The 56005-nt window shown below is 72.9% G+C and carries 49 protein-coding genes and 3 pseudogenes (2 of these 52 only partly in view); 22 read left to right on the forward strand and 30 right to left on the reverse strand.

The features are described 5' to 3' along the window. Positions 1-597: the end of a multiple monosaccharide ABC transporter permease gene (gene mmsB / locus ACFXKG_RS03980; RefSeq protein ID WP_384831937.1), read on the forward strand. It extends 654 nt beyond the left edge of the window; 597 of the gene's 1251 nt are visible here — the last part of the coding sequence; its start codon lies beyond the left edge, outside the window; the stop codon is at positions 595-597. A gap of 152 nt (positions 598-749) precedes the next feature. Here the strand turns inward: mmsB and ACFXKG_RS03985 are convergent, their stop codons facing one another. Together ACFXKG_RS03985 and ACFXKG_RS03990 are read right to left on the reverse strand one after the other, a co-directional pair. Further along, the gene (locus tag ACFXKG_RS03985) at positions 750-986 is read right to left on the reverse strand and encodes a DUF397 domain-containing protein (RefSeq protein ID WP_365811877.1); all 237 of its coding nucleotides are present in this window, start codon (positions 984-986) and stop codon (positions 750-752) included. Next, positions 987-1850 carry a helix-turn-helix domain-containing protein gene (locus tag ACFXKG_RS03990; protein ID WP_384831941.1) on the reverse strand — a complete coding sequence of 288 codons (864 nt, stop codon included), beginning with the start codon at positions 1848-1850 and terminating at the stop codon, positions 987-989. A 209-nt stretch (positions 1851-2059) separates the two neighbouring features. Between ACFXKG_RS03990 and ACFXKG_RS03995 the strand changes: the two are divergent. Then, positions 2060-2527 (forward strand): annotated as a pseudogene (locus ACFXKG_RS03995) (ATP-binding protein); the annotation flags it as partial. A 95-nt stretch (positions 2528-2622) separates the two neighbouring features. Further along, positions 2623-3018, forward strand: a pseudogene (locus ACFXKG_RS04000) (hypothetical protein); the annotation flags it as partial. 178 nt (positions 3019-3196) lie between these two features. Here ACFXKG_RS04000 and ACFXKG_RS04005 read toward each other — a convergent pair. The 3 genes from ACFXKG_RS04005 to ACFXKG_RS04015 form a co-directional block, all read right to left on the reverse strand. After that, positions 3197-3943, reverse strand: coding sequence for a FadR/GntR family transcriptional regulator (locus ACFXKG_RS04005; protein ID WP_384831944.1), 747 nt, complete (start codon positions 3941-3943; stop codon positions 3197-3199). Positions 3944-3961: 18 nt separating this feature from the next. Further along, positions 3962-4720, reverse strand: a complete 759-nt coding sequence (locus ACFXKG_RS04010) for an SDR family NAD(P)-dependent oxidoreductase (protein WP_384831947.1) — start codon at positions 4718-4720, stop codon at positions 3962-3964. A 104-nt stretch (positions 4721-4824) separates the two neighbouring features. Continuing rightward, complete coding sequence (locus ACFXKG_RS04015) at positions 4825-6906, reverse strand: alpha-galactosidase (protein WP_384832781.1); 2082 nt, start codon at positions 6904-6906, stop codon at positions 4825-4827. Between the two features lie 254 nt (positions 6907-7160). On the opposite strand from ACFXKG_RS04015, the pseudogene ACFXKG_RS04020 reads away from it, so the two are divergent. After that, positions 7161-8378 (forward strand): annotated as a pseudogene (locus ACFXKG_RS04020) (ROK family protein); the annotation flags it as partial. A gap of 263 nt (positions 8379-8641) precedes the next feature. On the opposite strand, the gene xylA reads toward ACFXKG_RS04020, so the two are convergent. Then, a complete protein-coding gene (gene xylA / locus ACFXKG_RS04025; protein ID WP_384831950.1) occupies positions 8642-9811 on the reverse strand; it encodes a xylose isomerase in 1170 nt (389 codons plus the stop codon). A gap of 242 nt (positions 9812-10053) precedes the next feature. Here xylA and xylB point away from each other — a divergent pair, with 242 nt between their 5' ends. Together xylB and ACFXKG_RS04035 are read left to right on the forward strand one after the other, a co-directional pair. Next, entirely contained in the window at positions 10054-11529 is a 1476-nt protein-coding gene (gene xylB, locus ACFXKG_RS04030; RefSeq protein WP_384831953.1) for a xylulokinase, read from the forward strand. Between the two features lie 193 nt (positions 11530-11722). Continuing rightward, on the forward strand, positions 11723-12970 hold the full coding sequence (locus tag ACFXKG_RS04035) for a hypothetical protein (protein WP_384831956.1): 1248 nt from the start codon (positions 11723-11725) through the stop codon (positions 12968-12970). 16 nt (positions 12971-12986) lie between these two features. On the opposite strand, the gene ACFXKG_RS04040 is transcribed toward ACFXKG_RS04035, so the two are convergent. The 4 genes from ACFXKG_RS04040 to ACFXKG_RS04055 form a co-directional block, all read right to left on the reverse strand. After that, positions 12987-13901, reverse strand: coding sequence for a LysR substrate-binding domain-containing protein (locus ACFXKG_RS04040; RefSeq protein ID WP_384831960.1), 915 nt, complete (start codon positions 13899-13901; stop codon positions 12987-12989). A 32-nt stretch (positions 13902-13933) separates the two neighbouring features. Further along, positions 13934-15157, reverse strand: a complete 1224-nt coding sequence (locus ACFXKG_RS04045) for a glycine C-acetyltransferase (RefSeq protein WP_384831963.1) — start codon at positions 15155-15157, stop codon at positions 13934-13936. Between the two features lie 72 nt (positions 15158-15229). Next, on the reverse strand, positions 15230-16264 hold the full coding sequence (gene tdh / locus ACFXKG_RS04050; protein ID WP_384831966.1) for an L-threonine 3-dehydrogenase: 1035 nt from the start codon (positions 16262-16264) through the stop codon (positions 15230-15232). Between the two features lie 120 nt (positions 16265-16384). Then, a complete protein-coding gene (locus tag ACFXKG_RS04055) occupies positions 16385-17530 on the reverse strand; it encodes a DMT family transporter (RefSeq protein ID WP_384831969.1) in 1146 nt (381 codons plus the stop codon). A gap of 171 nt (positions 17531-17701) precedes the next feature. Here ACFXKG_RS04055 and ACFXKG_RS04060 point away from each other — a divergent pair, with 171 nt between their 5' ends. From ACFXKG_RS04060 to ACFXKG_RS04075, 4 genes are all read left to right on the forward strand, one after another. Then, entirely contained in the window at positions 17702-18301 is a 600-nt protein-coding gene (locus tag ACFXKG_RS04060) for a TetR/AcrR family transcriptional regulator (protein ID WP_384831972.1), read from the forward strand. Between the two features lie 260 nt (positions 18302-18561). Continuing rightward, positions 18562-18915 carry a hypothetical protein gene (locus ACFXKG_RS04065; RefSeq protein ID WP_384831975.1) on the forward strand — a complete coding sequence of 118 codons (354 nt, stop codon included), beginning with the start codon at positions 18562-18564 and terminating at the stop codon, positions 18913-18915. Then, a complete protein-coding gene (locus tag ACFXKG_RS04070; RefSeq protein WP_384831978.1) occupies positions 18912-20102 on the forward strand; it encodes an epoxide hydrolase family protein in 1191 nt (396 codons plus the stop codon). The genes ACFXKG_RS04065 and ACFXKG_RS04070 overlap by 4 nt, the downstream gene beginning before the upstream one ends. Before the next feature lie 430 nt (positions 20103-20532). Further along, positions 20533-21615 (forward strand): hypothetical protein, encoded by a 1083-nt coding sequence (locus ACFXKG_RS04075; protein ID WP_384831980.1) that lies wholly within the window; start codon positions 20533-20535, stop codon positions 21613-21615. Between the two features lie 66 nt (positions 21616-21681). Here ACFXKG_RS04075 and ACFXKG_RS04080 read toward each other — a convergent pair whose 3' ends face one another. The 9 genes from ACFXKG_RS04080 to ACFXKG_RS04120 all read right to left on the reverse strand — a co-directional run bounded on the left by ACFXKG_RS04080 (position 21682) and on the right by ACFXKG_RS04120 (position 30326). Then, positions 21682-23376 carry a cytochrome P450 gene (locus tag ACFXKG_RS04080; RefSeq protein ID WP_384831983.1) on the reverse strand — a complete coding sequence of 565 codons (1695 nt, stop codon included), beginning with the start codon at positions 23374-23376 and terminating at the stop codon, positions 21682-21684. 121 nt (positions 23377-23497) lie between these two features. Continuing rightward, positions 23498-24112 carry an ATP/GTP-binding protein gene (locus ACFXKG_RS04085; protein WP_384831986.1) on the reverse strand — a complete coding sequence of 205 codons (615 nt, stop codon included), beginning with the start codon at positions 24110-24112 and terminating at the stop codon, positions 23498-23500. Beyond that, on the reverse strand, positions 24093-24476 hold the full coding sequence (locus tag ACFXKG_RS04090) for a DUF742 domain-containing protein (RefSeq protein ID WP_382892064.1): 384 nt from the start codon (positions 24474-24476) through the stop codon (positions 24093-24095). The genes ACFXKG_RS04085 and ACFXKG_RS04090 overlap by 20 nt, the downstream gene beginning before the upstream one ends. After that, entirely contained in the window at positions 24473-24880 is a 408-nt protein-coding gene (locus tag ACFXKG_RS04095; protein ID WP_365811849.1) for a roadblock/LC7 domain-containing protein, read from the reverse strand. The genes ACFXKG_RS04090 and ACFXKG_RS04095 overlap by 4 nt, the downstream gene beginning before the upstream one ends. Then, the gene (locus tag ACFXKG_RS04100; protein ID WP_384831991.1) at positions 24877-26652 is read right to left on the reverse strand and encodes a sensor histidine kinase; all 1776 of its coding nucleotides are present in this window, start codon (positions 26650-26652) and stop codon (positions 24877-24879) included. Before ACFXKG_RS04100 ends, ACFXKG_RS04095 begins: the two co-directional genes overlap by 4 nt. A 275-nt stretch (positions 26653-26927) precedes the next feature. After that, positions 26928-27710, reverse strand: coding sequence for an ABC transporter ATP-binding protein (locus ACFXKG_RS04105; protein ID WP_384832784.1), 783 nt, complete (start codon positions 27708-27710; stop codon positions 26928-26930). Positions 27711-27730: 20 nt separating this feature from the next. Further along, on the reverse strand, positions 27731-28495 hold the full coding sequence (locus ACFXKG_RS04110) for an ABC transporter permease (RefSeq protein ID WP_384832787.1): 765 nt from the start codon (positions 28493-28495) through the stop codon (positions 27731-27733). A 68-nt stretch (positions 28496-28563) separates the two neighbouring features. Next, positions 28564-29355 carry an ABC transporter permease gene (locus ACFXKG_RS04115; RefSeq protein ID WP_384831994.1) on the reverse strand — a complete coding sequence of 264 codons (792 nt, stop codon included), beginning with the start codon at positions 29353-29355 and terminating at the stop codon, positions 28564-28566. After that, on the reverse strand, positions 29352-30326 hold the full coding sequence (locus tag ACFXKG_RS04120) for an ABC transporter substrate-binding protein (protein ID WP_384831997.1): 975 nt from the start codon (positions 30324-30326) through the stop codon (positions 29352-29354). The genes ACFXKG_RS04115 and ACFXKG_RS04120 overlap by 4 nt, the downstream gene beginning before the upstream one ends. 295 nt (positions 30327-30621) lie before the next feature. Between ACFXKG_RS04120 and ACFXKG_RS04125 the strand changes: the two genes are divergently transcribed. Next, on the forward strand, positions 30622-31410 hold the full coding sequence (locus ACFXKG_RS04125; RefSeq protein ID WP_384832000.1) for an IclR family transcriptional regulator C-terminal domain-containing protein: 789 nt from the start codon (positions 30622-30624) through the stop codon (positions 31408-31410). 27 nt (positions 31411-31437) lie between these two features. Here ACFXKG_RS04125 and ACFXKG_RS04130 read toward each other — a convergent pair whose 3' ends face one another. The 3 genes from ACFXKG_RS04130 to ACFXKG_RS04140 all read right to left on the reverse strand — a co-directional run bounded on the left by ACFXKG_RS04130 (position 31438) and on the right by ACFXKG_RS04140 (position 33277). Continuing rightward, on the reverse strand, positions 31438-31827 hold the full coding sequence (locus tag ACFXKG_RS04130; protein ID WP_384832003.1) for a roadblock/LC7 domain-containing protein: 390 nt from the start codon (positions 31825-31827) through the stop codon (positions 31438-31440). An 83-nt stretch (positions 31828-31910) separates the two neighbouring features. Further along, positions 31911-32915 carry a hypothetical protein gene (locus tag ACFXKG_RS04135; RefSeq protein ID WP_384832006.1) on the reverse strand — a complete coding sequence of 335 codons (1005 nt, stop codon included), beginning with the start codon at positions 32913-32915 and terminating at the stop codon, positions 31911-31913. After that, positions 32912-33277, reverse strand: a complete 366-nt coding sequence (locus tag ACFXKG_RS04140; protein WP_384832009.1) for a hypothetical protein — start codon at positions 33275-33277, stop codon at positions 32912-32914. Before ACFXKG_RS04140 ends, ACFXKG_RS04135 begins: the two co-directional genes overlap by 4 nt. Before the next feature lie 114 nt (positions 33278-33391). Here ACFXKG_RS04140 and ACFXKG_RS04145 point away from each other — a divergent pair, with 114 nt between their 5' ends. Together ACFXKG_RS04145 and ACFXKG_RS04150 are read left to right on the forward strand one after the other, a co-directional pair. Beyond that, positions 33392-33757, forward strand: coding sequence for a hypothetical protein (locus ACFXKG_RS04145; protein WP_384832012.1), 366 nt, complete (start codon positions 33392-33394; stop codon positions 33755-33757). Positions 33758-33832: 75 nt separating this feature from the next. Further along, positions 33833-35683 (forward strand): hypothetical protein, encoded by a 1851-nt coding sequence (locus tag ACFXKG_RS04150; RefSeq protein WP_384832790.1) that lies wholly within the window; start codon positions 33833-33835, stop codon positions 35681-35683. On the opposite strand, the gene ACFXKG_RS04155 is transcribed toward ACFXKG_RS04150, so the two are convergent. Then, entirely contained in the window at positions 35661-37820 is a 2160-nt protein-coding gene (locus ACFXKG_RS04155; protein WP_384832015.1) for a tetratricopeptide repeat protein, read from the reverse strand. The genes ACFXKG_RS04150 and ACFXKG_RS04155 overlap by 23 nt on opposite strands. A gap of 336 nt (positions 37821-38156) precedes the next feature. On the opposite strand from ACFXKG_RS04155, the gene ACFXKG_RS04160 reads away from it, so the two are divergent. Next, entirely contained in the window at positions 38157-39161 is a 1005-nt protein-coding gene (locus tag ACFXKG_RS04160) for a helix-turn-helix transcriptional regulator (RefSeq protein WP_384832018.1), read from the forward strand. Positions 39162-39299: 138 nt separating this feature from the next. Beyond that, on the forward strand, positions 39300-40685 hold the full coding sequence (locus ACFXKG_RS04165) for a D-alanyl-D-alanine carboxypeptidase family protein (protein WP_384832021.1): 1386 nt from the start codon (positions 39300-39302) through the stop codon (positions 40683-40685). A gap of 87 nt (positions 40686-40772) precedes the next feature. Here ACFXKG_RS04165 and ACFXKG_RS04170 read toward each other — a convergent pair whose 3' ends face one another. Then, the gene (locus ACFXKG_RS04170; protein ID WP_384832023.1) at positions 40773-41630 is read right to left on the reverse strand and encodes a pentapeptide repeat-containing protein; all 858 of its coding nucleotides are present in this window, start codon (positions 41628-41630) and stop codon (positions 40773-40775) included. Positions 41631-41756: 126 nt separating this feature from the next. Further along, positions 41757-44465 (reverse strand): AAA family ATPase, encoded by a 2709-nt coding sequence (locus ACFXKG_RS04175; protein WP_384832026.1) that lies wholly within the window; start codon positions 44463-44465, stop codon positions 41757-41759. A gap of 252 nt (positions 44466-44717) precedes the next feature. On the opposite strand from ACFXKG_RS04175, the gene ACFXKG_RS04180 reads away from it, so the two are divergent. Next, positions 44718-45581, forward strand: a complete 864-nt coding sequence (locus ACFXKG_RS04180) for a helix-turn-helix domain-containing protein (protein ID WP_384832028.1) — start codon at positions 44718-44720, stop codon at positions 45579-45581. Between the two features lie 55 nt (positions 45582-45636). Here the strand turns inward: ACFXKG_RS04180 and ACFXKG_RS04185 are convergent, their stop codons facing one another. Both ACFXKG_RS04185 and ACFXKG_RS04190 read right to left on the reverse strand, forming a co-directional pair. Beyond that, on the reverse strand, positions 45637-46611 hold the full coding sequence (locus tag ACFXKG_RS04185; protein ID WP_384832793.1) for an aldo/keto reductase: 975 nt from the start codon (positions 46609-46611) through the stop codon (positions 45637-45639). 256 nt (positions 46612-46867) lie between these two features. Next, on the reverse strand, positions 46868-47554 hold the full coding sequence (locus ACFXKG_RS04190) for a DUF2848 domain-containing protein (protein ID WP_384832031.1): 687 nt from the start codon (positions 47552-47554) through the stop codon (positions 46868-46870). 146 nt (positions 47555-47700) lie between these two features. Here ACFXKG_RS04190 and ACFXKG_RS04195 point away from each other — a divergent pair, with 146 nt between their 5' ends. Together ACFXKG_RS04195 and ACFXKG_RS04200 are read left to right on the forward strand one after the other, a co-directional pair. Next, complete coding sequence (locus tag ACFXKG_RS04195) at positions 47701-49083, forward strand: MFS transporter (RefSeq protein WP_384832034.1); 1383 nt, start codon at positions 47701-47703, stop codon at positions 49081-49083. Between the two features lie 100 nt (positions 49084-49183). Beyond that, positions 49184-50002, forward strand: a complete 819-nt coding sequence (locus ACFXKG_RS04200; protein WP_384832038.1) for a carbon-nitrogen hydrolase family protein — start codon at positions 49184-49186, stop codon at positions 50000-50002. 51 nt (positions 50003-50053) lie between these two features. Here ACFXKG_RS04200 and ACFXKG_RS04205 read toward each other — a convergent pair whose 3' ends face one another. After that, positions 50054-50680 (reverse strand): GntR family transcriptional regulator, encoded by a 627-nt coding sequence (locus tag ACFXKG_RS04205; protein WP_384832796.1) that lies wholly within the window; start codon positions 50678-50680, stop codon positions 50054-50056. A 397-nt stretch (positions 50681-51077) separates the two neighbouring features. On the opposite strand from ACFXKG_RS04205, the gene ACFXKG_RS04210 reads away from it, so the two are divergent. The 4 genes from ACFXKG_RS04210 (at position 51078) to ACFXKG_RS04225 (ending at position 54440) form a co-directional block, all read left to right on the forward strand. After that, positions 51078-52271, forward strand: coding sequence for a S1 family peptidase (locus tag ACFXKG_RS04210; RefSeq protein ID WP_384832041.1), 1194 nt, complete (start codon positions 51078-51080; stop codon positions 52269-52271). A 207-nt stretch (positions 52272-52478) separates the two neighbouring features. Next, positions 52479-53447, forward strand: coding sequence for an XRE family transcriptional regulator (locus ACFXKG_RS04215; protein ID WP_384832044.1), 969 nt, complete (start codon positions 52479-52481; stop codon positions 53445-53447). Positions 53448-53531: 84 nt separating this feature from the next. Further along, positions 53532-53927: an ArsR/SmtB family transcription factor gene (locus ACFXKG_RS04220; protein ID WP_384832047.1), complete on the forward strand. Its 396-nt coding sequence runs from the start codon at positions 53532-53534 to the stop codon at positions 53925-53927. A gap of 141 nt (positions 53928-54068) precedes the next feature. After that, positions 54069-54440, forward strand: a complete 372-nt coding sequence (locus ACFXKG_RS04225) for a hypothetical protein (RefSeq protein ID WP_365811816.1) — start codon at positions 54069-54071, stop codon at positions 54438-54440. A gap of 145 nt (positions 54441-54585) precedes the next feature. On the opposite strand, the gene ACFXKG_RS04230 is transcribed toward ACFXKG_RS04225, so the two are convergent. Together ACFXKG_RS04230 and ACFXKG_RS04235 are read right to left on the reverse strand one after the other, a co-directional pair. Next, on the reverse strand, positions 54586-54948 hold the full coding sequence (locus ACFXKG_RS04230; RefSeq protein WP_365811815.1) for a metalloregulator ArsR/SmtB family transcription factor: 363 nt from the start codon (positions 54946-54948) through the stop codon (positions 54586-54588). A 217-nt stretch (positions 54949-55165) separates the two neighbouring features. Beyond that, positions 55166-56005 carry the 3' portion of a Gfo/Idh/MocA family protein gene (locus ACFXKG_RS04235; RefSeq protein WP_384832052.1) on the reverse strand. The gene runs 342 nt beyond the window's last position, so 840 of the gene's 1182 nt are visible here — the last part of the coding sequence; its start codon lies off the right edge, out of view — the gene reads right to left on this strand; the stop codon is at positions 55166-55168.

The raw sequence follows: 56005 nt of genomic DNA on the forward strand, positions 1-56005 counted from the left end.
TTCCGGGACCGGCGCCGGCAGCAGGCGTACGACCTGGAGGTCCTGCCCCTCAACCTGTTCGTCGTCAAGCTGGTGGCGCTGGCGGCCGCGGTGCTGGCCTTCACGATGACGCTGGCCAGCTACCGGGGTGTGCCGGTCGTCCTGCTGCTGCTGGCGGCGCTGCTGATCGGCTTCGGCTACGTCATGCGCAACGCCGTCGTGGGGCGCCACGTGTACGCGCTCGGCGGCAACCAGGCGGCGGCGAAGCTGTCCGGCGTCAAGGACAAGCGGGTCACCTTCCTGGTCTTCGTCAACATGGGCGTCCTGGCGGCGCTCGCCGGTGTCGTCTACGCGGCGCGGCTCAACGCGGGTGTGCCGCAGGCCGGTATCAACTTCGAACTGGAGGCCATCGCCGCGGCGTTCATCGGCGGCGCGTCGATGAGCGGCGGGGTCGGCACGGTCTTCGGCGCGATCATCGGCGGTCTGGTGCTGGGCGTGCTGAACAACGGGATGTCGCTGGTCGGCATCGGCACCGACTACCAGCAGGTCATCAAGGGGCTGGTGCTGCTGGCCGCGGTGGGCTTCGACGTCTGGAACAAGCGCAGGGTGGGTGCCTGACCGGCGCGGCACAGCTGTACAGCCGGCCACACAGCCGGACAACGACATGGCGCGGCGCCGCAGCACACCTGAAAGTGCTGCGACGCCGCGTTCCCCGTGATTCAGTTACAGCTTGCGTACCGCCCCCGTGCCTCTCCCGGTACCAGGGCGGATCAGGTGAGCAGGAAGTCCGCCTGTCCCGACTTGGCGCCCTGGATGAAAGCGGCGATCTCACTCATGGTGTAGATCAGTGCCGGCCCGCCGGGGTCGGCGGACTGGCGCACGGCGACCCTGCCGTCGGCCAGCTTCATGGCCTCGACGCAGTTGCCGCCGTTGCCGCCACTCCACGGCTTGTGCCAGCCTTCCGTGCCGAGGTCGGCGGCGGGCATGCCGTTGTATATGGGGTCCATTCACAGCTCCTTGCGGACATCCTTGAGGATCTCCTTCGTGCGTTGTGCAGTTGCGGCCTGGGCCGCCATCCGGTCCATGACCTCAAGGTGGGTGGCCACTTCTGGACGTGCGTCAAGGTAGACGGCACCGGTCAGGTACTCGCTGTAAACCATGTCGGGCAGCTCAGGTACGGCAAAGCGGAAGAGGACGAACGGCCCGTAGGTACCCGGGTGATGTCCACTGGAGAACTCCGCGATCTGGATGGTCACATTGGTCAGCTCGGAGGCTTCGAGAAGCCTGTCGATCTGTGCCCGCATGACCTGCGGGTCCTCCCCGACCGGGCGTCGCAGCACGGTCTCGTCCATGATCACCCAGAATCTGGGTGCGTCGGCACGCGTCAGGAGCGACTGTCTTTCCATGCGGAGCGCCACATGGCGTTCGATCTCCTCCGGCTGGGCCTGTCCCACGGCCCCCGCGTGCATGACCGCACGGGCGTACTCCTCGGTCTGGAGCAGCCCTGGCACGAAATGCGGCTCGTAGGCCCTCAGGAGGGCCGCCGCGCCCTCCAGGGAGACGTACATGCTGAACCAGTCCGGCAGGATGTCGTGGAACCGCTGCCACCAGCCGGGCTTGTTCGCCTCCTCCGTCAGTTCGACGAAGGCGGCCGCCTCTTCCTCGGGCACGCCGTACGCCCTGAGCAGTAACTGTACGTAAGGAATTTTGAGCGCGACTTCGGCCGTCTCCATCCGGCGGATCGTGGCCGGAGCCACCCGCAGGAGCTTGGCGGCCTCCTCCCGTCTCAGGCCACGGCGCTCGCGCAGATCCTGCAGGCGTCTGCCGAGTACGACCTGGCCCACGGTCGGGGCGGACCGCGGTTCGCTCACTTTTTGGGTCCTTCCCACGCACGGTTACCAGCAGTCTGCCACGCCGCCCCGACGAAGAACATGGCACTCTGAATTTTTCAGAGTGCCACTTGCCAAGTGTCCTCGGCGGGTGGAGAGTGATTCGGTGAACCAGTTCACGCGGCTGTCGCGCTCTGCCATGGGAGAGGTCTTGCTCGCATCCGCTGCTCCCCCACCGTTAGGAATCGGTCGTGGCACCTGGTAACGCGCTCACCCCCCAGCTCAAAGCCCTGTGCCCTGGCAACGCCGTCCGCCGCTACGGGTTCCAGTTGCCGGCCCACGCGGAGTCCGTCGGACGCGCCAGACAGCTCACGCGGGACCGCCTGGTCCTCTGGGGCCTGGACGAGGAGATCCGCGACACCGCGGTCCTGGTCGTCTCCGAACTCGTGACGAACGCGATCGTGCATGCCGCGGGAAACCGTGTCATCTGCGAGATACGCGAAGGCGGCGGACGTCTGCGGATAGCGGTGGAGGACCAGGGATACGGGCCGACGGGGCCCCAGCTCCACCGCACGGCCGAAGGGGAGACAGAGGGCGAGGGCGGGCGTGGTCTCTTCCTCGTCGACTCGATGTGCAGCGGCTGGGGAGCCCACGACACATCGGGTTACGGCCCCGGGCGTGTCGTGTGGGCCGAACTGCCGCACCCCGCGACGGCCCCGCACGGAGCCGGTCTGCCCCTGCAGAGCGCCGCGCAGCGGCCGCACGGGGCCGAGCTGCCGCGCGGAGCGGTGGCACCGCGGGGAACGGAGCCGCCGTGCTGAGGACGGCGTTCCAGCGGCTGGCCCGCGGCCTGCGTGACGACACCCCGCGCGGGACCGAGCTGCCCCTGCCGGCCACCCTGCCGGCCGTCCTGGGGTGCGACGCGGTGGGGGTGCCGGCGGAGCACGGATTCCGGCTGATGGCCCGGCTGCCGAGGACGGGCTGTGTCTTCGCGGACACCGACTGGTGGTGGTGGATCGTCCCGGCGGGCTCCGACCTCGATCTGACCTGGCCGTCCCCGGCGCGCTACGTCGCCGGTACGACGGTGCCCGCGGCCCACCCCAAGCTGATCCACTGGCCGCAGTCGGACACGCCGTACACTCCGCCGATCCCCTTCTACCTGATGGTCTGCCAGCTCAGCGGGACGGCCCCGGCGTGGGCCGACGGCGGTACCCGAACGTTCCCGGGAACGGGCGGACCAGGCACGGGTACCGGTACGGGCGCGGGTACGGGTACGGGTAGCGGTACGGGTACGGTGCCCGCGCAGCGCCCGGCGCGGCAGCGCGGGTAACCGCCGGGAGCCGGGGCCGCCGCCGGGCCGGGAGCCGGTTCCGCCGGCCGAAGCCCCGTCAGCGCGTGCCGCCGTCCGGGGCACGGCTCACCCGGTCCAGGTCCCGTACCGACTGGTCGAGGAGGGCGCGCATCGCCCGCTCGGCCGCGTCCCGGTCCCGCGCCCGTACGGCGTCGAGGACGGCCCGGTGGCTGGGCACCGGGTCGGCGCGGTGCGGGGAGCTGTGCACGATCGTGTCGCGGTGGGCGAGACCCGGCTCGATGACCACCTCCATCCGCTCCAGCAGTTCGTTGTGGGTGGCCGCGAGGAGCCCCCGGTGGAACGCCAGGTCGGCCGCGACGGCGCGGGCCGGGCCCTCGGGGCCGTCGGCGCCGCCGGGGCTCGCCGCCATCGCGGCGAGCGCGGTCTCCAGCGCGGCGAGGTCGGCCTCCGTACGGCGCTCGGCGGCCAGCCGGGCCGCGGCCGGCTCGACGACGACCCGGACCTCGCCCAGGTCGCGCAGGAGGGCCCGGTCGGCCGGTGCGCCGACGCCGGCCGCGAGCCGCCAGCGCAGCACGTCCGCGTCGAGCAGGTGCCAGTCGGCGCGGGGCCGGACGAAGGTGCCGCGCTTCTGCCGCGCGTCGACCATGCCCTTGGCCGCGAGCACCTTCAGCGACTCGCGCAGGGCGGTCAGACTGACGTCCAACTCCCGCCGCAGCGCCGCGAGATCGAGCGTGGCGCCCTCGGGGATCTCACCGCCGAGCACCCGGCGCGCCAGCGTCTCCACCGTCCGGCCGTGCACTCCGCGGCGTGCGTAGGGCGCCATAGGGGTCAGCCTCTCTCCTCAGGCGGATGCCTTCACGACGCTCCAGCCGCCGTCCACGACCAGGCTCGCCCCGGTGATGTACGAGGCTTCGGGGGCCGCGAGGAAGGCGATGGCCGCGGCGGCCTCCTCCGGGGTGCCGAAGCGGCGCGCCGCGGTCCCGGCGACGCTGCGGGCCCGCTCATCCTCCGGGACCCGGTCCCAGGCGGCGGTGCGGATCGGCCCCGGCAGGACCGCGTTGACCCGTACCTCAGGACCGTACTCCACGGCGAGCTGGGCGCAGAGCGAGAGCAGGGCGCCCTTGGCGGCGGCGTAGGCGGGGTGGCCCGGGATGCCGTGGTGCGCGTGGACGGACGAGGTGAGCACCACGGCGCCGTGCCGCGCGCGCAGGTCGGGCAGGACGGCCTTGAAGCCGAGGAACCCGCCGGTGAGGTTGACGGCGAGCTGCCGTTCCCAGGAGGCGAGGGTCGTCTCGTGCGCCGGGGAGACCTCCACGGTGTACGCGTTGGAGACCAGGACGTCCACCGGGCCGAAGGTGTGGGCGGCGGTGACGATATTGTTCCAGCCGTCCTCCTCGGAGACGTCCGCCAGGACGAACGCGGCCCGCCCGCCGTCCTCGCGGATCCGGGCGGCGGTGGGCACGCCGCGCTCCGCGTCGCTGTCGGCGATCACCACCGAGGCGCCCTCGGCGGCGAGGCGCTCCGCCGTGGCGGCGCCGATGCCCGAGGCGGCGCCGGTGACGACGGCGACCCGGTCGGTGAAGCGGACGGTTCCGTTCATGGGACGCATGGGACGGTACGACTCCTTGGCCTTCGAGGACGTGCACTGCTGACTGAGCACCGAGGTTACGACCTGGTGTCCGGTGCCCGGTGCCTCCCGGCCGCCTACTGCCGTACCAGCACGACGAGTTCGGCGTCGTACTCCGCGCTCCACGCGAACGGCAGCCCGTAGTGCGTCAGATGGGCCCCGCTGTACGTCTCGCCCGACGCGGCGTCGGTGTACCGGGCCGCCGGGTCCACGCCGCGCAGCCGGAGCCTGGCCGGGCGGCCGGGGACCAGCGGCGCCCCGTCGAGCCGGCCGGTGCTGAGGGCGGTGACGACGATCCGGCCGCCGCCGGGCTCTTCGTACTGGACCCCGCAGGTGGCGTCGGCGGGGGTGTTCAGGAGCCGTGCCTCGCCGTGGTGGACGACCTCGCGGACCTCCTTGTAGCGGGCGACCCAGCGCGCGGCCTCGGCGCGCCGCTCCGCGCTCCAGGTGCGGATGTCGGCGCCGATCCCGAGGACACCGGCGCTCGCGTTGACGAAGCGGAAGCCGAGCGAGCGGGGGCGCGGGTCGAAGAGGCCGGGCGAGTCGGTGACCCAGGAGCTCATGGTGTGCGGGGCGTGGGCGTGCAGATAGCCGTACTGGATGGCGAGCCGGTCGAGCGGGGCGGTGTTGTCGCTGGGCCACACCACGTCCGTACGGGCGAGGGTGGCGTGCTCGATCCGGCCGCCGCCCGCCGAGCAGCCCTCCACGGTGACGTGCGGGTGGTGGGCGCGGAGGTGGTCGAGGACGCGCAGATACCCGGCGACGTGCGCGGCGTCGAGGTCGAGGTGCTCGGCGGGGCCCGCGCCGGGCCGGCCGCGTTCGGTCGGCGGGCGGTTCATGTCCCACTTGAGGTAGCTGATCGCGTGGTCGCCGAGGAGCCGGTCGAAGGTGGCGAGCACGAACTCCTGGACGTCCGCGCGGCCGAGGTCGAGCAGGAGCTGGTTGCGGACGAGCCGGGCGGGCCGGCCCTCGACCCGGTAGACCCACTCGGGGTGGCGGGCGTACAGCTCGGACCGGGGGCTGACGCACTCGGGCTCCACCCAGAGGCCGAAGTCCATCCCGAGGGCGCGGACCTGTCCGACGAAGTCGTCGAACCCGGCGGGGAAGGACGCCGGGTCGGGGTGCCAGTCGCCGAGGCCGCCGGTGTCGTCGGCCCGGCCGGGGAACCAGCCGTCGTCGACGACGAAGAGCTCGGCGCCCATGTCCGCGGCGATCCGCGCCAGTTCGAGCTGGCTCTCCGCGTCGACGTCGAACCCGGTGGCCTCCCACGAGTTGTAGAGGACCTTGCGGGTGCGGTGCGTCCGCTCGCCGGTGAGCCCGCGCTCGTAGCGGTGCCAGACCCGGGCGAGGCCGTCGAGGCCGTCCGGGCTGAAGGCGCAGGCGAGCTTCGGGGTGGTGAGGGCGGCGCCGGGGGCGAGCCGTACCGCGCCCTCGTGGGGCAGCCGTCCGGCGCGGACGCGGACCGCGCCGCCGGGCTCGGCGTCGGTGGTGATGTGCCAGTTCCCCGGCCATTCCAGGGCGACGCCGTACGTGGGGACGCCGGTGGTCCCGTCGGGCAGCGCGGCGTCCTGGACGGCGAGCCAGGGCGCGTACGCGTGGCCGGGGACGGCCTGGGTGCCGGCCATCTCGAAGCGGCCGCGGGTCAGTTCGAGCTGGGTGCGCTGGAACTCCTGGGCCCACTGGCCGGTGAGGTAGGTGAGCCGGGCGCCGCCCGTCACGGGGATGTTCACGGCGGCGGAGTCGAAGCGCTCCAGGCGCAGCTCGTCCTCGCCGGTGCAGGCCAGTTCGGCCCAGCGCAGGATGACGTCCGTGCCGGGGACGCTCTCGTAGTGGAGCGTCACCGCCAGCCCCAGGGTCTCGTCCGTGAAGCCGAGCCGCAGCGCCCGGTCCCCGTCCTGGGCGGCTCCGGTGAAGCGCCACCACACGCCGCGGTCCTCGCCGGGGCGCTGGGCGATCAGGTCGGCGCCGGTGAACGGCCGCAGCCCGGACGGGATGTACTCGGCGGGCGCCAGGTCGGCCGGGGTGACGAAGTGCGTACGGCGCGACCAGTCGAGCGGCGAGGGGCCGCTCTCCACGCCGTGCGGCCCCCAGGCCGTCAGCTCGGCCCACTGTCCCTCCGGGGCGAGCGCGACGGCGTAGACCGTGTTCTCCGTCCGCAGGATCCACCGGCCGGACGGGGTACGGTCGGGCTCGCTCGTGGTGTCGGGCTCGCTCGTGGTGTCGGGCTCGTGCGGGGTGTCGGGCGCGTGCGTGGTCACGTGGCTGCTCCTCTTTCGGCCGCCCCAGCGTGCCGGGAGACCGGATAATCGTCAAGATTAATTACTAATTAATCGGACCGTCGACCGGAATGAGTCATCCCGCTTGTCCGGTGACCCGTTCCGGCCGATTCCGATCACATAGGCTCGTCCGCGAGATGAACAGCAATCACACCCCACTCGGGCCCAAAGCCGACAAAGAATCGGTTCGCCGGCACAATCTGAGCCTTGTGCTGAGGGCCGTACGGGACGAGGGCGAGACGACCCGGGCGGGGGTGGCGGCGCGGGTCGGGCTGACCCGGGCGGCGGTCTCGTCACTCGTCGAGCAGTTGCTGGAGAACGGATTCCTCTCCGAATCCGGCAAAACCTTCAGCGGACAGGCGGGGCGGCCTGGCACCGTACTAAAGGTGACGCGTTCGGGACCCGCCGGTATCGGCGTGGAGATCAATATCGACTATGTGTCGGTGTGCGTGGTCGATCTGTCCGGCACCGACCGGGTACGGCTGACCGAGCACCTCGACAACCGGGGGACGGAGCCCGCCGAGGTGCTGGCCCGCGGCGCGCGGATAGCCGCGCGCACCCTGGAATCCGCGGCCGAGCAGGAGTTGCACCCCGTCGGCGTCCAACTCGCCCTGCCGGGGCTGGTGTCGGGGGGCACGGTGCGCCAGGCGCCGAACCTCGGCTGGAACCGGGTGCCGGCGCGGGCGCTGTTCGCGCGCGCCCTGGCCGGGCTGCGCCCCACGGCGCCCGGGCTGCCGGTGAGTTCGGAGAACGAGGCCAATCTGGCGGCGCTGGCCGAGCTGTGGTTCGGCGGCCCCGGACCGCTCCGTACGTTCCTCTACCTGACCGGTGAGATCGGCGTCGGCGGCGCCCTGGTCCTCGACGGTGAACTGCTGCGCGGGGCGCACGGGTTCGCCGGGGAGATCGGCCATGTGGTGGCCGACGCGGACGGACCGCTGTGCCGGTGCGGCGCCCGGGGGTGCCTGGAGCAGTACGCGGGCCAGTCGGCGCTGCTGCGGGCGGCGGGCATCGACGAGGACGCCGGGGTGCCGGGCGTGGCCGAGCTGGAGCGCCGGGCGCGCCACGGCGACGCGACGGCCGTGGCGGCGGTCGAGCGGGCCGGCACGATGCTCGGCCGGGTGCTGTCGGGCGCGGTGAACCTCGTCGACCCGGACGCGGTCGTGCTCGGCGGGATCTACCGCGAGCTGATGCCCTGGCTCTCCCCCGCGGCGGACCGGGAACTGACGGCCCGCGTGGTGTCGGGCCTGTGGCCGCCCGGCAGCGGACGGCTGCGCGCGTCCTCCTCGGCGGGCGACGCGGCGCGCGGCGGGGCGGCCCTGGTGGTACGCGAGGTCCTGGCCGACCCGGTGGCGTACATACGGCGCGACCGTCCGGGCGACACGGGGCGCGATGGAGCGACCGGGACGGCCGGCACGGGCCGGGCGCCGCGGATGCCCCACGGGACCGACGGGGCCCACGGGACCGACAGGGCCGACGGGGCCCACGACGCCGTCAACGGCCCCGGGAACGGCTGACGCCGGACGGCCCCCGCGGGGATCCGCCCGGCGTCCGAGCGCCCCGGTCGTCCTCCGGGTCCGCGGACCCTGGTCCTCAGGGTCCGCGCGCCCTGGTCCCTCGGTCAGCGCGCCCCGAGCAGGTGGTCCATGGCGAGCTGGTCCAGGTGCTCGAACGCCATCCCGCGCGCCGCGGCCGCATCGACGTCGAACTCCTCGTACGCGGCGCGGTCCGCCAGCAGTCCGGCCACCCCGTCGGCGGCCGAGGGCTGCGCCAGCTCGTCCACGCGCGAGGCGCGCAGCGCCTCCTGGACCAGCGGGTCGGCGCGGAAGGCGGCGGCGCGCTCCTTGAGGATCAGGTAGTTGCGCATGCAGCCCGCGGCGGAGGCCCAGACCCCGTCGAAGTCCTCGGTGCGCGGCGGCTTGAAGTCGAAGTGCCGGGTGCCGTCCCAGCCCGCGCTCTCCAGCAGGTCCACCAGCCAGAAGGCGGACCGCACATCACCGGCGCCGAAGCGCAGGTCCTGGTCGTACTTGATGCCGTTCTGGCCGTTGAGGTCGATGTGGTAGAGCTTGTCCGCCCACAGGGCCTGGGCGATGGAGTGCGGGAAGTTCAGCCCCGCCATCTGCTCGTGGCCGACCTCCGGGTTCACCCCGAACAGCTCGGGGCGCTCCAGCTGTTCGATGAAGGCCAGGGCGTGGCCGACGGTGGGCAGCAGGATGTCGCCGCGCGGCTCGTTCGGCTTGGGCTCGATGGCGAAGCGCAGGTCGTAGCCCTGCTCCGTGACGTACGCGCCGAACAGGTCGAAGGCCTCCTTCATCCGGTCGAGCGCGGCCCGTACGTCCTTGGCGCCGCCCGACTCGGCGCCCTCACGCCCGCCCCAGGCCACGAAGGTCCTGGCCCCCAGCTCGGCGGCGAGGTCGATGTTGCGCAGGGTCTTGCGCAGCGCGTAGCGGCGGACGTCGCGGTCGTTCGCGGTGAAGGCGCCGTCCTTGAAGACGGGGTGGGTGAAGAGGTTGGTGGTGACCATGGAGGTCACGATCCCGGTGGCGTCCAGCGCCTGCCGGAAGCGCTTGACGTGCGACTCGCGCTTCGTGTCGGAGGAGCCGAACGGGATCAGGTCGTCGTCGTGGAACGTCACGCCGTACGCGCCGAGATCGGCCAGGCGCTGGACCGACTCGACGGGGTCGAGGGCCGGGCGCGTCGCCTCCCCGAACGGGTCCCTGCCCTGCCAGCCCACCGTCCAGAGGCCGAAGCTGAACTTGTCCTCGGGGGTGGGGGTGAAGCGTTCCGTCATGCTCTGGCCGCCTTCGATACCTCAGGTACGGCGCGCGCCGTAACCTTTTTGTTTCCTGACATGACTAATAATGCATGCCGGTCGCCGCGCGGAGAACCCCCACGCCGCAACCCCGCACACTGCCCACCGAGAGCCCCGGCTCCCGGCCGGGGCGATGATCGGCGGGACGGTTCCCGTGCGCGGCACCATCGCGTAATTTGTTCTCCCAACGTCCAAAACTGCTGCTCGGAAGAGGTACACCCATGTCGCAGAGCCCGGTCGTGATCGGCGTGGACAGCTCCACCCAGTCCACGAAAGCGGCCTTCACCGACGCCGCCACCGGCCGGCTGCTCGCCGTGGGCCGCGCGCCGCACCGGGTGACCGGCGAGGGCGGGGCGCGCGAGACCGACCCCGAGGTGTGGTGGGACGCGCTGCGCGAGGCGGTCGCGGCCGGGCTGAAGGAGTCCGGTACGGACCCGGCGGCCGTGACCGGGATCGCGGTCGCGGGACAGCAGCACGGCCTGGTGGTGCTGGACCGCGGTGGCCGGCCGCTGCGCCCGGCTCTGCTGTGGAACGACACCCGCTCGGCCCCGCAGGCCGCCGCGCTCACCGAGACGCTGGGCGGCCCGGAGGCCTGGACGGCGCGTACGGGCTCGGTGCCGGTGGCCTCGATGACCGCCTCGAAGTGGCAGTGGCTGCGGGAGAACGACGCCGCGGTCGCCCGGGCCACCGCCGCCGTCAGGCTCCCCCACGACTTCCTCACCGAGCGCCTCTCGGGGACCGCGGCGACGGATCCGGGCGACGCCTCGGGGACCTGCTGGTACTCGACGGCGACCGGCGGGTACGACGAGGAGCTGCTGGCGCTGCTCGGTCTCGACCCCGCCCTGCTGCCCGCCGTCGCGGCCACCGGGGCCACCCGGGTCGGCTCGCTGACGGCCGGGGCGGCGGCCGAACTCGGCCTGCCCGCCGGGGTCGCGGTCGCCGCGGGCACCGGCGACAACATGAGCGCGGCCGTCGGCCTGGGCCTCGGGGGCGCGGGCCTGCTCGACCACCCGGTGCTCTCCCTGGGCACCTCGGGCACGGTCTTCGCCGCCACCCGCACCCGCCCCGCCTCCCCCGCGCTCGCGGGGTTCGCCGCGGCCGACGGCACGTATCTGCCGCTGGCCTGCACCCTCAACTGCACCCTGGCCGTGGACAAGATGGCCGCGCTGTTCCGGCTCGACCGGGAGGACGCGGTGCCGGGCGGCGAGGCCGTCGTCCTGCCGTACCTCGACGGGGAGCGCACCCCGGACCTGCCGAACGCGTCGGGGCTGCTGACCGGGATCCGCCACGACACCACGCCGCAGCAGCTCCTGGGCGCCGCGTACGAGGGCGCGGCCGTCACGGTGCTGCGCGCGCTGGACGAGGTGCTGCGCGCGTGCGGGCTCGATCCGGCGGACCCCGCGGTGGCGGGCCGCCCGATGCGACTGGTCGGCGGCGGCGCGCAGGGCCGGATGTGGGTGGAGACCGTACAGCGCCTCTCGGGCCGGCCGCTGATCGTGCCGGCCGACGCCGAACTCGTCGCCCTCGGCGCCGCGGCGCTGGCGGCGGGCGCGGCGACGGGCGAGGACCCGGTGGCGGTCGCGACCTCCTGGACCTCCGGCGCGGGGACCGAACTGGAGCCGGTGGAGCGGGACATGGAGACCTGGGAGCGGGTGGGCGCGGTGCTGGACAAGGCGGCGCCGAGCCTGCTGTCCTGAGAGCCCGTCGTACGGGAGAGGCCCGCGTCCCGCGCCCCCGTACGACAGGCATGACGCGGCCCCCGTACGACGGACGGTACGCGCCCCGGTGCGCGCCGACGAGCGCCCCCGCACGCCCCTTGAGGGGGCCCCGGCCGCCCCTCTACGCTGCGGTCTGTGCGGGCGCGGCCCGCGTCGGGGAGGGGGACCGGCCATGTCCGACGCACCGTCCGGGGAAGGGCCGTACGAGAAGGCGGAGTCCGGCGCCGATCCGCCGCACTCCACCGGGGAACCGTCCGAGGAAGCGCTCCTCGAAGCCGTCCTCGCGTACGGCGGCGGCAACCGCCGGACGCGCCATCCGCACCGCGAACTGGCCGAGCGCGTCCGGAAGATCGAACGTCACCAGCTCCTGCGCGCCCGGACCGTCCGGTGCGTCGAGACCCGCGAGCAGGAGGACGCCGAGCATCACGGACCGCTCGATCTGTCCGGCCGCCCCCGCTACCAGGACGACGTGCGGAGCTATGTCCTCGCGCCGCCGCAGGACGCCCACGAGACGCTGACGCTGGAACTGGTGCGCGAGGGCTCCGACAAGGAGATCATCTGCAGCTGCGACAACGGCCGCATCACCTGCCCCGGCTGCCAGGGCAAGGGCAGGCGACCGTGCCCCGATCCGGAGACGGTCGTCTGCCCGGACTGCCTGGGCGTCGGTTCCTGCACCCACTGTCCTGACCCGCCGCGCCGCGAGGGCCCGGCGCGGCGCACGGGCACCGGGAAGCCAGCGACGGGCGGGAAGTCCCCGGCGGGCGGGAAGCCCCCGGCGGACACCGCGGCGCGGCCCCGCCGGAGCGAACGGGGCGAGGCACCGCCCAGGACCACCTGTGCCCGCTGCCGCGGCAAGGAGGCGGCCTGCGCCGGCTGCAAGGGCCGGGGCGTCGTCACCTGCGCCACGTGCGGCGGCAGCAACGTCATACGCTGCGAGGAGTGCGACGGCTCCCGCCGTATCGACCACGCGCAGTGCGGCGGCAAGGGCAGCCTCGTGCGCTGGGTCCGGGGCGTCGTCCGGCGCAGGCCGTCCGTCCGCACCCTGACGCTGCCGAAGCAGAGCTGGCCCCGCGCGGTCCGTCACCGGCTGGACGGGCGCACGGCCGGCTGGACCGAGCTGACCACCGCCGGGAGCGACCCGTTCGCCGTGCCGGACGGCGTCGACCGGATCCACCGCCGCTCCCTCGAAGGCCATCTCGCGCGCGAGCCCAGGGAGATCGCGCGCGAGGTGAGCGTCCGGAGTCTGCGGCTGGCCCGGCTGAAGCTGCTGAACCAGCCGAACTGGGTCTTCTACGTACTCCCCGGTGACCGCGGTCTCACCGTCACCCGCGTACCGTCCCGGCTGTTGCTGCTGCGCGCGTCGGGGGCCACGGCGGGCGCCGTGGCCGTCCTGGTGCTCCTGCTGATCCTGCTCGGCTGAACCCCCGCGGGGCCCCTCACCCCGTCGCCACCCCGGCCGCCGCCAGCGACAGCGCCGCCAGCACCGGCCGGATCAGCGGATGCTCCTCCGCTCCCCGGCGTACGGCGGCGAAGACGCGCCGGGTCGCGGCCGGGCCCGCCACGGGGCGTACGACGGTGCCCTTCAGCTCCATGCCGCGCAGCGCCGAGCGCGGCACCAGCGCGACCCCGGCGCCCGCGCCCGCGAGCGCGACCACCGCGCGGAAGTCGTCCGAGGAGTGCGCCAGGCGGGGCTGGAAGCCGGCCAGTTCGCAGGCGAGCTGTATGACGTCGTGGCAGGGGTTGCCCGGGTAGGGGCCGATCCAGTCGCTGTCGGCGAGACCGTCGAGGGTGACCTCCGCGCCGAGGCTCAGCGGATGGGCGGCGGGGAGCACCGCGTCGAAGGGCTCCGCGTACAGTGCCACGCGCGAGAGCCGGAGATCGTCCTCGCGCGGGGCGCCCCGGTACTCGACCGCCACGGCGACGTCCGCCTCCCCGTCGAGCACCAGCGGCAGGCTCTCGTCGCCCTCGGCGTCCCGGACCCGGACCCGGATGTCGGGATGGTCCCCGGCGAGCTGCCGCAGCGCCGGGGCGAGCACCTCCGCGATGCCGGTGGCGAACGCGGCGACCGTGACCTCACCGGCCGTGCCGCCCGCGTACGCGGCCAGTTCCGCCTCGGCGCGTTCGAGCTGCGCGAGGACCTGGTGGGCGTGGGCGAGCAGGATGTCCCCGGCGGCGGTCAGCCGCACGCCCCGGCCGCTGCGGGTCAGCAGGGCGTGGCCGGTCTCCTGCTCCAGCGCGGCGAGCTGCTGGGAGACGGCCGAGGGCGTGAGGTAGAGGGCGGCGGCCGCGGCGGTCACCGTACGGTGCTCCGCGACGGCCCGCAGGACGCGCAGCCGGCGGGGGTCGATCACCCTCGCCATCCTGCCAGGTCGCCCGGGCACCGTCAGTTCTCGTTCCCCGTCTCGCTCCCCGTCTCGTTCGCCATGGCCTCCCGCGCGTCCACGAACGCCCGGACCGCCCGCTCCACGTCCTCGGTGGAGTGCGCGGCGGAGAGCTGCACCCTGATCCGGGCGCGGTCCATCGGCACCACGGGGTACGAGAAGCCGATCACGTACACGCCGCGCTCCAGCAGCAGCTCCGCCATCCGGCCGGCCGCCGCGGCGTCACCGATCATCACCGGGGCGATGGCGTGGTCGCCGGGCAGTACCTCGAAACCGGCCTCGGTCATCTTCGTACGGAAGAGCCGGGTGTTGGCGTTCAGCCGCTCCCGCAGCCCGCCCGCGCTCTCCAGCAGGTCGAGCACCTTGACGGAGGCGGCGGCGATGACCGGGGCGAGGGAGTTGGAGAAGAGATACGGCCGGGAGCGCTGGCGCAGCAGTGCGACGATCTCGGCGCGCGCGGCGACATAGCCGCCGGAGGCACCGCCGAGCGCCTTGCCGAGCGTGCCGGTGAGGATGTCGACGCGGTCCAGCACGCCGTGCAGCTCGGGCGTGCCGCGGCCACCGGGGCCGACGAACCCCACGGCGTGCGAGTCGTCGACCATGACCAGCGCGTCGTAGCGGTCGGCGAGGTCGCAGATCTCGTCGAGCGGGGCGACGTACCCGTCCATGGAGAAGACGCCGTCCGTGACGATCAGCCGGCGCCTGGCGTCCTGCGTCTCCTTGAGCCGGGTCTCCAGCTCGGCGAGGTCGCGGTTGGCGTAGCGCAGGCGGCGGGCCTTGGAGAGCCGGATGCCGTCGATGATGCTGGCGTGGTTGAGGGCGTCGGAGATGACGGCGTCCTCCGGGCCGAGCAGGGTCTCGAAGACGCCGCCGTTGGCGTCGAAGCAGGAGGAGTAGAGGATCGTGTCCTCCTGGCCGAGGAACGCGGACAGCCGCCGCTCCAGTTCCTTGTGGATCTCCTGGGTGCCGCAGATGAACCGTACGGAGGCCATGCCGTAGCCCCAGCGGTCGAGCGCGTCCTTGGCGGCGGCGACGACCTCGGGGTGGTCGGCGAGGCCGAGGTAGTTGTTGGCGCAGAAGTTGAGTACGCCGCCGGGCGCGCCGCCCTCGGCGACGGCGACGGAGGCGCTCTGCGGGGTGGAGATCACACGCTCGGGCTTGAAGAGGCCGGCGGCGCGGATGTCGTCGAGGGTGGCGGACAGATCGTCCCGGACGGACCCGTACATGGGGGCTCCCTGTGCGTTCGTTCTGTGGGCTGCTGCGGCTGCTGCGGCTGCGGGCGGGGCGAGGACCGGGGTTCAGCGGGTCCAGTCGAGGATGATCTTGCCGCTGCGGGCGGTCGCCGCCTCGTCGAACGCGGCGTCGAACTCCTCGTATCCGTAACTGCCGGTGATGACGGGGGTGAGGTCGAGCCCGCCTTCGAGCAGCACGGTCATCGCGTACCAGGTCTCGAACATCTCGCGGCCGTAGATGCCCTTGACCGTGATCATCGAGGTGACGATCTTCGACCAGTCGATCGCGAACTCCTCGGCGGGCAGGCCCAGCATCGCGATCCGGCCGCCGTGCGTCATGTTGTCGACCATGTCGCGCAGTGCCTCGGGCCGGCCGGACATCTCCAGGCCGATGTCGAAGCCCTCCTTGAGGCCGAGACGGCGCTGCGCCTCGGCGATGCCGGTGCCGGGGGCGGAGACGTCGAGGGCGAGGGTGGCGCCGGCCTTGCGGGCCAGTTCGAGGCGGTACGGGCTGACGTCGGTGATGGCGACATTGCGCGCCCCGGCGTGCCGGGCGACCGCGGCGGCCATGATCCCGATGGGGCCCGCGCCGGTGATGAGCACGTCCTCGCCGACGAGCGGGAAGGAGAGCGCGGTGTGCACGGCGTTGCCGAAGGGGTCGAAGATCGCGGCGATGTCGAGGTCCACGTCGGAGCGGTGGACCCAGACGTTCGAGGCGGGCAGCGCGACGTACTCCGCGAACGCGCCGTCCCGGCCGACGCCGAGGCCGACCGTGCTGCGGCAGAGGTGACGCCGGCCCGCGAGGCAGTTGCGGCAGGTGCCGCAGACCAGATGGCCCTCGCCGCTGACGAGATCCCCGACGGCGATCTCCCGTACGGCGGTACCGACGGCGACCACCTCACCGACGAACTCGTGGCCGAGGACGCGGGGCGCCGTGACGGCCCCGCGGGCCCAGCCGTCCCAGGACCGGATGTGCAGATCGGTGCCGCAGATGCCGGTACGGGCGACCTTGATCAGCACGTCGCCGTCGCCGGTCTCCGGCTCGGGTACGTCCATGAGCCACAACCCCGGCTCGGCCTTCTGTTTCACAAGTGCCTTCATGGGGCGCCGCTCCCGGGGGTGATGGTGCTGAACGGTGATCGACTCCAATGTGCCGACCCCGGCCGCTCCGGTCCATCGAGGATTTCTTAAGCGGGTCCACAGCGCAGCTTCACACGGACGTCACGCGGCGGCCCTGGAGCGCCGTAGCAGTCGCCGTTGGCGTGGCACGCGCCCGTTGTCAGCGCTGACCTCGGCTTCTTCCAGGTCGGCCGGTGCGGGGACGGGCGCGGTGTACGGCTCGGAGCGCGGGGGCGTGCGCGGGGGTACGGGACAGACGGCGCGCCGGGACACGGCCGTTCGGGTGGTGCCGCCCCTTACGAGCGCGTCCGGTTCGAGAGCATCCGGTTCGAACGCGCCTGGTTCGAGGGCGTCCAGTTCGAGGGCATCCGGTGCGAGGGCATCCGGTGCGAAGGCATCCGCCGTGGGTCCGCCCACCGCGGCCGTCCGCGTGAGCAGGACCACTCCGCGCGCCGCGACCACGGCGCCCACGAGCGCCGCGGCGATCCCGGGCGGGCCGCCCTGGAGCCCTTCGCCCAGCAGCACCAGCCCTATGACGGACGCGGCGACCGGATTGGCCAGGGTCAGCACCGCGAGCGGCGCTCCCAGGCCGCCCCGGTAGGCCGTCTGCGAGAGCAGCAGCCCGGCCGAGGCGAAGGCCGCGACGACCAGGGCCACCGCGCCCACCTGCCAGAGCGGCAGCGCGCCGGTGGCCTCGTCGAGCTCCGTGGCGGCGACGGTGACCGTCTGGGTGAGGGCGGAGGCGACGCCGGAGATGATCCCGGAGGCCGCCGCGTGACGGAGCCCCGGCCGGGCCCCCGGCCTGGTCAGCACGGCGACCAGGGCCATCGCGACGCCGGCGACGCCCAGCGCCTGCGGCAGGGTCAGCGTCCGCTCGGGGGCCGCGCCCGCGGCCGTCAGCAGGATCACCGCGAGACCGGCCGGGGTGAGCGCCGTACCGCGCCACTCACCCCGGCTGACCTGCCGCCCCGCACGGCGGGCGCCCAGCGGTACGGCGGCGACGAGGGTGAGCGCCCCCAGCGGCTGGACCACCGTGAGCGGGCCGTACGTCAGCGCCACGACATGGAGCAGCGCGCCGGTCGCGTTCAGCCCGACGGCCGTCCACCAGGCGCCCCGGCGCAACAGCGTGACCAGGGGTGTCCCCGGCTCCGTACGGGCGGCGAGTCGTTCCTGCGCGACGGCCGCGCAGGCGTAGGCGACGGCGGAGACGAGGGAGAGCGCCACCGCGACGGTCATCTCGGCGCTCATCGGGCCCCCTTGCGTGGACGGCACGGCGCCCTGGGACGACGTGGTGGCAGGCGGCGGGTTCGGTACCCCGCCGTATCGATACGCCAGTGTACCGATACGCATCCGTTTCGGTACACTGGCGTATCGGTACACTGCGGTACCGACGCCGAGCATGAGAGCCGAGGAGAGACGATGACGACGCCGCAGCGCCGCTCCAAAATCACCCCGGAACGCGAACTGGAGTTGTACGAGGCGGCTCTCGACGTACTCAGGGAGAGCGGCTACGACGCACTGACCATGGAGGGCGTCGCCGCCCGCTCCCGCTGCGGCAAGTCCACGCTCTACCGGCAGTGGCGCACCAAGCCGCAGCTCGTCGCCGCCGCACTGCGCGGTACGCGCTGCGTCAAGCTCGCCGATGTCGACACCGGTACGCTGGAGGGGGACTTGAGGGCGGCGGCCCGCGTGGCGGCGGTCGGCGCGGGACGCGACACGGCGCTGCTGCACGCACTGAGCCATGCCGCGTCCCAGAACCCGGAACTGCTGCTGGCGCTGCGGGAAGCCCTCATCGAACCGGAGATCGCGGCCATCGACGCCATGCTGGAGCGCGCCGTGGCCCGGGGTGAGCTGACGGCGGACAACCCCGCCGCCGAGTTCGTGGCCGCCCAGCTCATCGGCGTGACGCGCGCGCGGCCGACGATGGAGGGGCAGTACGCGGATGAGGCGTATCTCACGCGCTTCCTGGAGGCCTCGGTCTTTCCGGCGCTCGGTCTGCGGACCGGCGCACACCCCTGACCGGCGGACCGTCGTTCCGAGCGGATGACGACGGTCCGCCCGCGCCGCACCGTGGGGACGGGCGCGGCGCACCCTATGACGGTGGGCCCCTTCCATGAGAGGGGCCCACCGTCATGTCCGGGTCCTCGCCTCCGGCCATCGCCCTCCAGCCTCCGGCCACCGACCTCCAGCCACCGACCTCCGGCCACCGGCGGCGTCCCGGCGCGGACACGCCGTCAAGAAGCCTTGACGTCAAGCCGCCCTGACGGAAGACTCGGCCCATGTCCACCCCGGAGGAGCTGGAGAGCCGCTTCACCCTGCGCACCGCCGTCACACGCTACGACGAGCTGCGCACCCGCGAGTCGCTGTACGCCCCCGACACGGATGACACCGCCGCACTGACCCGCGACGAGACGCTGGAGCTGCTGGCGCTGAGCGAGCTGATCGCCCGCAAGGCGGCGTACGGACGCCAGCTCTCCGTCCGGTCGGCGCGCCGCGCCGGCGCGTCCTGGTCCCGGATCGGAGCGGCTCTGGGCACCAGCAAACAGGCCGCCTGGGAGGCGCACAGCCGCTGGATCGACGAGCAGGACGGCCGCCGGCACCACGCCCGGGACGACGACGGGAACCGCGCATGACCGCCCCCGCCTCCCCCGGTCCCGGGGCGCTCACCCCCTTCACCCTCGCCGTACCGCAGCGGGAGCTGGACGATCTCGCCGCCCGGCTGGCGGCGACCCGCTGGCCCGCCGCGGCCACCGGCGCCGGCTGGTCGCAGGGCGTCCCGCTCCCCTACCTCCGGGAACTGGCCGCGTACTGGGCCGACGGCTACGACTGGCGCGCCCAGGAGGCCGAGCTCAACGGCTTCCCGCAGTTCACCACCACGATCGACGGCGCCACCGTCCACTTCCTGCACATCCGCTCACCCCGGCCCGACGCGCTCCCGCTGCTGCTCACCCACGGCTGGCCGGGCTCTGTCGTCGAGTTCCTCGATGTGATCGGCCCGCTGACCGACCCGCCGGCACCGGCCCCCGGCGACGCCTTCCATCTCGTGATCCCCTCCCTCCCCGGCTACGGGCTGTCCGGTCCCACCACCGGCCCCGGGTGGGAGGTGCGCCGCATCGCCCGGGCGTGGGCCGAGCTGATGCGGCGACTCGGTTATGACCGGTACGGCGCACAGGGCGGTGACTGGGGGCATGCGATCACCCTCGAACTGGGCCGTGCCGACGCGGCCCATGTGGTCGGCGTCCACGTCAACACCCTGCTGACCCCGCCGCCCGACGACCCGGCCGTGGCCGCCGCGCTCGGCGACGACGACCGGGAACGACTGCGCCGTACGTCCGCCGCGTACGCCGAGATGTCGGGGTACGCGCAGCTCCAGAGCACCCGGCCGCAGACCCTCGGTTACGCGCTCACCGACTCGCCGGTCGGCCAGCTCGCCTGGATCGTGGAGAAGTTCGGGGAGTGGACGGACTCGGCGGAAGCGCCGGAGGAGGCTGTGCCGCGCGACCGGCTGCTGACCAATGTGATGCTCTACTGGCTCTCCCGTACGGCAAGTTCATCGGCGCGGCTGTACTGGAAACACGCCCACGCCCCGCACACCCGCACCCCGTCCGGTTCCGCGCGCGAGCCGTATCCCACGCCGACCGGGGTCGCGGTCTTCGGCGGGGATCTCGCGCGTCCGGTCCGGCGGCTCGCCGAGCGGCACCGTCCCGTCGTCCACTGGACGGAGTTCGAACGCGGCGGCCACTTCGCCGCGCTGGAGCAGCCCGGGCTCTTCGTCGACGACGTCCGGGCCTTCTTCCGCCGCTTCCGCGCGCGGTGCTGAACCCGACCCGGGGGTACGGAGACGGATCGGGTGCGTTCGTCTCCCCGCAGGACCGTTCATTGACGTACTGTCCCCGATCCGGAAGCCTCCGGATTCGGTACGGTCCGGACACGGGCCGTGACGAAATCACCGCCGGGGACCGCGCCACGGGCGCCGGCCGGGGTGGGGTGAGGAGGCGGGTGAAGGCGCGTGACGGCGCGGGGAAGTCCGTATCAGGGGGGCGTGAACCGCTTCCCCGACGGGCTTACCGGAACCCGGACCAGCTTGATCAGGACAGCTCACAATCAGTCAATTCCAGCCAGGCGCCGGGCACTTGCGCCGCTGTTGACGATCCGACATGGCCCTATACGCTCCCCTACGCCCCTGTCCCCACGGCATCCCGCCTCGTCAGCGCACCGCGCTCCGCCCGTCCCGCATCTGGAGGCCGATCGTGACCTGTGTCTCGGAACAGCACCTGACCCAGCAGCTTCCGGCCGTACCGTTCTACTGTCCGGTTCCGCCCGCCCGGCACCGCGCGGGCGGGGTACTCAACGACCGGACCGTGCGGTGGATGCGCAGTCGGCGGCTCGACGAGGACGAGCGGCAGCTCAAACGCCTCGCCGTCTGCGACTTCGGCGGTCTCGCCGCGGCGACGATGCCGTACGGACAGCTCGGTCCCCTCGCCCTGATGGCCAAGTTGCACGCCGTGCTCTTCTCCCTGGACGACGCGGTGTGCGACGAGTCCGGGGCGACGGCGGACCGGCTGGCCCAGGAGACCTCGCGCATCATGCGCGCACTGGAGGCGCCGGACACCGGTTCGGCGGGCGACTCGCCGCACACCGCCGCACTGCGCCTGCTCCGGCTGGAGTTGGAGCAGTACGCCTCGGCCCGCCAGCTCCGCCGGTTCACGGAGGCGATGCGCGTCTACACCTCGGGGCTGGTGTGGGAGGCGTCCTGGCGCAGCGATGCCCGGCTGCCGTCGCTCGACGACTACGTCACGCTGTGGATGCGGGCCATCGGCATGGCGCCGTCCACCGCCATGATCGAGATCGTCGGCGGCTTCTCCGTGCCGGACGAGGACCTGCAGGACGCGCGCGTACGGGCCCTTACCGAGATCACCTGGACGCTGGTGAGCTGGGACAACGACCTCTACTCCCGCAACAAGGAGCTGGAGCGGGTGGGCGACGACCTCAATCTGATCGATGTGGTCTGCCAGGAACAGGGGTGCGATCCGCAGCGCGCGCTCGTCCGGGTGGTGGCGATGCGGGACCGGATGATGGTCCTCTTCGACCGGCTGGCCGCGCAGGTCGCCGAGGAGGCGGACGAGGGCCTGCGGCGCTACGTGCGGGGACTCGCCCAGTTCGTCCGGGGCCACCTCGACTGGGCGTCGCTCTGCCCCCGTTACACCGTGGCCTCGGGTCCGCGGACCCCGACCGGCGGATGGTGGAAGCAGCAGCCGGCCGACAACAGCCCGGAGCCGCTGCCGATCCCGACGATCGCCTGGTGGTGGGATCAGCTCGCCCCGGCGCACTGACCCCTCCCCCTCCCCCTCCCCTTCCCCGCGGCCCGGCACCCCGCTCGTGCCCGCGCGGCCGTGCGGTCAGTACCCGCGCCACCAGCGGGCGACGGCCTGCCAGGCTCGCCGGGGGGCGCTGGTGCCCGGGCGCTGCTCCGGAACGGGAACGGCAACCGCCACCGGCACGGGGGAGGGAGCCGAAGCCGGAGACGGCATCGCCGGGCCACCGTCCGGGTCCCCGCCCCCGGGAGCCGCCGACGGCACCGCCGCGGCCGGGGGTGCGGAGGGCGTGCCCGGCGCGGCACCGGGCACGGGCGAGTCGACCTGCCACCGCGGACGCGGTACGGAGGCCGTCGCACTCGGCGGTCCGGTGACGTCCTGGGGCGGCCGGGGCGAGAACGTCACCGGCAGTTCCTGCAGCTGCCGCGACATCAACGCGGCCGACCAGCGCAGTTCGTGCTCCTCCACGGCGAGCTGCAGATCCGGCAGGCGCAGCAGCAGCGCGTCGATCCCGGTGTCGGCGATGGCACGGCCGATGTCCTGGCCCGGGCACTCGTGCGGGCCGCCGCTGAAGGCGAGATGCGCGCGGTTGCCCCGCATGGAGGCGTTGACGTCGGGCCGTACCACCGGGTCCACATTGGCCGCGGCGATCCCGACGACCAGTGCGTCGCCCGCCTTGATGGACTGCCCGCCGAGTTCGGTGTCGCCGACCGCCCAGCGGCCGAAGATGGTGGTGAACGGCGGCTCGTCCCACAGCGTCTGCTCGACCGCCTCCGGCAGGGTCATGTGGCCGCCGCTCAACTGGGCCCGGAACCGCGGGTCGGTGAGCACCATCCGCAGCGCATTGGCGATCAGGTTGGCGGTGGTCTCGTACGCGGCGATGAGCACGAGCCGCAGATGCTGGCTCACCTCGTCGTCGGTCAGCCCCGCCGGATGCTGGGTGAGCCAGGTCGCGAAGTCCTCCTCCGGCGCGGTCCGGCGCCGCTCGACCAGCCGGGTCAGGACGGCCATCACGTACATGTTGCTCTCGTTGGCGGTGGCGGTGCCCTTGATCATGTCGCGGGCCGCCTGCACCAGCCGCTCGTTGTACTCCTCCGGCATCCCGATGATCTGCGCCATCACCATCATGGGCAGGTGCTCGGCGAAACTGCTGACGAGATCGGCCTGCCCGGCCTGGCAGAAATCGTTGACCAGCCGGTTGCTGTAGCGGTTGATGTAGCGGCGTACGCCCCGGTGGTCGATGCGCGCGATCGAGTCGGTGACCGCGCCCCGCAGCCTTTCGTGGTCCGCGCCGTCGGCGAAGACGCAGATGGGCTGCCAGGTGAAGATCGGCGCGAGCGGGTGGTCGGGGGGCGCGCTGCCGTCGTGGAGCGCGCGCCAGCGCCGGGAGTCCCGGGAGAACTGCGAGGGCGTGCGCGTCATGTGGAGGTTCTCGCTGTGGCCGAGGACCAGCCAGGCGGGGACGTCCCCCTGGAGGAGCACGGGCGCCACGGAACCGTGTTCGGCGCGCAGTTTCTCGTACAGGCCCATCGGGTCGTTCTCGGCCTCGGGCCCGTACAACCGGCGCAGTCCGGCCGGGGCGGGACCGTGCGGGGCGGGACCGTGCGGGGCGAAGCCGTCCGGGCCGAAGCCGTACGGGGACGGGGCCACGCCGTTCACCGGCCCGGCGGGCAGGCCGGTGGGGAGCAGGCCGCCGGCGTTCAGGCCGTGGGCCGGGCAGCCGGGGGGCGGCACGGCATGGCCGTCGGGACCGGGTCGCTGGGGGAAGGGGGTGGTCACGGTCGCTCCAGAGTCGGGGAAAGTACGGGAGGGAGAGGGAGTACGAGAGGGGGAGGGAGTACAGAGGGAGTACGGGAGGGGCGCGGGTGCGGGGAGGGGTACGGCGAGGGCGCCGTGCGCGTCACCCGGGCGGCGCGGAGAGCGTGTGCAGGTAGCTCATCAGCGTCAGCAGCACATCCCGGCTCGACGCCCGCAGCCGCGCGTCGCAGTCGACCATCGGCACCTCCTCCGGCAGGTCGAGCGCGGCCCGCAGCGCCTCGACGGGGTGGTACGGGGCGTCCGGGAAGGTGTTGACGGCGACGACGAACGGTACGCCGCGTTCCTCCAGGCGTCCGATCACGTCGAAGCTGACTTCGAGCCGGCGGGTGTCGACCAGGACCACCGCACCCAGTGCGCCTTCGAAAAGGCCGTTCCACAGGAACCAGAAGCGTTCCTGGCCCGGGGTGCCGAAGAGGTAGAGCACCAGGTGTTCGGTGAGGGTGATCCGGCCGAAGTCCATGGCGACGGTGGTGGCGGTCTTGCTCTCCACCCCGCGGTTGTCGTCCACCCCCACCCCGGCCTGCGTCATGGTCTCCTCGGTGGTGAGGGGCCTGATCTCGCTGACCGAGCCGACCATGGTCGTCTTGCCGACCCCGAAACCACCCACGATCACGATCTTCACCGCCGAGGTGGCCGTGGTGGGGAGGATGTCCTCGGCCCGCGGGCCGGTGATCGTGTCAGAGTTTCTGGAGTCCATGCATCACCGCTTCGAGAAGGGACCGGTCGGGAAGCGCGGCGCGGACGACGGGTGCGCGCGATTCGACCAGCTCGGTCGCGAGGAGTTCGGTCAGCAGCGCGGTCACCACGCTGAAGGGGAGGCTGAGATACGCGGAGATCTCGGCCACGGAGAGCGGCCGGTGGCAGAGCCGCAGGATGGCGGCCTGTTCCGGCTGGACGGTCGGTGACGGTTCCACCTGTGCCACGATCATGGTGACCAGGTCGAGCGGGGCCCGTTCGGCGCCGTCCGGGCCGCCGGTGATCACATAGAGCCGTTCCGGGTCTCCTACGTCCACTTCCGGCGCTTCCGGCTGCCGGCGTTCACGTCGGGGAGGCGGGGTCATCCGGCCTGCCCGTCATGGCGCGGCGGACTGGTGAGATGGGCTCCGATCCGGACCACCATGTCCCGCATCCGGGCGCCGACGAGCCCCGCGTCCACCGTGTCGTCGGCGAGGACCGCGAGATACGCGCCCGCGCCGGCCTCCATCAGATAGAAGAAGCCGCCCCCGACCTCGATGACGACGAGCCGCATCCGGCCGTCGCTCAGCGGGATCTCGGCGGCGACGGCGGCGGCCAGGCTCTGGAGCCCGGCGCAGGCCGCCGCGAGCCGGTCGGCCACGTCCGGGTCGCCGCCGTGCCGGGCGATCCTGAGCCCGTCGGCGGAGAGCACCACGATCTGCTGGATCTGCGGCACGCCGTCGGCGAGTTCCTTGAGCATCCAGTCCATGTTCGCCCGCTGCTGGATCACTTCAGATCTCCCTTGCCCCGCACATCGTCGGATTCACCGTGGTCGCCGGTCCGGCCCGGCGACTCTCCTGTTCCGGCCGCGGGCTCCCCGGGGGTGCCGTTGACCGCTTTCGTGAACGCTTCGAGCCAGATGCCGGGTCCGGGCTTCTGCTCCGGCGTACGGTCACCGGCTGCGGCGGCTCCGGCGCCTCCGGCTCCCGGGCTGTTCGCGGCTCCAGGGCCGAACCCGTTTCCGGGGCCGATTCCGCCGTGATCGTGGGCGCGGCCGTTCGCGGCACCGTTCGCCGTGCCGTTGGCGCCGCCGTTCAGCGGGCCGTACGGCTGGTCGCCCGCCCGGCCGCCGCCCCCGTACCCGGCCCCCTGGAGACCGAGGTTGTGCGAGCCGAGCGGGGCGCGGCCCCGGCTGCGGCGCTGGGGCAGACCGTTCTCCGTCCACTCCGTCACCACCGGCACGTCGTCCTCCCCCACCGCCGCGACCGGGGCCGGGCGCCGGGGGCCGGTGACCGGCCGCGGCACCCGGTTGGCGGGGCGCAGCACATCCGTCGTGGGCAGGTCCGACACGCTGCCGCGGGGCAGCGCCGAGGCGCCGATGCCGTGGGCGATCCCGGGTGCGGGCCCGGTGGTCACGATGGAGCGCGGCACGATGAGGACGGCGCGGACGCCGCCGTACGCCGACTGCCGCAGCGAGACCTGGAGGTGGTACATCTGGCAGAGCCGCCCGACCACGGCCATGCCGAGCCGGGGGGTCTCGCCGAGGTCGTTGAGGTCGATACCGGCCTGGGCGCGCGCGAGCATGCGCTCGGCGCGGGCCCGCGCCTCCTCGCTGAGGCTGACGCCACCGTCCTCGATCTCGATGGCGATCCCCGTCTGCACCTCGACCGCGGTGACATGGACGCGGGTCTGCGGCGGCGAGTAGCGGGTGGCGTTGTCGAGGAGTTCGGCGCAGGCGTGGATGAGCGGTTCGACGGCGGTGCCGATGATCGCGACCTTGGAGATCGAGTGCAGGTCGACGCGCTGGTACTCCAGGATCCGCGACATCGCCCCGCGCAACACGCTGAACAGCGGTACGGGACGGGGCCATTGGCGTCCGGGCCGGGCCTTTCCGAGCACGGTGATCGAGTCGGCGAGCCGGCCGATCAGCGCGGTGCCGTGGTCGATCCGCAGCAGATCGTCGAAGACCTCGGGGTTGCGGCCGTGCGCGTCCTCCATCTCCCGCAGTTCACTGGCCTGTTGGTGTACGAGGGACTGGACGCGGCGGGCGATGTTCACGAAGGAGCGCTGCGCGGACTCGCGCATGGCCTCCTCGTCGTCGACGATCTGGAGCACGTACTTGAGCAAGGCCCGCTGGGCGGCGGGCAGTTCGCGGTAGCGCTCGTCGCCGTCGACGACGACGCGGATCACCTCGTCGGGCGATTCGCCCTGGCGGAGCCGGTGGATCGCGGCGGGCACCAGCTCCTTGCCGAGCCGGACGCTCTCTTCGTCGTGCTGGGCGAGGCGGCCCTCCAGCAGGGAGATCCGGTGCGCGTAGTGCTCGTGGAGCACGCTGACAGCCCGCCGCCTGCGCGCCAGTTCCCCCGCGCACCAGCCGATGACGACCAGGGCCCCGGCCCCGTACAGCGCGAGCGGTATCCGGGCGGCGTCCTCCACGAGCACCACCATGAGGGTGGTCGCCGCGGTGACGAGGAGGACGGGGAGGACCAGCGCGCGGAATCCCGGTGATGTCTGTTCCTTGGGTGGTGACTGTTCCTTGGGTGGTGCTTCAAGACGAACCATGTAAGCCCTCTGGCGGTCGATTCAGGTCGGTTTTCGAACAATCAAGGAACCTGGGAACAAGTGCCTGATTACGTATCAACTCGGCGCGTAACGCGAGAGCCTAACCCGGCCCGTTCGGCACTTCGGCGTATTCACGCAACCTCATGCACAGGCGTCCCACGGAGGCATAGACTTCGCCGATTTGCACGCTGCGCACCCTTGGCGGCACAAAGGGTGACCACATCAGTGCGCGCGACGAACACCCGCCCGAAGGCGCGGTGTTGGCAGGCTTCCTGTCAGAGCGCCCTGTCGCCACGCTTGGCGAGCTGGATCTGTTCGTACACCCGTGTGCGCAACTCCGCGAAGCGCGGGGCGACCCGCGTCCGGAGCTGGTCCCGCTCCGCCGGCAGGTCGATCTTCACCTGTTCCTGGACGACGGTCGGCGAGGCGGAGAGGATCAGCACCCGCTCTCCCAGATAGACGGCCTCGTCGATGTCGTGGGTGACGAACAGGATGGTCATGCCGCGCTCGCGCCAGAGCCCGCGCACCAGGTCCTCCAGCTCGGCCCGGGTCTGCGCGTCGACCGCCGCGAACGGCTCGTCCATCAGCAGCACTTCGGGCCCGTACGCCACGGCGCGGGCGATGGCCACCCGCTGCTGCATGCCGCCGGAGAGCTGCCACGGATAGGCGCCGCCCGCGTCGGCCAGGCCGACGGCGGCGAGGGCGTCCTCGACCAGTTCGCCGCGCCGCCTCCGGTCGAGCGACTTCCGTCGGCGCAGGGGCAGTTCGACGTTCTCCCGCACCCGCATCCAGGGGAAGAGGCTGCGCCCGTACTCCTGGAAGACGACAGCCATTCCGGGCGGTGGCGCGGTGATCCGCCGCCCCGCCAGCCGGACTTCACCGGCGGTCGGGGCGAGCAGCCCGGCGACACACTTGAGCAGGGTCGTCTTGCCGCACCCCGAGGGGCCCACCAGGCAGGCCAGTTCGCCCGCGCCGAGGGTGAAGGTGAGGTCGCGGACGGCCTCGACCCGGCGGCCCTGCCCCTCGTAGACCTTCCGCAGCCCCCGTACGTCGAGCATCCTGTCCCCTTCCGTGACGGTCACGACGACCGCCTCGCCCTGCGCAGACCGTGGTACCAGCCGAGAGCCCGTCGCTCGGCCGCGCGGAACAGCACCGAGAGCAGGAAGCCGAGGACGCCGAGCAGCAGGATGCCGCTCCACATCTCGGGGATGGCGAAGCCGCGCTGGAACTGGACGATGGCGAAGCCGAGGCCGTTGCCGGCCGCGAACATCTCGCTGATGACCATCAGGATGATGCCGATGGACAGGGCCTGGCGCAGCCCCGCGAAGATCTGCGGGCTCGCCGAGCGCAGCACCAGATGGCGCAGCCGCGCGGTGCCGCCGATGCCGTACGACCGCGCGGTCTCGGCCAGTACGGGGTCCACGGCCCGTACGCCTTCCACGGTGTTGAGGAGAACGGGCCAGACGCAGCCGGTGGCGATGACCACGATCTTCATGGTGTCCCCGATGCCCGCGAAGAGCATGACGACGGGCACGAGCACGGGCGGCGGCACCGCCCGCAGGAACTCCAGGACGGGCTCGGTCGCGGCGCGCACCCGGCGGTACGAGCCGATGACGACGCCGAGCGCCACTCCGGCGACGGCGGCCAGGGCGTATCCGGCCGTGAGGCGCAGCAGGCTCGGCAGTACGTCGTCCACGAGCCGCTCGCCCGTCCACACCTCGCCGAAGGCGCCGACGACGGTGCGCAGCGGCGGCGCGTAGACACTCGTGCTGGAGTCCGAGGCGATCCACCAGCCGGCCACGAGCAGCGCGGGCAGCGCGAGGACGAAGAACACCTGGCGCAGCGCGCGAAGCGGCGCGGTGGGCACTCGCGTGGCGGGCGCTTCGGTGGCCCGGGCCGCGGGTGTCTCCTTCACGGGGCCACCTCCCCGCGTACGGACTGGTGCCAGGCGAGCGCGCGCCGTTCGACGGCCCGGACACCGGTGTTGATGAGCAGGCCGAGCCCTCCGGTGACCACCACCAGCGCGTACATCTCCGGCACCGCCTGCGAGGTCTGGGCGACCGCGATCCGGGCGCCGATCCCCGGTGCCCCGATGACGAGTTCGGCGGTGACGGCGAGGACGAGCGCGACGGCGGCGGCCAGGCGTACGCCGGTCATGATGTACGGGAGGGCGGTCGGCCAGAGTACGTAGCGGATCCGGGCCCAGGCGCCGAGTCCGTACGAGCGCGCTGTCTCGTCCGCGACCGGGTCGACGTCGCCGACTCCGTACAGCACCTGCACGAGAACCTGCCAGAACGCCGCGTAGACGACGAGCAGCAGGGTGGAGCGCAGGTCGGTGCCGTAGAGCAGGACGGCGAGCGGGATGAGCGCCACCGAGGGGATGGGGCGCAGGAATTCGACGGTGGAGGCGGTCGCCTCGCGCAGATACGGCACGACGGCGAGGACGATCCCCACGGTGACCCCCGCGACGACGGCGATCAGCAGGCCGAGCGCCCAGCCGGTGAGCGTGTCGCCGAGCGCCGTCCAGAACGTGGCGTCGGACAGCTCGGCGCCAAGCGCGGCGGCCACCCGGCCGACGGGCGGGAGGTAGTCGGCGGAGACCAGTCCGATGCGCGGGACCAGCTCCCACAGGGCGAGGAACACGGCCAGACCTCCGGCCCCCAGTGCGGCGTCGACCAGCCCGTTTCCGCCTCCGCGGGTCATGGGAGGAGCTGGTCCAGATCGGGTGCGGAGCGGAAGATGCCGTCCTGCTCGCCGAGTTTCGCCAGCGTCTCGATCGATGCCCGGTCGGGCTGGGCCGGCCAGCGGGGCAGGATCAGGTCCGGCAGTATCGCCTCGGGGATCTTGGTGTAGGTGGTGAGGATCCGGCGGACCTCGTCGGGGTGGCTGTTGGCGTACTCCAGCGACTCGGCGGTGGCCTCCTGGAACTTCTTCACCGTCTCCGGATTCCGCTCCGCGAATTGGGTGGAGGTGAAGTACATCGCGACGGTGAGATCCGGCGACACGTCGGCGTACTGGGAGGCGATGACGGTGCCGCCCTGGCTCTTGACCGTGGCCAGCGCGGGTTCGACCACCAGGGCCGCGTCGACCCGGCCGCCGGCCAGGGCCGCCGGCATCTGGTCGAAGGGCAGCTCGACGAAGTCGACCTCGGCCGGGTCGCCGCCCGCCTTGCGCACCGATTCCCGTACGGACGTGTCGCCGATGTTCTTCAGCGTGTTGATCGCGACCTTCTTGCCCGCCAGGTCCTTGGCCGACGTGATCGGGCTGCCCTTCTTCACGGCGATGCCGCCGAAGTCGGCGCCCTGTTCACCGGTGGTCGCGACGCCGTTGGCCACCGCCTTCACGGGGATGTCGTTGGTCTGGGCGATCATCAGGGAGGTCATGTTGGAGAAGCCGAACTGGAACTGTCCACTGATCACGGCAGGGACGATCGCGGCGCCGCCCTGGCCGGTCTCCAGGGTGAGTTCGAGGCCGCGCGAGGAGTAGAACCCCTTCTCCTTGCCCAGATATATGGGGGCGACATCCACGATGGGGATGACCCCGACCTTGACGCGGGCCGTGCCGCCCGACGCCTCCGCGCCCGAACCGCCCGAACCGTTCGAATCGCTCCCGCCGCAGGCGGTGGCGGTGACCAGGAACGCGGCCGCGATGACCGCGACGGACAGTCGGCGCATGAACCCTCCTTCGACGGACGGCACTTCCGGCGGACTGTGCGCAGCCCGCACAACAGTTCCCAGCGGGAACATAGGGGCAGCCGCCGTCACGGGTCAACGGTCGTGCAGCGTCCTCACCGACTGTGGCGTACAAGGGAGTTGGGGCTCAGAGGTGGAAACGGCCGCTCGTCCGGGGCGTTGTTGACAGCCGTCGGACGCGGCTCCTAGCGTGCGCATCACGCACACAGGTACGCGGATCACCCCTGACCCACGGCGGATCGCCCATGACACACATCAGGGTCGACGGAGGCAACTGATGAGTGCTGCCCAGGCACGTGAACCCCACTTCGTCCAGTCCTTCGAACGGGGACTGTCGGTGATCCGCGCCTTCGACGCGCACCATCCGGAGCTCACGCTCAGCGAGGTGGCCCGGCTCTGCGGCCTCACCCGGGCCGCCGCGCGCCGGTTCCTGCTGACGCTCGCCGATCTCGGCTATGTCCACACGGACGGGCGGCTGTTCCGGCTCAGCCCCCGCGTCCTCGAACTGGGGTACTCCTACCTCTCCAGCTTCTCCCTGCCCGAGATCGCCGAGCCGCACCTCGAACGGCTGGTCGCCGAGGTACGCGAGTCGTCCTCGCTCTGTGTGCTGGACGGCGACGCCATCGTCTACGTGGCCAGGGTCCCGGTGAGCCGGATCATCACGGCGTCGATCACCGTCGGCACCCGCCTCCCCGCCCATGCCACCTCGGTCGGGCGGGTGCTGGTCGCCTTCCTCCCCGAGGAGGAGCGCGACACCCGGCTCAAGGGCGCCGAGCCGGCCGCCCTCACCCCGTACACCATCGTCTCCGTCGATCTGCTGCGCGCGGAGCTGGAGCGGGTACGGCGGCAGGGGTACGCCATCGTCGACCAGGAGCTGGAGGAGGGCCTGCGTTCGGTCGCCGTGCCCGTACGGGACCGGACGGGCACGGTGGTCGCCGCGGTCAACGTCCCGGTCCACGCGAGCCGGCACTCGGCCGAGTCGGTACGCCGCGACCTGCTGCCCCCGCTCCTCGCCACGGTGGCCCGGATCGAGGCCGACCTGCGGGTGGTGGCACCGCGGAGATGAGCGGGGTGGCGCCGGGTGCGGACGGGGTCAGGCGGGCGCATCCCCTTCGAGGAGCTTGACCAGCTCCTCCACGAGGGCCGGAGCCTCCCGCTTCAGCGCGACGATGTCCATCCCCTCGTCGCCGAGAATGGAGAGCAGCGCCCGGTCCCCCACCGCGAGGACGATGATCTGCCCGCCCGCGCAGCGGATGACCACGTCACGGAGCGCGCCCGCGTCGGCCTGCTGCGCCATGCGCTGCCCGAGCCCGAGGGTGGCGGCGGCGAGGGCGGCCACGGACTCCGGCTGGAGTGTGTCGGTGTCGGCGGCGACCATCAGGCCGTCGGCGGTGGACAGAACGCTCTCCGACGCTCCCATCACCCGCTCACGGAGCGAGGCAAGAACATCGACGAGTGACGTGACGGACGAGTCTGCGTGCATGGTTTTCGCTCCTTGGTGATGATCCGGCAGCGGTCCTGCCGTGGGGCGTTCGTACGAGGCTCGGACTGCGTCCCGCAGCCGGGCTACAAGCCGTCCGACTGTCCGGAGAGCTCCTGGTGTGCCGGGGGCTCCGCTCCCTCCGCTCCGCCGGGGGATGCCGGCGCCGCGCCCGGCGCCGCGCCCGGTGTCCACCGGGGGCGGGGGCCCGGAACCCGGCGCGGGAGGGAGCCGGCCGGTGGCGGCGTCGCCGCGCCGGAGTCTCCGCCGCCGGCTCCTCCGCCCGGGACGCGGGGCGCGGTGCTCGGCCGGCCCGCCGGGCGCCGATCCCCTTCCCACTGGATGAGCTTGAGGTCGTCCATCCGGATCAGGTCCACCATCACGGCGAACAGCCCCCGGCCCAGGAAGAAGGCGAGATCGCGCGGTGTGCGGCGGCCGTTGGCGACGGCGAGGAGCGCGGTGTGCCGGGGCGCCAGCCGGCCGGCCACCCGCTCCGCGCTCGCCGAGGGCCGCAGCCGCGTCCTGGCCAGTTCGCCCGGCGATCCCCAGCGGCCGTTGACGAACGCCAGCCGCCGCGCGGTCTCCTCCGCGACGCTCTGCGGCTGCGCGGGGTACCCCGCGAGCACGGTTCGGGTGGGCCCGCCCACCTCCCAGCCGTCCGGCCGGGTCAGCGCCAGCGCGAAGGCGCCCTCGTGGATCGTCGCGGTGCAGAGGACCTCCAACTCGGTCTCACCCACCAGTCCCTGGGCGACGAGGGCCGCCCCGAGACCGTCCACGTCCCGAGTCGCCGCGAGACCGGCGGCCCACCCTTCGTCGGTGATCCGGCCCGACTTCAGAAGGGCGGACTCGACCGAGGGGGTACCCGGGGTCTCCACGGCGCTGATCAGGCCGTTCCTGAGGTGAATCGTTCCTCCAGGTGACCCGGAGACCGACACCGTACCGCTGTACTTCTCCTGTTGCAGCCGTACCAGCAACGCCGTGACATTGCGCGGCGCGGAACCGTGCGCGTGCGCCACGGCCGGAGTCTGCGGGGGACTCGTCCACAACGGGACCGGCTGCGCGGCCCCCTGGACGCCGGACCCGTCGGTCATGCGAGCACACCTTCCGCGTGTTCCGTGAGCCGGCGCATCGCCAGGGCGAGATTGGTCCGGTCGCGGTCCAGCGCCGCGACCAGCAGCACCGGGTCGCCCGCGCGCCGTACCGTCTGCACCACGTGGTAGCGGCGCCTACTCGTCACGATCACGCTCTCCAGCTCGCTCTCGCCCCCGACCCGGTCCGACTGCCCCGCGATGACCGCGGTGAGTTCGGCCGTCTCCACGCCGTCCCCCACTTCCAGGACATCGCCGACCACGCAGTACGTGAGACCGGTGACCGCGTCCACCAGAGCGGCCCCGGTGATCCCGGGCATCTCCATGAGCCGGGCGAGGGACGATTCGATCGCTGACACGTACATCCCTTCGAGTTACGGCTGATTTCACAGTACTCTAGCCTTCAACTAGTACCCTGGTGACCAGGTTTGGCATTATTTCGACCGCAAAGTTTCGGCTCGTAGAACAGGACCACAGCGATGAACCTTGAGACCGCGCTCAAAGAAGCCATGGCGATCGAAGGCGCCCTCGGTGTGGCCGTGGTCGACTACGAAAGCGGGCTGTCCCTCGGAACGCTGGGCGGGGGCCAGGGACTTGACCTGGAGGTCGCGGCGGCGGGGAACACCGAGGTCGTCCGGGCCAAGATCCGTACCCTCGCCACGCTGGACATCGAGGACAGCGTGGTCGACATCCTGATCACCCTCGGCAAGCAGTACCACCTGATCCGGCCGCTCATCTCCAGCCACGGATCGCTCTTCCTCTACCTCGCGCTCGACCGCACCCGCGCCAACCTCGCGCTGGCCCGCCACAACCTCAAGCGGATCGAGGCCGAACTCGCGGTCTGAGGTCGCGGCGGCGTGTACGAGCGGGGGCGGCCGGACGGACCGGCGGCGGGCCGGCGGGATGCCGAGTGGATACGGGTGCCGGTGGGCGCCGGTTCGGCGCGGTGGACGACGCGCGGACGGTGCCGACGGGTGCTGTTCGTCGTGCACAACGTGACCTCGGCGACCCGGCTGCTGGACGTTCTCCCGCTGTTCCGGGACGACCTGCGCGTCCAACTGCTCGCCACGTGCACGGGTTCGTCACCGTTCCAGGCCGGAGTGGCCGAACTGCTGGCGGAGACGGGCGTGCCGGTGCTTCCGTGGGAGCAGGCGGTCTCCCTCCCGGTGGATCTGGCGATCTCGGCGAGCTTCGGCGGCCAACTTCACGCGATAAAAGGGAAGTTGACAGTTCTCTCGCACGGCGTTGGCTACAATAAGAGGCTGGCAACACCGGACACCGGACACCGGACACCGGACACCGGGCGCCTTTCGGCCGAGGCCGTCCCACCCGTCTTCGGGCTCTCCCCCGAGTGGCTGCTCGCCGACGGGACACCGGTCGCGGACGCGATGGTCCTCTCCCACCCGGAACAGGTGGCGAGGCTGCGCGCCGCCTGTCCCGAGGCCGCTCCCACCGCCGTCCTCGCCGGTGACCCGTGTTTCGACCGGCTGCTGGCCGCCGTCCCGTACCGCGAGCGCTTCCGCCGGGCCCTCGGCGTCCGTGGGGGCCAGCGGCTCGTGCTGCTCAGTTCGACCTGGAACCCGGATTCCCTCTTCGGGGACGGCGGGGCCGAGGACGTACTGCCCGCACTGCTGCCGCGCCTGACGGCCGAGCTGCCCGCCGACGCGTACCGCTCGGCCGCCGTACTGCACCCCAACATCTGGCACGGTCACGGCCCCGGGCAGATCCGCGCCTGGCTGGACCGGGCCCGCCGGGGCGGTCTGGCGCTGGTGGACCCCCTGGAGGGGTGGCGCCAGGCGCTGATCGCGGCCGATGTGATCATCGGGGACGCCGGTTCCGTGACGTACTACGGGGCCGCCCTCCGCACCCCCGTCCTGCTGGGCGCGGCCTCGGAGGACGGTCTCGACGCCGGGTCGCCGGTGGCCGCGTTCGTACGGCAGGCACCCCGGCTCTCGCCCCACGCGCCGCTCCGGTCACAACTGGAGGCGCTGCTCGGCGGAGGAGAGCGCCGGCCGCCGGGCACGGCTACGGAACCGGGCCCCGCGGAGCTGGTCTCGTCGGTCCCCGGTGCGGCGGCGGCTCTGCTGCGGCGCCACTTCTACCGGGTCATCGGCATCCCCGAGCCCGCGGAGCCCGCGCTGCTCGACCCGCTGCCGCTGCCGCCCTGCGAACGGGTCACCCGGACCGCCCCACTGAGGGTGGTGACCCGGCTGACCGGGGCGTGCGAGGTCGAGGTGGACCGCTACGCGGATCCGCGCTCCGAGCCCGCGGCGGACGGGGACGCCCATATCGCCGTGCACGAGGACACCCTGGACCCCGGGCGGCTCGCCCTGGCGGATGTGATCTTCCGGTACGGCGCCGCGGACGACCCCCGGTTCGGCGGGCCGGCGCGGTGGACCGACGAGGTGCTGGCGCGCCATCCGCACTGCGCCCTGGCGGCGTTCGTCACCGAGGACGGGGCGTGCACGGTCCGTACCCGCGCGGGCGTGCTGGTGCGGCTCACCGGCAGTGTCCCGGAGGGCCTCCCGGGCGGCCCCCTGTCCGGAGCCGACCCCGCCGCCTACGCCTCCGCCCTCCATGCCTGGCTGGCTGCGGGAAAGGCGCTGGAGGAGGTGGCGGCGGCCGGGATGACGGTACGGACCGGCGCGGGCGCCTGCCGGGTGACGGTCACACCACTCGTCCCCGCCGCACCGGTCGTTCCCGTCACACCACTCGTTCCCGCCCCACCGGTCGTTCCCGTCACACCGGTCAGTCCCGGGCAAGAGCGCTGAGGCAGCGCTCGCGCAGGGCCCGCAGATGCGCGAGGTGGTGGGCGGCCTTCTCCTTGTCGAGGGTGACCGCCGCCTCGTCGATCAGCGGCAGCGCACCCTCCGGGTCGCCCTCGGCGAGATGTGTCTCGGCCAGATCGGTGAGGGTCCGCGCCGCGTTGTACGGGTCGGCGCCGGTCGCGAAGAAGCCGAGCGCCGCCTCCAGCCGCTCCCTGGCCTCGGCGAACCTGCCGAGTCCGCGCAGGGCCCGGCCCCGGTGCCGCTCCAGCAGGGCGCGGGCGCGCGGCAGATCACGGGCGCCCTCGCCGTCGGTCCCCGCCCCGTCCAGGACCGCCGACGCCTCGTCGAAGCACGCGTACGCCTCCTGGAAACGCCACTGGCGCAGCCGCAGCAGGCCCAGGGACTCGACGGCGGACGCCTGCCCGCGCCGGTGCCCGGCCGCCTCCTCGGCCCGTACGGCGGCGGTCAGATGGGACTCGGCCTCTTCGTCCTCCCGCAGCTCCAGCAGGTTCAGCGCCAGGAGCACATGCATCCGCCCGGCCAGCCGGGTTCCGGGGTGGTGGGCGTCCACCACCCGTGCCCCCGCCCTGAGCGCCGGGAGGATCTCGTCGTGGTGGCCCGCCTTGAGCTGGAGCGGCCAGAGTGCCTGGCAGAGCTGGTGGACGGAGTCGGGATCACCGAACTCCTCCGCGGCGAGGACGGCCTGGACGAGGTTGCCCAGCTCGGCGCGGAGCGCGGTGAGCGCCTCGCCCGCGTCGCGGTACGGGCCGGGGCTCGCCGCCGGTTCGTCGTAGAGCGGGCCGATCGCCCACGCCTGGGGCAGGGCGGCGAGCCGGGCCCGTACGGCGAGGCGCAGATACCACCGCACCGTGCCGGTCATGGCCGCCGAGCAGGCCGCGATGCCGTCCGTACGGAAGGCGGTCTCCTCCGCGTGGGCGCGGACCGCGGGACGGTAGCGGAAGCGGCCGGTGTCCGTGAGCTCCAGCAACTGCCCGTCCGCCAGGGCGCCGAGGATCCGGGCCGCCTCGGCCTCGGGCAGCCCCGCGACGTCCGCGACGACGGCCGGTCCGAGCGCGGGCCATTCCCGCAGCGACATCAGCCGGTAGACCCTGGCCGCGCCGGGCTCCAGCCCGCGGTACGTCCTTTCCGCGGCGGTACGGACCGGGTCGCCGGCGGACCGGGCGGGGCCCTCCCCCGTACGGCGCCGGGGCTCGCCCGGGCCGGAGAGCGGCTCACGCTCCGGCTCCGACAGCAGGGGCGCGGCGGCCCGCAGCGCGTACGGCGAGCCGCCGCACCGCTCCAGCACCCGCGGCAGTACGGCACGGGCGCCGGCCACGGTGTCGCCGCCCGCGAGATCCGTGAGCAGCCGACGGGCGTCCTTGTCGGACAGCGGTCCGACCGGGACGGGTACGGCGTCGAGGCCGGGCAGCGGCCGGCGCGCGACCACCACCGTGAACACCTCGGGCGCGGATGTCAGCAACGGCCGGACCTGCGCGGACGAGTAGGCGTGGTCGAGCACGACCAGCAGCCGCCGGTCGGCCACACAGCGGCGGAAGGCCGCCTGCCGGTCCGCCGCGCCCGGCGGTACGTCGTCCTGGTCCATGCCGAGCTGGACCAGCAGGCTGCGCAGCACCACGGTGCTGTCGACGGCGGTGCCCGCGGAGGCGCCGCGCAGATCGGCGTAGAGCTGTCCGCCGGGGAACCGGTCGGCTTCCTTGCACCCCCAGTGGACGGCGAGGGCGCTGGTGCCGATGCCTTCGGGGCCGTGGACCAGCGCGAGCCGGGGGCGCCCGTCGGCCTTGCGCGAGGCCTCCCGTTCCAGCAGCCGCATCGGTCCCTGACGGTCCGTGAAGAACCGTACGGACGGCGGAAGCGCGGGGACGCCGTCCGCGGTCGCCCGGAGCGGGGCCGTACGGGCGAAGGCCGCCCAGGCGCGGGCGAGCGCGGGGTCGTGGCGTACGCCCTCGTGGACGAGGCGGGCCACGGCGGACAGCTCGGCCGGTCCCGTGGGCGCGGCCACCTCCTGTCCGGCGATCCGCCGCACCAGGCCGCCGGCCGATTCCCAGGCCCATTTCCCGGCCTCGTTGGCCAGCCCCGCGCCCACGGCGCCCAGCACCGCGGTGATAGCCGCCAGTGACATGGGATCCAGCATGTCCCGCTCCCCCGCTCCCCTGATCTGCGGACCTGCCCGTCTGCGGTCCGGCAGGTCCGTGGCCCGACAGGTCCATGGCCCGGCCGGGCCGTGGCCGGCGTCCGAGGACGCCCCGCGCCACGGTTCCGGATCAACGGTAGTCCTGATCAACGCCGTTCGGGCAGGGTTGGCGGTTACTCGCGTACTCGCGACACTCCGCGCGGAGCACCGCGTCCGGGAACCCGTGCCCCGGCGGCGGGGAGGAGCGCCCGGGAACGGGCCGGGCCCCGTCCGGGTACCGGCCGGTATCAGGCGGGGGCAGCCGTACGCGCTGATACTGGCCCCATGACCCGACACGGAGAGCTGGGCACGGCCCTGCACCGCTGGCGCGACCGGCTCGCCCCGGCCGAGGCCGGGCTGCCCTCGGACGAGCCCGCCAGGACGGGCGGGCTGCGCCACGAGGAACTGGCGCGGCTGACCGGGCTGTCCGTGGACTATCTCGTCCGGCTGGAGGAGGGACGGGCCACCTCTCCGTCGGCACAGGTCCTCATGTCGCTGGCGTGCGCCCTGCGGCTCTCCGACGACGAGCGCCGGCACCTCTTTCTGCTCGCCGGGCAGTCACCGCCCGCCGTGGGCCGGGTCCCCGACCATGTTCCCGCCGGCGTACGGCGGCTGCTCGGGCGCCTCGCGGGGACCCCGATCGGGGTGCACGACGCGTCCTGGAACCTGATCACCTGGAATCCGCTGTGGGCCGCCCTGGTCGGTGACCCCGCGCAGGTCCCGCCGCGCGGGCGGAACGCCGCCTGGCAGCACTTCACCGGCCGGCCGAGCCGGATCGTCCACACCCCGGAGCAGGAGGCCAGGTTCGAGGCGGCGCTCGTCGCCGACCTGCGCGCGGCCACCCTCCGCTATCCGACCGACGTACGGCTGCGCTTCCTCATCGGTGAGCTGCGGCGCGCCAGCAGCCGGTTCGCGGTGCTCTGGAACTCCCGGATCGCCGGTGTGCACGACAGCGCGACCCGTACCGTCCATCACCCGGATGTCGGACCGGTGACGGTCGACTGCGACACGTTCACCGTGCCCGGGTGCGATCTGCGGATCGCCGCCTACTCGGCGGCGTCCGGCACCGACGCCGCCGACAAGCTCGCGCTGCTCGACGTGATCGGCACCGAGGTCATCGGCGTCGCGACGGGGCCCGTACGGGAGCCCGGGGACACCACCGTACGGGAGCCCGGGAACACCACCGTACGGTGGCCCGGCGACGTCGGCCCCGCGCCGGAGCCCGGCGACGGCGGGGAGCCGGGCTCCGGCACGGATCCCGCCGCCGACCCCGCGCCCGCCGGAACCTGACGGGACGGCCCCGCCCCGGCGACGCCCCGCCCTGTCACCCGATCGGGTGCCCGACCCGGAGGGGCCGACCGGGGCGGTGATACATCCGGTCGGCCCATGCGAGGGGCGCGCGGCGCGGTCCGTTCCTACCGTGGCGGGATGATCATCAGACCCGTGACGCGCTCCGCGCTCTCCGGCACCGTCGCCCTCGCCGCCGGCCTGCTGGTCCTCCTGCCGGTGTCCCCGCCGGCCGCAGCGGATTCCCGTACCGACCCGGCCGTACGCGCCCCCGGTCTGCCCGCGGGCGCCGTGATCGCGGGCTTCCCCGGCGCCCCGCCCGCCGCGCCGGGCACACCCGCCCCGAGCGGCTCGGCGGCCGCGTCCCGCCCGGCCGCCCCGACGACGCCGGGCCGCGCGGCCGCCTCCCTCGACGCCGCCGCCCGGGACGGTTCGCTGCTGCGCCGCTCCGGGGTCCAGGTCAGGCCCGCGCGCGGGACCCCGGCGCCGCCGGAGCTCTCCGCCCTCTCCTGGCTGGTCGCGGACGCCCGTACGGGAGAGGTGCTCGCCGCGCGGGACGCGCACCGTCCGCTGCCGCCCGCCTCCACCCTCAAGACGCTCTTCGCCATCACCACACTGCCCCGGCTCTCCGAGCACGCCAAGCGCCTGGTGACGGACGAGGAGCTGGACGACATCGGTCCGGGCAGCAGCACGGTGGGGGTCGTCCCCGGGGTGCGGTACGAGGCCGCCGACCTGTGGCGGGGCGTCTTCCTCAGCTCCGGCAACGACGCGGTGCGGGTCCTCTCCGAGATGAACGGCGGCCTGGACGCGACCGTCAAGCAGATGCGGGACAAGGCGAAGCTGCTGGGCGCGCGCGACACCCATGTGGTCTCGCCCGACGGCTACGACGCCCCCGGCCAGGTCTCCTCCGCGTACGACCTGGCGGTCTTCGGCCGTACGGGGCTGGCCTCGCCGGACTTCGTCCGCTACAGCTCGACCGTCGACGCCGAGTTCCCCGGCTACGGCGGCACCTTCGGCATCATGAACACCAACCGGCTGCTGACCGGGGCCGACGGGGTCGAGGCGTATCCGGGGCTGATCGGCGTGAAGAACGGCTACACCACAGAGGCCGGCTACACCCTGATCGCCGCCGCCCGGCACGGCGACCGCACCCTGCTGGTGACGGTGATGAACCCGCAGTGGGGCGGCGTCCACGCCGTGTACGAGGAGGCCAGGGAGCTGCTGGACTGGGGGTTCAAGGCTCAGGGCCGGGTGACCCCGGTCGGATCGCTCCGGCCGCCCCCGGCGCCGCTGCCGCCGCGCCCCACGGTGGAGGCGGCGGGTCCCGAGCCGGGGGTGGTCGAGAAGGCGGTACGGGCCCACCCGCCGTCGCCGGCCCCCGCGAGCCCCGCGGCCCGCGCCGCGGAGTCCGGGCCGGTGACCGGGACCGTGCTGCCGGTGGCGTTCATCGGCGCGGCCGCGCTCGCGGCGCTCGCGCTCTTCCTCGTACGGCGCGGGCGCGGCCGGGGCGCCGAGAGCGGCCACTGATAGGGAACAGGGCGGCACGCCGACGCCCCTCGGCGGCCGGGAACGGCGTGCGGCGGGGCCGCCCGGCCGCGCGGCCGGCCGCGGCGGCTACCAGTGGGCGGGGCGCGCGAGGGACGGCGGCAGCCGGGTGTCCGCGTCGCCCCGCGCCGCGTTGACCTGGGTCTGGACGAGGAAGATGCTGCCGGTGAGATCGGCGCCGCGCAGATCGGCGTCCCGGAGGTCGGCCCCGATCAGATCGGCCAACCGCAGATCGGCGCCCCGCAGATCGGCGGCGATCAGATACGCCCCGCGCAGGTCCGCGCCGCGCAGATCGGCGGCCCTGAGCCGGGCGCCGAGGAGGTCGGCGCCCCTGCGGTTCTTCTTCTCTCCCTTGACCTGGGCCCGGACGAGTTCGCTGGTCCGCAGCAGCAGGGGGTTGACGGCGGCGCGGCGGGCCGCGACGTCCAGGGCCAGCAGGGTGGCGGGGTCGGCGAGGGTGAGGCGTTCCGTCTCCTCCAGAGCGGCGCGGAGTTCGCCGTGGAGCGCGCGGGCCGGCTCCAGGGTGAGCGCCTCGGTCAGATACCGGAGGAGCTCCTGGAGCTGGCGCACCACCGGGAGCAGCGCGAACATCTCGTCGGCGGTGCCCGGGGCCTGCCGCCAGTCCTGTCCCCCGTAGGTGATCCGGGAGATCTTCTGTCCGGCGCCGAAGCAGTCGTAGACCGTGCAGCCACGGAAGCCGCGCTGCCGCAGCTCGCGGTGGACGGAGCAGCGGAAGTCGGTGCGGAGGTGGGAGCAGGGTTTCCCGGCGGCTTTGTGCTCGGGGAAGTCCGCGGAGGGGGCGAAGGTCAGGGCGACGCAGCACAGTCCGAAGCAGTTCGCGCAGTCGGCCCGCAGCCCGGGGTCGTCGAGCGCGGGGCCGCCCTGGGCATCGCCGGGGTCGGTGCGGTGGTCGGGCTGGTGCGGCAAGGGGGCCGGTCTCCTGTCACGGATGGGCGTCCCGCCCGAGCCTACCGCCCGCCCTCCCCGGGCTCCTGCCCGTCCTCCCCCAGCGCCCCTGCCCCGTGCTTCCCCCGCCCCTCCCCCGTCGGCGTCTCAGCGCTGCGCGTGGTGGGAGTCCATCGCGCGGCGTGCCCGGGCGGCGAGACCGTCGGCGCCGCAGCTCTCGGCGAGTTCGAGCCCGCAGGACAGTTCGGCGTGGAACCCCGCGGCGATGCCGTACTCGACCCGCGCGACGGCCCGTTCGTACGCGCACGGCGACGCTTCGAGGTGCGCCACGGCCTGGGCGAGCAGCTCGATCCGTTCCGGGCCGTCCTTCAGGGACGCCGTGCAGCAGAGCGCCACCCCGATGGCGGTGTGCGTGCCGAAGCGTTCGGCCCGGTCCCTGGCGTACGCGGCGAGCTGGACCGCGCGGCGCGGATCGTCGTCGGCGAGGGCCCGCGCGAGGTCGATCGCCCAGGGGGCCATGACGACGCTGTGCCGTCCCCGGGCCAGCAACGCCTGTCCGGCCGCCTCCAGTTCGGCGACGGCCTCGTCCTTCCTGCCGAGGGCCAGCAGCAGCCTGCCGCGGACGGAGGGGGCGTCGGGGATGACGATCGTGGAGGAGTACGGCGGCGCGAACGCGTACCGTTCGGCGGCCTCCTCGGCCTCCTCGACATGGCCGCGCGCGAGCAGCGTGTCGATGAGCATGCAGACGGCGTCCCAGTTCATCGGGAGGCCGTTGCCGACCCGGTCGGCCAGGCGCAGGCTCTCGCGCAGATACTTCTCGGCGTCCGCGAGCCGGCCGCGCCTGCGGTGGACGTAGCCGACCAGCGCGTGGGCGAAGGCGAGGTGGCCGCCGCTCCAGCCGGAGATCTCGAAGGCGCGCAGCGCCTCGCTGAACAGGCTCTCGGCGCGGTCGAGCCGGTCGGCGAAGGCGTACGAGAGCCCGAGGAGGGCCGGGGGTTCGAAGCCCCATCCCGGGTCGGCCCAGCCGACGCCGGGCGGCAGAGCACCGTCCTTCAGGGCCCGTTCGCCGATCTGGACGACCTCCTCGGCGCTCTCGCCGCGGGCCGTCCCGTCGAAGGCGCGCAGCATGAGCAGGACGCGTTCGGTGTTGTCCCGCCCGGTGAGCGGGGCCGCCGTGCGGGCGAGGCGGCGCGACCGGTCCGGGCCGTCCTCCTCGATGGCCTGGACGCCCTCCCAGAGGAAGTGCGCGGCCTGGAGCCGCATTCTGACGGGCCCGTCCGCGGTGCGGGCGGCCTCGGTGGCCACGACGTGGGCGGCGTCGCCGGTCTGGTTGTTGTGCGTCAGGGCCTGCGCGAGCCGGAAGACCACGTCCACGCGCAGGGCGTCGTCGAGATGCGGGGTGTCGAGCGCGGCGCGCAGGTGTCCGACCGTGGTGGCGGGCGAGGTCAGCAGGGTGGCGCAGCCCAGCTCGTACAGCAGAGGTCCCCGTACGCTGGACAACGGCGGTTCCACCAGGGCCCGTTCGAGGCAGCGGCGCGCCGCGTCGGGGGCTCCGACCGCGAGGTGCTCGGCGGCGGCCTCCCGTAACTGCTCGACCAGTTCGGGGTCGCCGTCGGGGTGGACTTCGAGGAGGTGCGGCGCCGCGGCGGCGGCTCCCCGGCCGCTGCGGGAGACCGCCCAGGCGGCGAGTCCGTGCATGGCGGCGCGCACGCCCGCCGGGATGGCGCGGTAGACGGCCCCGGCGATCAGCGGATGGACGAACTCCAGCGGGTCGGTGCCGACGAGGATCCGCGCGGCGCGCAGCCGCTCCGCGCACTCGGCGGCCTCCTCGTCGCTCATGCCCGCGAGCGAGACGGTCAGGTCGAGGGAGATGTCCGTGCCGAGGATCGCGGCGGCCCAGGCGAACCGGGTGGTGGCCGTACCCAGTTCCTCCAGCCGCGCGATGAGGCCGGTGCCACGTGCCGAGGCGCCGAGGGCGCGCAGTTCGCCGGCGTTGGTCCTCACGGGGTCGAACGTGCTGTCCCGTACTTTGGCGAGGAGCTCGACGGTCTCGTAGGCGTTGCCGCCGGTCACCGCCCACACCTCGCGGCAGAACGGGTCGTCCGCCTGCTCCCCGAGCGCGGCGCGGGTGAGCCCGGCCGTGGCGTCGGGGGTGAGTTCCCGCAGGGTGACCAGCAGTCTGGCCGCCGCGCCGAGCGTCCTGAGGTGCTCCTCGGCCTCGCCGACGGCCTCCTCGGTGCGGTAGCCGACGACCACGAGAACGGGCAGGGCGCGCCCGGGGCTGCGCGCGAAGGAGGCGAGCCAGGCCAGGGTCTCCAGGTCGGCCCACTGCGCGTCGTCCACGGTGAGCAGGAGCGGGCCGTGGACCTTCGCGAGCCGTTCGACGAGCGCGTCCAGGCCGTCCCTGACGCCCTGCGGATCGGCGGGCTGGTCACCGGGCGGCAGTATCCCGAGCGCGGGGCCGACTATCTCGTACCGCTCGCCGAGCAGACCGGGAGCCGCCCTGTACGCGGCGTGCTCACCGCGGTCGGCGTGACCGGCCTGATCACCCTGCTCGGTCCGGGTGTCGGCGACCACGAGTGCGGGCTGCAGGAGCTGCCGTACGACATGGAACGGTACGGAGGTCAGCCCCTCACCGCCGCGCGCCGCCCACACCGCGCAGCGCCCGGCGGCGAGCCGGCGCACCTCGGAGAGCAGCGCGGTCTTGCCCAGCCCGGCCGCGCCCCGGTAGACGAGCACCCCTCCGGTGGGCGCGGCCGCACACAGGGCGTCCACGGCGCGGGCCGCGGCGGCCAGTTCGGGTTCACGCTCCAGCAGCGGGAGAGCGACCATCTGCTCCGGCCGGTGCACCGGCATCCCTCCCCCTCTCGGACAGCGCTCAGCTCACGTGACGAGCCTAGACCCGCCGCACGCCGAGTGGACCCGAATATGCACGAATTCGACCGTTCGACTGCGTGGCCACGCGGAAAGGTGTAAGGGATCCGCGGTCCCCGCCGGGGAACCGGCCGGGATGAACGATCAGTTCACAAGGCGTCAACAGAACCTCCTCACCCCGGTACCGCTGTGGCAGACTCGCCGGTATGGCGCACCGGTTCTCGGGGGTGGAGTGTGAGTGAGCCGCGGTCGGCCCCGACCATCGGGCAACTCGTTCTCGGCAGACAGCTCCAGACACTCCGCGAGAAGGCCGGACTCAGCCGGGACCAGTCGGCGAGGCTGCTCCATGTCACCGCCGCCACCGTCCGCCGGATGGAGACCGCCGAGGTCTCCCTCAAGATCCCCTATCTCCAGTTCCTGCTGCCCGAGTACGGGGTCGGCCCCCAGGACACCGAGGTCTTCCTCCGGCTGGCCGAGGAGGCCAACAAGCCGGGCTGGTGGCAGCGGTTCCACGACATACTCCCGGACTGGTTCAGCGGGTACGTCAGCCTCGAAGAGGCCGCGAAGACCATCCGCTCGTACGAACCGCACTTCGTGCCGGGGCTGCTCCAGACCGAGGAGTACGCGCACGCGGTCCTGTCCACGGGGGCGGTCGGCCGGACCGCCGACCCGCTCCGGATCGAGCGCCATGTCGCCCTGCGGATGGAGAGACAGGCGCTGCTCACCCGCACCGACGCCCCGGCGTTCTGGGCCGTTCTGGACGAGACGGTGCTCCGCCGGGCCGTGGGTTCGAAGGCCGTGATGCGCGCCCAGATCGACCGGCTGATCGAGGCCGTCGACCTGCCGAACGTGACCCTGCAGATAGCCGAGTTCGGCGCGGGGCCGCACCCCGGTACGTACAGCCCGTTCGTCCTCTTCCGCTTCGGCATCCCCGAAGTGCCCGACATGGTCTACATCGAGTATCTGACCGGGGCGCTCTATCTGGACGAGGCCCACGAGGTGTCCGCGCACATGCAGGCGATGGACCGGATGGTCACCCTCGCGGAGCCGGCGAACCATACGCGGCGGCTCCTGGAGGCCTTCCGCCGGGAACTCTGACCGCCGGACCGCCGCACGGCGTCACCGCCGCACGGCGTCACCGATCCGTACCGCTTCAGGACTTCGTCACTCCGCCGTCCGCCAGCAGAGCGTCGATCGCGGTCAGTTCGGGCTCCGTCAGGGGCGCGGCGTCCAGGACGGCGAGGTTCTGGTCGAGCTGGGCGACGCTGCTCGCGCCGATCAGGACCGAGGTGACCCGCGCGTCGCGCAGCACCCAGCCCAGCGCCAGCTGGGCCAGGGTCTGGCCCCGGTCACCCGCGACCTTGTTCAGCGCGTGCAGCAGGGTCAGCTTCTCCTCGCTGAGCGCGTCCCGCTTCAGGAAGTGGCCGACGGCCATCCGCGAGTCGGCGGGCACCCCGTCGAGATAGCGGTCGGTGAGCTGCCCCTGGGCGAGCGGCGAGAAGGCGATGACCCCGGCCCCGACCTCGTCGGACGCGGCGATCAGCCCGTTGCGCTCGATGCCCCGGTCGAGCATGTTGTACGCGTGCTGGTTGATCAGCAGCGGGGTGCCCAGCTCCTTGAGGAGTTCGGACGCCCGCCGCATCTGCTCGGGCGGATAGTTGGACAGCCCGGCGTACAGGGCCTTGCCCTGCCGTACGGCGGAGGCCAGCGCCCCGACGGTCTCCTCCAGCGGTGTGTCCGGGTCGAAGCGGTGCGAGTAGAAGAGGTCTACGTACTCGACGCGCATCCGGCTCAGCGACTGGTCGAGGCTGGAGAGCAGGTGCTTGCGCGAACCGAACTCGCCGTAGGGGCCCGGCCACATGTCGTAGCCGGCCTTGGTGGAGAGGAACAGCTCGTCGCGGTAGGGCCGGAAGTCCTGCGCGTAGATCGTCCCGAAGTTCGCCTCGGCGCTGCCGTACGGCGGGCCGTAGTTGTTCGCCAGGTCGAAGTGGGTGACACCGCGGTCGAACGCGCGGCGCAGCACGGCGCGCTGCTTCTCCAGCGGGGCGGTGTCGCCGAAGTTGTGCCACAGCCCGAGGGAGACCTGCGGCAGCCGTACGCCGCTGAGACCGCTGCGCTGGAACCGCATGCCGGCGTAGCGGTCGGCGGCGGCGAGGTAGGGCGGTCGTTTCAACGGACTCTCCTGTTGGGTCGAGCGAGGTGGGGAAGGGGGCCCGGTCCACCAGCAGACCGGCGGCTGTGACCTGCCGTTCCGCTGTCATTCCGGCGGGCCCCTAGACGCTACACACGAGTCCGCCCGTTGGGAACGCCCGGCCATGATCCGGCCGGAGCGGTGGGCGGGCTCCCACGGGACCCGCCCACCGCTCCGGCCAGGCGCGGACGCCTCAGCCGATCGGCGCCGGCATGCGCACCACGTCGTACGCGAGCCCGATCGTGTCGCCCGTGGCCGGGTCGCCCAGCTCCACCCGCCAGCGGTCGGCGAACTGGTCGACGCCCTCGACCATGGGGATCGTGCCGGAGATCAGCACCGTGCCGGGCACGAGGTCGCCGCGCTCCCGCAGCACCTCGGCCCAGTAGGCGGGGGTGAGCAGTTCGGCGAGCGTGCCGTCCTGGATGAGCGTTTCCCGGCCCGCGCCGCCCACCCAGGCCCGCAGGGTGAGGCTGTCGAGCCGGTCCTGCACGTCGGCCAGCAGCCAGGCGCGGCGGGCGAGCACGTCCGGGCCCGCGTTCTTGCTCCACGCCACCCCGTGCACCTCCAGCTCACGGTCGGTGTGGTCACAGGCCGCGGTCAGCAGCAGCTCACCCTCCGTGTCCACGACCAGGGCCCACTCCGCCTCACCGGAGGTGCGGCCGTGCTGGGCGCTGACCCGTTCGGTGTGCTGGGCGAGGTACGGGGAAACCGGGTAGAGGGCGGGGGTGACGGACGGCGCGGGCACGCCGAGCTCGGCGAGTTCGGCCACGTGCGCGGCCACGTCGTCCTGGCTGCGGCCCGCATAGCCGGCGTTGAGCACCTGGACGACATCGGCCTGCCGAGTGGTGCCGTCGGGCAGTTCGAAGGTGAGCAGCGCCATGGGGGTTCTCCACATCGTTCGCGGTATCGGCGAGGTTAACTTTGCGCGGAAGGCTTGCGCATACCACCTGTATACAAGAAGTATGCCGGAAGGTCGACAGTGCGCCCTCCCCCGATGGCGGCGCGCCCCACCCAAGGACGGATGTCGTGAACCACACCAGTACGCGTACGGATCAGCCCCCGCCCGGCGGCTCGGCGGTCCGCCGCGCCTTCTTCGCCAGCCTCACCGGAACCGCCCTGGAGTGGTACGACTTCGCCATCTACTCCGTGGCCGCCGCCCTGGTCTTCGGCGAGGTCTTCTTCCCCTCCGAGGACCCCGCCACCGGCACACTCCTGGCCTTCTCCACCTATGCCGTGGGCTATGTGTCCCGCCCGCTGGGCGGCTTCGTCTTCGGCCGCCTCGGTGACCGGATCGGCCGCAAGAAAGTGCTCATCGCCACGCTCGTCCTGATCGGCGTCGCGACCCTCTTCATCGGTCTGCTCCCGTCGTACGCGACGATCGGTGTGACCGCCCCGATCGTGCTGGTGATCCTCCGCTTCGCGCAGGGCGTCGGCGTCGGCGGCGAGTGGGGCGGCGCCGTGCTGCTGTCCAGCGAGTTCGGCGATCCGCGGCGGCGCGGCTTCTACGCCTCGGCCGCGCAGGTCGGTCCGCCGGCCGGCAATCTGCTGGCCAACGGCGTCCTCGCGGCCCTGGGCCTGCTGCTCACCGAGGACCAGTTCATGAGCTGGGGCTGGCGGGTGGCGTTCCTGCTCTCCGGGGTCCTGGTCGTCTTCGGGCTGTGGATCCGTACGAAGCTGGAGGAGACCCCGGTCTTCCTGGCCATGGAGGCGGCGGAGAAGCGCCCCGAGGCGCCGATCAGGGAGGTCTTCACCACCCATCCGCGGGCGCTGGCCGCCGCGATCCTCAGCCGGATCGCCCCGGACGTGCTGTACGCGCTGTTCACCGTCTTCGTGCTGACGTACGCGACCACCGAACTCGACATGTCCCGCGGTTCGGCGCTGGCCGCCGTCCTGATCGGCTCCACCTTCCAGCTCTTCCTGATCCCGCTGGCGGGTGCCCTCTCCGACCGGGTCAACCGGCGTCTGCTGTACGGGCTCTCCGCCGCCGCGGCCGGGGTGTGGCCGTTCGTGTTCTTCCCGCTGACCTCCGGCGGGAGCTGGCCGCTGCTCACCCTCGGCGTGGTGGTCGCGCTCGCCATCCACTCGCTGATGTACGGGCCGCAGGCGGCCTTCATCTCCGAGCAGTTCTCCCCGCGGCTGCGCTACACCGGCTCCTCGCTCGCCTACACCCTGGCCGGGGTCGTGGGCGGGGCGGTGGCGCCGCTGCTGTTCACGGCGCTGCTCGACGCCTACCACTCGTGGATTCCGCTGGCGCTCTACATCGTGATCACCGCGGTGGTCACGATCGGCGGCGTGTGGCTGGGCCGCGACGGATCGGCCACCGACGAGGAGGACCCGCTGGGCCCGCCGGCCACCCCGGCCGACGCCGGGGACCGGTCCGTACGACCGGACGGCGCGGCCACCCGCTGACCGCACCGCCCGCCGACCGGAGCGCCCCGGCCTCCGGTCTCGGCACCCGCACACTCATGGCATCCGCCCGTCCGCCCCGTACACCCGGAAGGAACCGCCCATGCGCATCGCGCTGAGCCAGCTCACCACCGGCCCCGACCCCGAGTCGAACCTCGGGCTGCTCCGCGAAGAGGCCCGTCGAGCGGCGGACGGCGGCGCCCGCGCCGTCGTCTTCCCCGAAGCCTCGATGGCCTGCTTCGGCACCCCGCTCGCCCCGGTGGCCGAGCCGCTCGACGGCCCCTGGGCCGAGGAGGTCCGCAGGATCGCCAAGGACACCGGGCTCGTGGTGGTCGCGGGGATGTTCACCCCCGCGCCCGACGGCAAGGTGGCCAACACACTGCTGGCCACCGGCCCCGGGGTGGAGGCGTCTTACGACAAGATCCACCTCTACGACGCCTTCGGCTACGCCGAGTCCGACAGTGTGGCGCCCGGCTCCGAGGTCGTCACCATCGACGTGGACGGTGTCCGGATCGGCCTCGCGACCTGTTACGACGTCCGCTTCCCCGAGCTGTTCCGCGCCCACGCGGACGCCGGCGCGGTCGTTTCGCTGCTCCTCGCGTCCTGGGGGGCGGGGCCCGGCAAGCGTGAGCAGTGGGAGCTGCTGACGCGGGCCCGCGCGCTCGACGCGACCCTCTGGCTCGCCGCCGTGGGTCAGGCCGACCCGGCGGCGTCCGCCACGGCGGCCGCCGGCGCGACGGGGGCGTCGAACGCGCCCACCGGCATCGGCCACAGCGCGGTCATCGGCCCCGACGGGACCGTACGGCAGTCACTCGGCGGGGCACCGGGGATGCTGCTGGCCGACCTCGACCCGGACGAGGTCACGGCCGTCCGCCGGGCCGTTCCCGTACTGGCCAACCGGCGTCTGGCCGGGCGGGGCTGAGGCACCGGTCCGGGTCCTGTCCGACGAACGGGACAGGGCCCGGATCAGTCGCTAGCCGGCGAGCAGGACCCTGAGGGTCGTCGCCAGATGGCTGTCGATCGCGGTGCACGCGGCCCCCGCGTCACCGTCGGCGATCGCGGCCAGGATCGCCCGGTGTTCGCGCAGCACGGCCTCCTGCCGGCCCTGCCGGTTGTAGAGCGCCACCACTCCGGCCCTGATCTGCCGGCTGCGCAGCCCGTCGTAGTGGCGGGCGAGCAGTTCGTTGCCCACGGCGGCGACCATCGTCGCGTGGAACTGGTGGTCCACGGCGATGAATTCCTTGGCGTGTTCGGGACCGCTCAGCGTGCGCTGCCGCTCCAGCAGCGCGGTCAGCTCCGCCACGGGGGCCTGCCCGTCCGGGACGACCCGCTCGGCCGCGTACCGCTCGACGATGCCGCGCAGCTCCATCAGTTCGGTGATCTCCCGTCCGGAGAGCGGCACGATCTGCGCGCCGCGCTTGGGGACCAGCCGGACCAGATCCTCGGCGGCGAGCAGCAGCAGGGCCTCGCGGATGGGGGTGCGGGAGACACCGATACGGTCCGCGATCTCCTGCTCGGAGAGGAACTCGCCCTGGAGATCGGGGTCGGTGAGGACTTCCTCCTTGAGGAACGCGTACGCCTTCTCGCGGCCTGACGTCACGACTTCCCCCACGGTTGCATACAATGAGTATACAAAATCTACCATGCGCGTCCGCGCACACGCGTCGCACCACGCCCGTGCGTACGCGGCCCCGCGCACGGGTGTCGCGGCGAGCATCACGAGCACGCCATTTGGGCACATTCACCGCACCTCGCGCCCGTTATGTTCTTCCCTTTCCTTTCTTCTGAGGCCGTTTCAACAGTGCGGGTCAACTCTGTTGAATTTCAGCCGACGGAACTCCCTTGAACCGGCCCGAGAAAATAGGCCAGAGTTCCCAACGCGGTAACCAAGCAACCTGGTTGCCGCCGGACACACGGCTCCCCCCTCTGTGAAACCGGCTTCCCCACGCCCGTTTCCTCCCCCCATGCACGGCCGTGTGTTCCGTGAACCGGAAGGAATGACTGTGCGAGTCTCCCGGAACATTCTCGCGGCCGCGGCCGCGGGCGCGCTGCTCTCCGTCACCGTCGTGACCGGAGCCCAGGCGGGCGAACGGACCGCCGAGCGCTACGACCCGGCGATGGTCAAGGCCCTGGCCACCTCGCTCGGAGTCAGCGAGACGGCGGCCGTCGACCGGCTGGACCGTCAGGCGGACCAGCAGGCCGAGCTCTCGGAGCTGGACCGGCAGGGGGTCGCGACGGACGGTGCCTTCTTCGACAGAGCCGGCACCCTCGTCGTCAACGCCGCCGACGCCCGCGCCGGACAGCGCATCAAGGACGCGGGCCTGACCCCGCGCGTGGCCGAGCACGGCCAGGCCGCGCTGGACCGTATCAAGGCCGAGCTGGACTCCAAGGCGCTGCGGCAGACTCCGGCCGGCGTCACCGCCTGGTCGGTGGATCTCGCCTCCGACACCGTCACCGTCGAGGTCAACAGCGCCAAGAGCGCGGCGGCGAAGTCCTTCCTCAAGGCCGCGCGGGCCCACGGCGACGCCGTCCGCGTGGTCGAGGGCAAGGAGAAGCTGTCCACGCAGGCCGTCGTCACCCCGGGCGACGAGATGTCCTTCAACGGCTATGTCTGCTCGGTCGGATACGGCGCCCGGGACGCGGCGGGACGCCAGTACCTCGTCACCGCCGGCCACTGCATCGAGGACCTGCCCGTCCTGTCGTACAAGGGCACGCGCTTCGCCAAGGGAACCAGCACCCGCTTCGCGGTCGGCAGCCGCAGCGTCGACATGGGCATCGCGGCCGTGGACTCGGGCAACTCCATAGCCACGCAGGTCGGCACGTACGGCAGCGCGGGCACCGTCGCCGTCCAGGGCAGCAAGCGGGCCTCCTCCGGTGCGGCCCTGTGCAAGTCGGGGCGTACGACCTTCTGGACCTGCGGCAAGGTCAACTCGTACAACGTGACCGTCACCTACAGCGACGCCAATGGCGGCCCCAACACCGTCGTCACCGGCCTCGGCAGCTCCTCCGTCTGCACCCAGGGCGGCGACAGCGGCGGCGCGTACATCTCCGGCAACCAGGCCCAGGGCATGACCTCGGGCGGCCCGTCGGCGCAGCGCTGCACCGGCAGCGTCAACTCGCCGGGGTCCTCCTACTTCCAGCCCCTGGACGACGCGCTCTCGTACTACGGCCTCACGCTGAACACCAACTGAGCGCCGGCACCAACTGAGCGCGGTACCAACCGACCGCCGGCACCGGCCGGCCGCCGGCACCCGCTGACCGCCCCGGTGCTCACGCCCGGCCCGGTCGCGCACCACCGGTCGGCCCCCGTCGGCCCCCAGGACCGCCCATCGGATACGGTGGGCGGTCCTGCCCGTGCGGGCACGGGCGGCACCACCGCACGACCGGGAGGGAATCCAGTGCACCAGGACCCGGATCCCTCCCCGTCCGGCCCGGCCGGCCCCTCCGGCCCCTCCGGCTTCGCCGAGGTCTTCCAGCAGGCCATCAAGAGACGCGGCCTGTCCCTGGAGCGGGTCCGCAGCCGGCTCGCCGAGCAGGGAATCCCGATCAGCCTGACCACCCTCAGCTACTGGCAGCGCGGCCGCAGCGAGCCCGAGCGGGCGGAATCGCTGCGCGCCGTGGACGCGCTGGAGACCATCCTCGACCTGCCGCCCGGGACGCTGCGCGCGCTGATCGGCCCGTACCGGCCCCGGGGCAGGGTCGCGCCGCCCGCCCACGATCTCAGCTCCTCCCACCGCGTGTTCGGCGAGAACTCCCTGGCGGAACAGATCCTCGGCCCCGACTTCGCGCGGCTCAACGAGGCCATCACCACGCTGAGCATCCGGGAGACCGTCACCATCGACGAGCACCGGCGGCTGTGCTCCATCGCCATCCAGCAGGTGCTGCGCGCGGCCCGCGACGGCGCGGACCGGCTCACCGCCGTCCACACGGTCGACAGCGGGGCACGCGCGGTCAGCACCACGGTACGGTGCGGAATTCCCGGGCCCGTCCGCTTTCTGCCCGAAGTGAGCACGGTCGTCCTCGACATACGGTTCGGCCGGAAACTCGCGAAGAACGAGACAGTCGTCATCGACTACACCCTTTCCGTCGATCCCGGGGACGGCACGGACGACCATTACGAACGCCGCACCCGCGTCCGGCTGCGCGATTACCTCCTCCACGTCTATTTCCATCCGGCGGCGCTGCCGGTGGTCAGCCACCGCTATTACCGGGAGCACTCCGGGGCGGAGATGAGCTACAACCACCGGGTCGCCCTGGACGCCTCGCACACGGTCCACTCGGCGCCGGGCCGCTGCCCGGCGGGCATTCACGGCATCTCCTGGGAGTGGCCCGAACAGGAGTCCGGCGGGCCCGGCCGGGATTGGTGAGGGGGACACACCGCCGACTAGGCTGGACCACTTCGTGCGCGGTCGGGCGCCGGGCGGCGCTGTCGGAGGGTGAGGGGACGTTCCGTGACGGGGGCACAGGTGGCGGGGGCGCAGGTGGCGGGGGCACGCGTTCCGCTGTACCAGGCGAAGGCGGAGTTCTTCCGGATGCTGGGGCACCCGGTGCGCATCCGGGTGCTGGAGCTGCTCCAGCACGGGCCGATGCCGGTACGGGACCTGCTCACCGCGATCGAGATCGAGGCGTCCAGCCTCTCCCAGCAGCTCGCGGTATTGCGCCGCGCCGGGATCGTGACCGCGACACGGAGCAGTTCGACCGTCGTGTACGAGCTGGCCGGCGGGGACGTCGCGGAGCTGCTCCGGTCGGCGCGGCGGATCCTGGTCGAGCTGCTGGCCGGCCAGGAGGATCTGCTCACCGAACTGCGTGACAACCGGCGTTCGCCGGCGCCGGAGGAAGTTTCGTAGGAAGCCGGCGCTGCCCACGGGGGCGACAGAAGCGGAATCACGTCTTCTAGTTGAAGATATCTTCAATTCGCCATCCCGTACAAGTCGTTACTCGATAAACTCGTCATACGGAGAGTCATCAGGCCGAGAGGACCGGGGTACATGGCAAGCGCGGACGTGGCACTGAAGGACGCGATGATGATCGAGGGCGCCCAGGGCGCCGCTCTGGTCGACTACACCAGCGGCATGGCGCTGGGCACGCTGGGCGGAAGCAAGGACCTGGACCTCGCCGTCGCGGCGGCGGGGAACACCGATGTCGTACGGGCCAAGATGCGCACCCTGGAGACGCTGGGCATCCGGGACGCCATCGAGGACATCCTGATCACGCTGGGCTCCCAGTACCACGTGATACGGCCGCTGTCCGGCTCGGCCGGCCAGGGGCTGTTCCTGTATCTGGTGCTGGACCGGGCGCGCGCCAATCTGGCCATGGCGCGCCACCAGTTGAAGCGGATCGAGAACGAGGTGGACGTATAGGCGACGGCGTGGGCGAGAGTCCCCGGTTCTCGGAGGTTCCGCAGTTGCCGGAGGTTCCGGAGGTTCCGGAGTTCCGGGAAGTCCCGCAGTTCCCGGAGTTCCCGGGGGCCCGGGAGGTCCCGCAGTTCCCGCAGGTCCGCACGGACTAGGACGGTCCGCCCTGCGGGGGCGTGGCCCCCGAGTCCGCGGCGCGCAGGTCGGCGAGGAGTTCGGCCTGGCCCGCCAGCACCCCGGAGAGGATCGCCCGCGCGACGCTCAGCAGTTCCGCGAGATAGGGATGGGCGAGCGCGTAGTGGACGGCGGAGCCCTCCCGGCGCGTGACCACCAGATTGGCACGGCGCAGCACGGCCAACTGCTGGGAGAGCTGGGCGGGCTCGACACCGACCTCCGGAAGCATCTCGGAGACCGCGTGCTCCCGCTCGCTGAGCAGTTCGAGCACCCGTATGCGGACGGGGTGGCCCAGCGTCTTGAAGAACTCGGCCTTCAGTTGGTACAGCGGCGTACTCACCGGCCTTGCCTCATTTCCCGCGCGTACCCCGCGTACCGCGCGTCTACCCGGAAGTCCCTGCCCCGGGGCCGTCCTCGATGTGCTGTCACCCGCACATGCTGCCACCCCCGCCTGCCGCCACTCCGGCCTGGTGATCTCGGGGAAACGCCCACATTACCGGCCGGGCTCCCGGGGTCCGTACGCCCCATGGCCGACCGGCTCGCTCCGCCGCGGAGGGCTACGCCACGGTGACGGTCCCGCCGTCCGCGTTCGCGGCGGCCACGACCGCGTCGAGGATCCGCAGGTTGTGCAGCCCGTGGGCGAGCGGCGGACAGGGTGGCAGCCGGTCGAGACCGGCGATCTGGTCGAGGAACGCCCGCGCCTGGAAGGCGAAGAACTCGTTCTGCCCATGGCCCACGCTGGGGAAGTCCATGGGCAGCCCCTGGGCGACGTACGGGTGGTCGGGGCCGATCAGGACCTGCCGGTAGCCGTTGACGGGGCCGGCCGGCGTGGCGTCCGCGAGGGTGAACTCGCCGGGGCGCACCAGGTCGAACGCGGCGGCCCCGTTGTCGCAGAAGACCTCGAAACCGAGGGAGTTGGCGAGCCCGTAGGCGACCCGCGACACGGAGAACGTACCGACGGCGCCGCTCCGGAAGGTGAGGGTGAAGGTCGCGATGTCCTCGTTCTCGACCGGCGCCCGCTCGTCGCCGACCGGTACGGCGGCGGAGTGGCCGACGGCGGTGCCCAGCGGGACCGGCCGGTCCCCGACCACGGTGGTCAGGACCGTACCGCGCACGCTCTCGACAGGTCCGCACAGGTACTCGCCGAGGTCCACGAGGTGGCTGCCGATGTCGGCGAGCGCGCCGGAGCCGGGGCCGCCGCGGTAGCGCCAGCTCATGGGCGCGTCGGGGTGGTGCCCGTAGTCGCACCAGTAGTGGCCGTTGAAGTGGCGCACCCGGCCGAGGCCGCCGTCGTTGATCTGCTCCCGGATCGCGTTGATCGCGGGCGAGCGGCGGAAGGTGAAGCCGACCGCGGCCACCCGGTCCGTCCTCGCCGCGGCCTCGGTCATGGCCTGCGC

This window comes from Streptomyces sp. NPDC059255 (assembly GCF_042752355.1).
Classification (GTDB): domain Bacteria; phylum Actinomycetota; class Actinomycetes; order Streptomycetales; family Streptomycetaceae; genus Streptomyces.

What these genes read in the sequence shown, in the direction of transcription:
- ACFXKG_RS04115 (WP_384831994.1), bottom strand. Translation starts at nt 29,355, where the DNA reads ATGACCCGCGGAGGCGGAAACGGGCTGGTCGACGCCGCACTGGGGGCC.
- ACFXKG_RS04065 (WP_384831975.1), top strand. Translation starts at nt 18,562, where the DNA reads ATGTCCACCCCGGAGGAGCTGGAGAGCCGCTTCACCCTGCGCACCGCC.
- ACFXKG_RS04200 (WP_384832038.1), top strand. Translation starts at nt 49,184, where the DNA reads ATGCGCATCGCGCTGAGCCAGCTCACCACCGGCCCCGACCCCGAGTCG.
- ACFXKG_RS04190 (WP_384832031.1), bottom strand. Translation starts at nt 47,554, where the DNA reads ATGGCGCTGCTCACCTTCGAACTGCCCGACGGCACCACTCGGCAGGCC.
- ACFXKG_RS04175 (WP_384832026.1), bottom strand. Translation starts at nt 44,465, where the DNA reads ATGCCGGTGCACCGGCCGGAGCAGATGGTCGCTCTCCCGCTGCTGGAG.
- ACFXKG_RS04125 (WP_384832000.1), top strand. Translation starts at nt 30,622, where the DNA reads ATGAGTGCTGCCCAGGCACGTGAACCCCACTTCGTCCAGTCCTTCGAA.
- ACFXKG_RS04100 (WP_384831991.1), bottom strand. Translation starts at nt 26,652, where the DNA reads ATGGTTCGTCTTGAAGCACCACCCAAGGAACAGTCACCACCCAAGGAA.
- ACFXKG_RS04005 (WP_384831944.1), bottom strand. Translation starts at nt 3,943, where the DNA reads ATGGCGCCCTACGCACGCCGCGGAGTGCACGGCCGGACGGTGGAGACG.
- ACFXKG_RS04185 (WP_384832793.1), bottom strand. Translation starts at nt 46,611, where the DNA reads ATGCGGTTCCAGCGCAGCGGTCTCAGCGGCGTACGGCTGCCGCAGGTC.
- xylA (WP_384831950.1), bottom strand. Translation starts at nt 9,811, where the DNA reads ATGACGGAACGCTTCACCCCCACCCCCGAGGACAAGTTCAGCTTCGGC.
- ACFXKG_RS04060 (WP_384831972.1), top strand. Translation starts at nt 17,702, where the DNA reads ATGACGACGCCGCAGCGCCGCTCCAAAATCACCCCGGAACGCGAACTG.
- ACFXKG_RS04035 (WP_384831956.1), top strand. Translation starts at nt 11,723, where the DNA reads ATGTCCGACGCACCGTCCGGGGAAGGGCCGTACGAGAAGGCGGAGTCC.
- ACFXKG_RS04130 (WP_384832003.1), bottom strand. Translation starts at nt 31,827, where the DNA reads ATGCACGCAGACTCGTCCGTCACGTCACTCGTCGATGTTCTTGCCTCG.
- ACFXKG_RS04045 (WP_384831963.1), bottom strand. Translation starts at nt 15,157, where the DNA reads ATGTACGGGTCCGTCCGGGACGATCTGTCCGCCACCCTCGACGACATC.
- ACFXKG_RS04120 (WP_384831997.1), bottom strand. Translation starts at nt 30,326, where the DNA reads ATGCGCCGACTGTCCGTCGCGGTCATCGCGGCCGCGTTCCTGGTCACC.
- ACFXKG_RS04160 (WP_384832018.1), top strand. Translation starts at nt 38,157, where the DNA reads ATGACCCGACACGGAGAGCTGGGCACGGCCCTGCACCGCTGGCGCGAC.
- ACFXKG_RS04085 (WP_384831986.1), bottom strand. Translation starts at nt 24,112, where the DNA reads ATGGACTCCAGAAACTCTGACACGATCACCGGCCCGCGGGCCGAGGAC.
- ACFXKG_RS04105 (WP_384832784.1), bottom strand. Translation starts at nt 27,710, where the DNA reads ATGCTCGACGTACGGGGGCTGCGGAAGGTCTACGAGGGGCAGGGCCGC.
- tdh (WP_384831966.1), bottom strand. Translation starts at nt 16,264, where the DNA reads ATGAAGGCACTTGTGAAACAGAAGGCCGAGCCGGGGTTGTGGCTCATG.
- ACFXKG_RS04165 (WP_384832021.1), top strand. Translation starts at nt 39,300, where the DNA reads ATGATCATCAGACCCGTGACGCGCTCCGCGCTCTCCGGCACCGTCGCC.
- ACFXKG_RS03985 (WP_365811877.1), bottom strand. Translation starts at nt 986, where the DNA reads ATGGACCCCATATACAACGGCATGCCCGCCGCCGACCTCGGCACGGAA.
- ACFXKG_RS04225 (WP_365811816.1), top strand. Translation starts at nt 54,069, where the DNA reads ATGGCAAGCGCGGACGTGGCACTGAAGGACGCGATGATGATCGAGGGC.
- ACFXKG_RS04090 (WP_382892064.1), bottom strand. Translation starts at nt 24,476, where the DNA reads ATGACCCCGCCTCCCCGACGTGAACGCCGGCAGCCGGAAGCGCCGGAA.
- ACFXKG_RS04055 (WP_384831969.1), bottom strand. Translation starts at nt 17,530, where the DNA reads ATGAGCGCCGAGATGACCGTCGCGGTGGCGCTCTCCCTCGTCTCCGCC.
- ACFXKG_RS04155 (WP_384832015.1), bottom strand. Translation starts at nt 37,820, where the DNA reads ATGTCACTGGCGGCTATCACCGCGGTGCTGGGCGCCGTGGGCGCGGGG.
- ACFXKG_RS04010 (WP_384831947.1), bottom strand. Translation starts at nt 4,720, where the DNA reads ATGAACGGAACCGTCCGCTTCACCGACCGGGTCGCCGTCGTCACCGGC.
- ACFXKG_RS04070 (WP_384831978.1), top strand. Translation starts at nt 18,912, where the DNA reads ATGACCGCCCCCGCCTCCCCCGGTCCCGGGGCGCTCACCCCCTTCACC.
- xylB (WP_384831953.1), top strand. Translation starts at nt 10,054, where the DNA reads ATGTCGCAGAGCCCGGTCGTGATCGGCGTGGACAGCTCCACCCAGTCC.
- ACFXKG_RS04140 (WP_384832009.1), bottom strand. Translation starts at nt 33,277, where the DNA reads ATGTACGTGTCAGCGATCGAATCGTCCCTCGCCCGGCTCATGGAGATG.
- ACFXKG_RS04145 (WP_384832012.1), top strand. Translation starts at nt 33,392, where the DNA reads ATGAACCTTGAGACCGCGCTCAAAGAAGCCATGGCGATCGAAGGCGCC.
- ACFXKG_RS04135 (WP_384832006.1), bottom strand. Translation starts at nt 32,915, where the DNA reads ATGACCGACGGGTCCGGCGTCCAGGGGGCCGCGCAGCCGGTCCCGTTG.
- ACFXKG_RS04210 (WP_384832041.1), top strand. Translation starts at nt 51,078, where the DNA reads ATGACTGTGCGAGTCTCCCGGAACATTCTCGCGGCCGCGGCCGCGGGC.